The organism is Methylobacterium sp. NFXW15, from assembly GCF_049887755.1.
Lineage (GTDB): Bacteria > Pseudomonadota > Alphaproteobacteria > Rhizobiales > Beijerinckiaceae > Methylobacterium.
In genome coordinates, this window is sequence record NZ_JAGEKG010000014.1 from 1 (window position 1) to 55,210 (window position 55,210).

At 67.4% G+C, this 55,210-nt stretch carries 59 protein-coding genes (1 of these 59 cut by a window edge); 38 read left to right on the top strand and 21 right to left on the bottom strand.

Annotated features, from left to right (window positions below; genetic code table 11):
• The first annotated feature begins 321 nt into the window (after positions 1 to 321).
• Positions 322 to 735: a PRC-barrel domain-containing protein gene (locus tag J4O73_RS21940; RefSeq protein WP_426220864.1), complete on the top strand. Its 414-nt coding sequence runs from the start codon at positions 322 to 324 to the stop codon at positions 733 to 735.
• A 56-nt stretch (positions 736 to 791) separates the two neighbouring features.
• On the opposite strand, the gene parE is transcribed toward J4O73_RS21940, so the two are convergent.
• Positions 792 to 2,846 carry a DNA topoisomerase IV subunit B gene (gene parE, locus J4O73_RS21945; protein ID WP_426220865.1) on the bottom strand — a complete coding sequence of 685 codons (2,055 nt, stop codon included), beginning with the start codon at positions 2,844 to 2,846 and terminating at the stop codon, positions 792 to 794.
• 57 nt (positions 2,847 to 2,903) lie between these two features.
• Between parE and J4O73_RS21950 the strand changes: the two genes are divergently transcribed.
• A complete protein-coding gene (locus J4O73_RS21950; RefSeq protein ID WP_426220867.1) occupies positions 2,904 to 3,164 on the top strand; it encodes a hypothetical protein in 261 nt (86 codons plus the stop codon).
• Positions 3,145 to 3,330 carry a hypothetical protein gene (locus J4O73_RS21955; protein ID WP_426220869.1) on the top strand — a complete coding sequence of 62 codons (186 nt, stop codon included), beginning with the start codon at positions 3,145 to 3,147 and terminating at the stop codon, positions 3,328 to 3,330. Before J4O73_RS21950 ends, J4O73_RS21955 begins: the two co-directional genes overlap by 20 nt.
• A 47-nt stretch (positions 3,331 to 3,377) precedes the next feature.
• Here the strand turns inward: J4O73_RS21955 and topA are convergent, their stop codons facing one another.
• The 3 genes from topA to J4O73_RS21970 form a co-directional block, all read right to left on the bottom strand.
• Positions 3,378 to 6,062 carry a type I DNA topoisomerase gene (topA, locus tag J4O73_RS21960; RefSeq protein WP_426220870.1) on the bottom strand — a complete coding sequence of 895 codons (2,685 nt, stop codon included), beginning with the start codon at positions 6,060 to 6,062 and terminating at the stop codon, positions 3,378 to 3,380.
• A gap of 138 nt (positions 6,063 to 6,200) precedes the next feature.
• Complete coding sequence (locus tag J4O73_RS21965; RefSeq protein ID WP_426220872.1) at positions 6,201 to 7,121, bottom strand: molybdopterin-dependent oxidoreductase; 921 nt, start codon at positions 7,119 to 7,121, stop codon at positions 6,201 to 6,203.
• A complete protein-coding gene (locus J4O73_RS21970) occupies positions 7,118 to 7,999 on the bottom strand; it encodes a cytochrome b/b6 domain-containing protein (RefSeq protein ID WP_426220873.1) in 882 nt (293 codons plus the stop codon). Before J4O73_RS21970 ends, J4O73_RS21965 begins: the two co-directional genes overlap by 4 nt.
• A 155-nt stretch (positions 8,000 to 8,154) precedes the next feature.
• On the opposite strand from J4O73_RS21970, the gene J4O73_RS21975 reads away from it, so the two are divergent.
• The 4 genes from J4O73_RS21975 (at position 8,155) to J4O73_RS21990 (ending at position 10,968) form a co-directional block, all read left to right on the top strand.
• Positions 8,155 to 9,108, top strand: coding sequence for an aspartate carbamoyltransferase catalytic subunit (locus J4O73_RS21975; protein ID WP_426220875.1), 954 nt, complete (start codon positions 8,155 to 8,157; stop codon positions 9,106 to 9,108).
• A gap of 132 nt (positions 9,109 to 9,240) precedes the next feature.
• Entirely contained in the window at positions 9,241 to 9,564 is a 324-nt protein-coding gene (locus J4O73_RS21980; RefSeq protein WP_426220877.1) for a phosphoribosyl-ATP diphosphatase, read from the top strand.
• Positions 9,561 to 10,532, top strand: coding sequence for a type I pantothenate kinase (coaA, locus tag J4O73_RS21985; RefSeq protein ID WP_426220879.1), 972 nt, complete (start codon positions 9,561 to 9,563; stop codon positions 10,530 to 10,532). Before J4O73_RS21980 ends, coaA begins: the two co-directional genes overlap by 4 nt.
• 112 nt (positions 10,533 to 10,644) lie before the next feature.
• Positions 10,645 to 10,968, top strand: a complete 324-nt coding sequence (locus J4O73_RS21990) for a hypothetical protein (RefSeq protein WP_426220881.1) — start codon at positions 10,645 to 10,647, stop codon at positions 10,966 to 10,968.
• Positions 10,969 to 10,977: 9 nt separating this feature from the next.
• On the opposite strand, the gene J4O73_RS21995 is transcribed toward J4O73_RS21990, so the two are convergent.
• Positions 10,978 to 11,193 (bottom strand): hypothetical protein, encoded by a 216-nt coding sequence (locus J4O73_RS21995; protein ID WP_378974279.1) that lies wholly within the window; start codon positions 11,191 to 11,193, stop codon positions 10,978 to 10,980.
• 228 nt (positions 11,194 to 11,421) lie between these two features.
• On the opposite strand from J4O73_RS21995, the gene J4O73_RS22000 reads away from it, so the two are divergent.
• Positions 11,422 to 11,568, top strand: coding sequence for a hypothetical protein (locus J4O73_RS22000; protein ID WP_426220883.1), 147 nt, complete (start codon positions 11,422 to 11,424; stop codon positions 11,566 to 11,568).
• Between the two features lie 8 nt (positions 11,569 to 11,576).
• Here the strand turns inward: J4O73_RS22000 and J4O73_RS22005 are convergent, their stop codons facing one another.
• The gene (locus J4O73_RS22005) at positions 11,577 to 12,068 is read right to left on the bottom strand and encodes a hypothetical protein (RefSeq protein ID WP_426220885.1); all 492 of its coding nucleotides are present in this window, start codon (positions 12,066 to 12,068) and stop codon (positions 11,577 to 11,579) included.
• A 70-nt stretch (positions 12,069 to 12,138) separates the two neighbouring features.
• Positions 12,139 to 13,404 (bottom strand): phosphoglycerate dehydrogenase, encoded by a 1,266-nt coding sequence (serA, locus tag J4O73_RS22010; protein ID WP_426220990.1) that lies wholly within the window; start codon positions 13,402 to 13,404, stop codon positions 12,139 to 12,141.
• A gap of 251 nt (positions 13,405 to 13,655) precedes the next feature.
• On the opposite strand from serA, the gene J4O73_RS22015 reads away from it, so the two are divergent.
• The 7 genes from J4O73_RS22015 to trpB all read left to right on the top strand — a co-directional run bounded on the left by J4O73_RS22015 (position 13,656) and on the right by trpB (position 20,594).
• Positions 13,656 to 14,504: a transglutaminase-like domain-containing protein gene (locus tag J4O73_RS22015; protein WP_426220887.1), complete on the top strand. Its 849-nt coding sequence runs from the start codon at positions 13,656 to 13,658 to the stop codon at positions 14,502 to 14,504.
• A gap of 264 nt (positions 14,505 to 14,768) precedes the next feature.
• Positions 14,769 to 16,481, top strand: a complete 1,713-nt coding sequence (gene rpsA / locus J4O73_RS22020) for a 30S ribosomal protein S1 (protein ID WP_426220889.1) — start codon at positions 14,769 to 14,771, stop codon at positions 16,479 to 16,481.
• Between the two features lie 377 nt (positions 16,482 to 16,858).
• Positions 16,859 to 17,824 (top strand): signal peptide peptidase SppA, encoded by a 966-nt coding sequence (sppA, locus tag J4O73_RS22025; RefSeq protein WP_426220891.1) that lies wholly within the window; start codon positions 16,859 to 16,861, stop codon positions 17,822 to 17,824.
• Between the two features lie 59 nt (positions 17,825 to 17,883).
• On the top strand, positions 17,884 to 18,192 hold the full coding sequence (locus J4O73_RS22030; protein ID WP_378974262.1) for an integration host factor subunit beta: 309 nt from the start codon (positions 17,884 to 17,886) through the stop codon (positions 18,190 to 18,192).
• Between the two features lie 15 nt (positions 18,193 to 18,207).
• Entirely contained in the window at positions 18,208 to 18,576 is a 369-nt protein-coding gene (locus J4O73_RS22035; protein WP_426220893.1) for a LapA family protein, read from the top strand.
• Positions 18,577 to 18,621: 45 nt separating this feature from the next.
• The gene (locus J4O73_RS22040) at positions 18,622 to 19,257 is read left to right on the top strand and encodes a phosphoribosylanthranilate isomerase (protein WP_426220895.1); all 636 of its coding nucleotides are present in this window, start codon (positions 18,622 to 18,624) and stop codon (positions 19,255 to 19,257) included.
• 95 nt (positions 19,258 to 19,352) lie between these two features.
• Positions 19,353 to 20,594, top strand: coding sequence for a tryptophan synthase subunit beta (gene trpB / locus J4O73_RS22045; RefSeq protein WP_378974256.1), 1,242 nt, complete (start codon positions 19,353 to 19,355; stop codon positions 20,592 to 20,594).
• A 131-nt stretch (positions 20,595 to 20,725) separates the two neighbouring features.
• Here the strand turns inward: trpB and J4O73_RS22050 are convergent, their stop codons facing one another.
• The 4 genes from J4O73_RS22050 to J4O73_RS22065 form a co-directional block, all read right to left on the bottom strand.
• A complete protein-coding gene (locus J4O73_RS22050; RefSeq protein ID WP_426220897.1) occupies positions 20,726 to 21,280 on the bottom strand; it encodes a helix-hairpin-helix domain-containing protein in 555 nt (184 codons plus the stop codon).
• A 104-nt stretch (positions 21,281 to 21,384) separates the two neighbouring features.
• Entirely contained in the window at positions 21,385 to 22,107 is a 723-nt protein-coding gene (locus J4O73_RS22055) for an RlmE family RNA methyltransferase (protein WP_378974251.1), read from the bottom strand.
• 20 nt (positions 22,108 to 22,127) lie between these two features.
• Positions 22,128 to 23,207, bottom strand: a complete 1,080-nt coding sequence (locus tag J4O73_RS22060) for a Ppx/GppA phosphatase family protein (protein WP_426220899.1) — start codon at positions 23,205 to 23,207, stop codon at positions 22,128 to 22,130.
• A 118-nt stretch (positions 23,208 to 23,325) separates the two neighbouring features.
• Complete coding sequence (locus J4O73_RS22065) at positions 23,326 to 23,799, bottom strand: response regulator (RefSeq protein ID WP_426220901.1); 474 nt, start codon at positions 23,797 to 23,799, stop codon at positions 23,326 to 23,328.
• A gap of 272 nt (positions 23,800 to 24,071) precedes the next feature.
• On the opposite strand from J4O73_RS22065, the gene J4O73_RS22070 reads away from it, so the two are divergent.
• From J4O73_RS22070 to J4O73_RS22105, 8 genes are all read left to right on the top strand, one after another.
• On the top strand, positions 24,072 to 24,863 hold the full coding sequence (locus J4O73_RS22070; protein WP_426220903.1) for a cold-shock protein: 792 nt from the start codon (positions 24,072 to 24,074) through the stop codon (positions 24,861 to 24,863).
• A 100-nt stretch (positions 24,864 to 24,963) separates the two neighbouring features.
• Positions 24,964 to 25,212, top strand: coding sequence for a hypothetical protein (locus tag J4O73_RS22075; RefSeq protein WP_426220905.1), 249 nt, complete (start codon positions 24,964 to 24,966; stop codon positions 25,210 to 25,212).
• A 209-nt stretch (positions 25,213 to 25,421) separates the two neighbouring features.
• Entirely contained in the window at positions 25,422 to 25,697 is a 276-nt protein-coding gene (locus tag J4O73_RS22080; RefSeq protein ID WP_426220907.1) for an iron transporter, read from the top strand.
• Positions 25,694 to 27,208 (top strand): PepSY-associated TM helix domain-containing protein, encoded by a 1,515-nt coding sequence (locus J4O73_RS22085; RefSeq protein WP_426220909.1) that lies wholly within the window; start codon positions 25,694 to 25,696, stop codon positions 27,206 to 27,208. Before J4O73_RS22080 ends, J4O73_RS22085 begins: the two co-directional genes overlap by 4 nt.
• On the top strand, positions 27,205 to 27,552 hold the full coding sequence (locus J4O73_RS22090) for a DUF3325 domain-containing protein (RefSeq protein WP_426220910.1): 348 nt from the start codon (positions 27,205 to 27,207) through the stop codon (positions 27,550 to 27,552). The genes J4O73_RS22085 and J4O73_RS22090 overlap by 4 nt, the downstream gene beginning before the upstream one ends.
• 209 nt (positions 27,553 to 27,761) lie before the next feature.
• Entirely contained in the window at positions 27,762 to 29,285 is a 1,524-nt protein-coding gene (adh, locus tag J4O73_RS22095; RefSeq protein WP_426220911.1) for an aldehyde dehydrogenase, read from the top strand.
• Positions 29,286 to 29,415: 130 nt separating this feature from the next.
• A complete protein-coding gene (locus J4O73_RS22100; RefSeq protein ID WP_426220912.1) occupies positions 29,416 to 29,841 on the top strand; it encodes a DUF779 domain-containing protein in 426 nt (141 codons plus the stop codon).
• Between the two features lie 53 nt (positions 29,842 to 29,894).
• Positions 29,895 to 30,299, top strand: a complete 405-nt coding sequence (locus tag J4O73_RS22105) for a cupin domain-containing protein (RefSeq protein ID WP_426220992.1) — start codon at positions 29,895 to 29,897, stop codon at positions 30,297 to 30,299.
• Between the two features lies 1 nt (position 30,300).
• On the opposite strand, the gene J4O73_RS22110 is transcribed toward J4O73_RS22105, so the two are convergent.
• From J4O73_RS22110 to gap, 6 genes are all read right to left on the bottom strand, one after another.
• Positions 30,301 to 31,323 (bottom strand): tetratricopeptide repeat protein, encoded by a 1,023-nt coding sequence (locus J4O73_RS22110; RefSeq protein ID WP_426220913.1) that lies wholly within the window; start codon positions 31,321 to 31,323, stop codon positions 30,301 to 30,303.
• Positions 31,320 to 31,973 (bottom strand): thiamine phosphate synthase, encoded by a 654-nt coding sequence (locus J4O73_RS22115; RefSeq protein WP_426220914.1) that lies wholly within the window; start codon positions 31,971 to 31,973, stop codon positions 31,320 to 31,322. The genes J4O73_RS22110 and J4O73_RS22115 overlap by 4 nt, the downstream gene beginning before the upstream one ends.
• A 36-nt stretch (positions 31,974 to 32,009) precedes the next feature.
• Entirely contained in the window at positions 32,010 to 33,077 is a 1,068-nt protein-coding gene (gene fba, locus J4O73_RS22120) for a class II fructose-bisphosphate aldolase (RefSeq protein ID WP_378974223.1), read from the bottom strand.
• 196 nt (positions 33,078 to 33,273) lie between these two features.
• Entirely contained in the window at positions 33,274 to 34,476 is a 1,203-nt protein-coding gene (locus J4O73_RS22125; RefSeq protein WP_426220915.1) for a phosphoglycerate kinase, read from the bottom strand.
• Positions 34,477 to 34,508: 32 nt separating this feature from the next.
• Positions 34,509 to 34,991, bottom strand: a complete 483-nt coding sequence (locus J4O73_RS22130) for a hypothetical protein (protein WP_426220916.1) — start codon at positions 34,989 to 34,991, stop codon at positions 34,509 to 34,511.
• Positions 34,992 to 35,076: 85 nt separating this feature from the next.
• On the bottom strand, positions 35,077 to 36,081 hold the full coding sequence (gap, locus tag J4O73_RS22135; RefSeq protein ID WP_426220917.1) for a type I glyceraldehyde-3-phosphate dehydrogenase: 1,005 nt from the start codon (positions 36,079 to 36,081) through the stop codon (positions 35,077 to 35,079).
• A 431-nt stretch (positions 36,082 to 36,512) separates the two neighbouring features.
• Between gap and J4O73_RS22140 the strand changes: the two genes are divergently transcribed.
• Together J4O73_RS22140 and J4O73_RS22145 are read left to right on the top strand one after the other, a co-directional pair.
• Entirely contained in the window at positions 36,513 to 36,803 is a 291-nt protein-coding gene (locus J4O73_RS22140; RefSeq protein WP_426220918.1) for a DUF4164 family protein, read from the top strand.
• A 4-nt stretch (positions 36,804 to 36,807) separates the two neighbouring features.
• Complete coding sequence (locus J4O73_RS22145) at positions 36,808 to 37,203, top strand: cell division protein ZapA (RefSeq protein ID WP_426220920.1); 396 nt, start codon at positions 36,808 to 36,810, stop codon at positions 37,201 to 37,203.
• 6 nt (positions 37,204 to 37,209) lie between these two features.
• On the opposite strand, the gene J4O73_RS22150 is transcribed toward J4O73_RS22145, so the two are convergent.
• A complete protein-coding gene (locus J4O73_RS22150) occupies positions 37,210 to 37,878 on the bottom strand; it encodes a GntR family transcriptional regulator (protein ID WP_426220922.1) in 669 nt (222 codons plus the stop codon).
• 196 nt (positions 37,879 to 38,074) lie between these two features.
• Here J4O73_RS22150 and mdcA point away from each other — a divergent pair, with 196 nt between their 5' ends.
• The 9 genes from mdcA (at position 38,075) to J4O73_RS22195 (ending at position 47,997) form a co-directional block, all read left to right on the top strand.
• The gene (mdcA, locus tag J4O73_RS22155) at positions 38,075 to 39,721 is read left to right on the top strand and encodes a malonate decarboxylase subunit alpha (RefSeq protein WP_426220924.1); all 1,647 of its coding nucleotides are present in this window, start codon (positions 38,075 to 38,077) and stop codon (positions 39,719 to 39,721) included.
• A 5-nt stretch (positions 39,722 to 39,726) separates the two neighbouring features.
• Positions 39,727 to 40,041 carry a malonate decarboxylase acyl carrier protein gene (mdcC, locus tag J4O73_RS22160; protein WP_426220925.1) on the top strand — a complete coding sequence of 105 codons (315 nt, stop codon included), beginning with the start codon at positions 39,727 to 39,729 and terminating at the stop codon, positions 40,039 to 40,041.
• A complete protein-coding gene (locus J4O73_RS22165) occupies positions 40,038 to 40,952 on the top strand; it encodes a biotin-independent malonate decarboxylase subunit beta (protein WP_426220926.1) in 915 nt (304 codons plus the stop codon). Before mdcC ends, J4O73_RS22165 begins: the two co-directional genes overlap by 4 nt.
• Positions 40,939 to 41,667, top strand: coding sequence for a biotin-independent malonate decarboxylase subunit gamma (gene mdcE, locus J4O73_RS22170; RefSeq protein ID WP_426220928.1), 729 nt, complete (start codon positions 40,939 to 40,941; stop codon positions 41,665 to 41,667). The genes J4O73_RS22165 and mdcE overlap by 14 nt, the downstream gene beginning before the upstream one ends.
• Entirely contained in the window at positions 41,657 to 42,304 is a 648-nt protein-coding gene (gene mdcG, locus J4O73_RS22175; protein WP_426220930.1) for a malonate decarboxylase holo-[acyl-carrier-protein] synthase, read from the top strand. Before mdcE ends, mdcG begins: the two co-directional genes overlap by 11 nt.
• A 72-nt stretch (positions 42,305 to 42,376) precedes the next feature.
• Positions 42,377 to 43,300, top strand: coding sequence for an acyl transferase (locus J4O73_RS22180; RefSeq protein ID WP_426220932.1), 924 nt, complete (start codon positions 42,377 to 42,379; stop codon positions 43,298 to 43,300).
• Between the two features lie 69 nt (positions 43,301 to 43,369).
• The gene (locus J4O73_RS22185) at positions 43,370 to 44,851 is read left to right on the top strand and encodes an aldehyde dehydrogenase (RefSeq protein WP_426220934.1); all 1,482 of its coding nucleotides are present in this window, start codon (positions 43,370 to 43,372) and stop codon (positions 44,849 to 44,851) included.
• A 222-nt stretch (positions 44,852 to 45,073) separates the two neighbouring features.
• Complete coding sequence (locus tag J4O73_RS22190) at positions 45,074 to 46,780, top strand: IlvD/Edd family dehydratase (RefSeq protein ID WP_426220936.1); 1,707 nt, start codon at positions 45,074 to 45,076, stop codon at positions 46,778 to 46,780.
• Positions 46,781 to 46,827: 47 nt separating this feature from the next.
• Entirely contained in the window at positions 46,828 to 47,997 is a 1,170-nt protein-coding gene (locus J4O73_RS22195) for an acetyl-CoA acetyltransferase (RefSeq protein ID WP_426220938.1), read from the top strand.
• A 158-nt stretch (positions 47,998 to 48,155) separates the two neighbouring features.
• Here the strand turns inward: J4O73_RS22195 and J4O73_RS22200 are convergent, their stop codons facing one another.
• The 3 genes from J4O73_RS22200 to J4O73_RS22210 all read right to left on the bottom strand — a co-directional run bounded on the left by J4O73_RS22200 (position 48,156) and on the right by J4O73_RS22210 (position 50,680).
• On the bottom strand, positions 48,156 to 49,448 hold the full coding sequence (locus J4O73_RS22200) for an O-acetylhomoserine aminocarboxypropyltransferase/cysteine synthase family protein (protein WP_426220939.1): 1,293 nt from the start codon (positions 49,446 to 49,448) through the stop codon (positions 48,156 to 48,158).
• A gap of 71 nt (positions 49,449 to 49,519) precedes the next feature.
• The gene (locus J4O73_RS22205) at positions 49,520 to 49,906 is read right to left on the bottom strand and encodes a response regulator (RefSeq protein WP_426220941.1); all 387 of its coding nucleotides are present in this window, start codon (positions 49,904 to 49,906) and stop codon (positions 49,520 to 49,522) included.
• Positions 49,907 to 50,023: 117 nt separating this feature from the next.
• Positions 50,024 to 50,680 carry an alpha/beta hydrolase gene (locus tag J4O73_RS22210; RefSeq protein WP_238206433.1) on the bottom strand — a complete coding sequence of 219 codons (657 nt, stop codon included), beginning with the start codon at positions 50,678 to 50,680 and terminating at the stop codon, positions 50,024 to 50,026.
• A 267-nt stretch (positions 50,681 to 50,947) separates the two neighbouring features.
• Here J4O73_RS22210 and J4O73_RS22215 point away from each other — a divergent pair, with 267 nt between their 5' ends.
• From J4O73_RS22215 to J4O73_RS22230, 4 genes are all read left to right on the top strand, one after another.
• Complete coding sequence (locus tag J4O73_RS22215; RefSeq protein WP_426220994.1) at positions 50,948 to 52,117, top strand: cysteine desulfurase family protein; 1,170 nt, start codon at positions 50,948 to 50,950, stop codon at positions 52,115 to 52,117.
• A 67-nt stretch (positions 52,118 to 52,184) separates the two neighbouring features.
• A complete protein-coding gene (gene sufB / locus J4O73_RS22220) occupies positions 52,185 to 53,654 on the top strand; it encodes a Fe-S cluster assembly protein SufB (RefSeq protein ID WP_426220943.1) in 1,470 nt (489 codons plus the stop codon).
• 234 nt (positions 53,655 to 53,888) lie between these two features.
• On the top strand, positions 53,889 to 54,641 hold the full coding sequence (sufC, locus tag J4O73_RS22225; protein WP_426220944.1) for a Fe-S cluster assembly ATPase SufC: 753 nt from the start codon (positions 53,889 to 53,891) through the stop codon (positions 54,639 to 54,641).
• A protein-coding gene (locus tag J4O73_RS22230) for a SufB/SufD family protein (protein WP_426220946.1) crosses the window boundary here: on the top strand, positions 54,641 to 55,210 show its start. 753 nt of this gene lie beyond the right edge of the window; only the first 570 of its 1,323 coding nucleotides appear in the window; it begins with the start codon at positions 54,641 to 54,643; its stop codon lies beyond the right edge, outside the window. Before sufC ends, J4O73_RS22230 begins: the two co-directional genes overlap by 1 nt.

A 55,210-nucleotide genomic window follows, 5' to 3' on the forward strand; every position in this document is an offset into this window, starting at 1 on the left:
CGACACCGAGTTCGCCGTCGTCCGCGCCGGCGTGAACTACAAGTTCGGCTCGTACTAAGACCGGCATCGCCGCGGCTTCGGCCGCGGCCTTCCACCTTCGAAGCCCGGCCGCACGGCCGGGCTTTTTTTTATTGCATGGATCGTGCGGTGCGACGTGGCGCCCAGGAACTCGCCTTGCGACCGGCTGATTGACCGGCGTCCGTCTCGAGACGGTCTCTGACCCCGGAAGCCCACCGCATGCCGCTGCGTACGTCCCTTCTTGGCCTCTTGCCGCTGCTCTGCGCGCTCGGGGCTTCCCCGGTCCTGTCACAGGATGCCTCGGTGATCGGCAAGGATACGGTGCTCCCTGGTACCGGGCCCGGCACGAGCACCGACAATCCAGGCGGCGGGCGCCTGATGCAGGCGGACAGCGCTGAAGACGCCGTCAAGCGCAGGGGACTGAAGCCCGCTACGCTCCTGGCGTCTCATTTGATCGGCGTCGAGGTGCGCAACCCGGCGGGTGACAGCGTGGGGAAGGTCGACGATCTGCTGCTGGCCGACGGCAACAGGGTCAGGGCCGTCATCATCGATGTCGGCGGCTTCCTCGGGATCGGCAGCAAGCGGATCGCCGTGGGTCCGGAAGCCGTGGTCCTCAGGCCGGGCGGCGACCGCTATTCGGCGATCCTGCAAATGAGCAAGGATACCTTGTCGGCCGCCCAGGCCTTCGATCCCGCGAAGGCGATCCCCTCCCACTGAGAGGACTCCCAAAGACGGGTCCTTTCATGAGATCCAGAGGCGAAGCCTCTGGGTTCTCAGATGTCGAGGTCGGCGCCTTCCGCGAAGGCGGCGCGCTCGGTGATGAAGGCGAAGCGCGCCTCAGGCTTGTTGCCCATCAGTCGCTCCACGGTATCGCCGGTCGATTCCCGCGCCTCATCGAGGACAGCCACCCGCAGAAGCGTGCGCTTCTTCGGATCCATGGTCGTCTCCTTCAATTGCGCCGGCATCATCTCGCCAAGGCCCTTGAAGCGGCCGATCTCGACCTTGCCGTTCTTGAAGACCGTCTTGACGATCCGATCCTTATCCTCGTCGTTGCGGGCATAGGCGACCTTCGAGCCCTGCTGCAGCCGGTAGAGCGGTGGGATCGCAAGGTAGAGATGCCCCTTGTCGATGAGCTTGGGCATCTGGCGATAAAAGAACGTGATCAACAGGGAGGCGATGTGGGCGCCGTCGACGTCGGCATCCGTCATGATGATCACCTTCTCGTAGCGAAGGTCCGTCTCCCGGAAGTTCGAGCCCGTGCCGCATCCGAGCGCCAGCGTCAGATCGCCGATCAACTGGTTGGCACCGAGCTTGTCGCGGCTCGCCGAGGCGACATTCAGGATCTTGCCGCGCAGGGGCAGAATCGCCTGCGTCGCTCGGTCCCGAGCCTGCTTGGCCGAGCCACCGGCGGAGTCGCCCTCGACGATGAAGATCTCGGATCCTGATGTTCCGGCAGCGGAGCAATCCGCGAGCTTTCCGGGTAGGCGCAGCTTGCGGGTGGCGCTCTTGCGGGCGACCTCCTTCTCCTGGCGGCGGCGCAAGCGCTCTTCCGCCCGGTCGATCACCCAATCGAGGAGCTTGTTGGCTTGGGCCGGGGAGGCGGCGAGCCAATGATCGAACGCATCCCGCACCGCCGTCTCGACAATGCGCTGCGCCTCGACCGTGGCGAGCTTATCCTTGGTCTGGCCCTGGAACTCCGGCTCGCGGATGAAGACCGAGAGCATGGAGGCGCAGGTCGCCATCACGTCGTCCGTGGTCACGGACGTCATGCGCTTGGCTTGGTTCACACGCTCGGCATGCTCGCGCAGGCCCCGGAGGAGGGCGACGCGCAGACCCGCTTCGTGGGTGCCACCCTCGGGCGTGGGGATCGTGTTGCAGTAGGAATGCGACACGCCATCGTCGGCCACCGTCCAGGCGACGGCCCATTCGAGGGAACCGTGCGAGCCGGGCTTCGTCACCTTGCCGGAGAAGACGGCATCGATGACGAGCTCCTTCCCCTCGATGTCGCGGGCGAGGTAGTCCGAGAGGCCACCGGGGAAGCGATGAACCGCCTCGGACGGCACATCCTCCATGCCCTCAACGAGCGAAGGCGCACACTTCCAGCGAATTTCGACGCCGCCGAACAGGTAGGCTTTCGACCGCGCCATCTTGAACAGGCGACGGGGGTCGAACTTCAGCGATCCGAAGATCTGGGCATCGGGGTGGAAGCGAACCCGTGTGCCGCGCCGGTTCTGAACGCGGCCGACGATCTCCAGGGCGCCCTGCGAATGGCCGCGTGAGAAGCACTGGCGGTACAGGGTCTGGTTGCGGGCGACCTCGACCTCGAGAACGTCCGAAAGGGCGTTCACCACCGAGATGCCGACACCGTGCAGGCCGCCGGAGGTCTCGTAGACCTTCGAATCGAACTTACCGCCCGCGTGCAGGGTGGTCATGATGACTTCGAGGGCGGATTTGCCCGGAAACTTGGGGTGCGGATCGACCGGGATGCCGCGCCCATTGTCAGTCACGACAAGGGAGCCACCTTCTTCCAGCTCCACCTCGATGAAGCTTGCATGGCCCGCGACGGCCTCGTCCATCGAGTTGTCGATCACCTCCGCAAAGAGGTGATGCAGGGCGCGCTCGTCCGTGCCGCCGATATACATGCCGGGGCGACGGCGTACCGGCTCGAGCCCCTCCAGCACCTCGATGTCCGAGGCGGTGTAGCCGGCCTCGGGCGAGGCTGCCGCCAGGGACACGGGAGACGCCGCCTCGGTGAGGCGCCGCTTGGGTTCCGTCACAGGCACAGCCTTGGCCTTGCCCGCGAAGAGATCACGTGCCGGATCGCTCACGCGCCCGCTCCCGCGAGCAGGGGCAACCGGAGGGGTGGATGCTTTGCGTCTGGGAGCATGGGCCTTCATCTCGCCAGCATAACGGAACAAACAGGAAACATCAAAGCCGCCGAGGCGGAATCGACGGCCTTTCTGCCATGCTGCGATGCGGTGCGCGAGCATTCGCACGCCACCTTTGCGGCGAGCAGGGTGAGCGCGCAGTGGTTAACGATTTCGATCCGCCGCAAGCGAGACCGGAACCTGTCCCCGATCACGGCGTTCTCGGAACAAAATTCGACACATTTCAGGAGGTGCGCCGATGAGCAGCGAAGCGATTGAAGCCCGCCACCTCGACCTGATCCGGTGCGAGCATGCGGCGGGAGCCGCTTTCGGCTGCATCGACGAGGACGAGGGCCGTTCCGCCTCTTTCGTCACCGCTCCTGCCGCCCTGGCGGTCGCCACCCTCGCAACGGCTTTCGCCGCCACCGTCTCCTATCTGATCTGATCGCCCCGTCCTGGCGAAGGACGGGACCTGTCGGGCGGTAGGGCTTTTCAGCCCGCCGCCTTTTTCTTGGGCGCCGCCTTCTTCGCAGCGGGCTTCTTGGCGGGTGCCTTGGCCGAAGCTTTGGCCTTGTCGCCGTCGGCTGCCTTGCGCGTCGTTGTCTTCTTGCGTGCCGAAGCCTTCTTGCCGCCGCCGGCCTCGCGCTTGGCCGCGATGAGCTTCAGCGCTTCGTCCAGGGTCAGGGCCTCGGCATTGGCACTCTTCGGCAAGGTCGCGTTCACCTCGCCATCCGTGACGAAGGGACCGTAACGGCCCGCCTTCACCACCACGTCGCGGCCGCTCTCGGCATCCTTGCCCAGCGACCGGCCGGGATCGCCCGCGGGTCGGCCACGTCCGCCGCCCTGTTCCTTGGCGACGATGAGATCGATCGCCCGGTTGCCGCCGATCTCCAGCACGTCATCGTCGCGGCCAAGGTTAGCGTAGGTCCGCCGGTGCTGAACGTAAGGTCCGAAGCGCCCGATGCCCGCGAGGATCGGCTCGCCGCTCTCGGGATGCTTGGCGACCTCCCGCGGCAGGGAGAGCAGGGCGAGCGCCTGATCGAGGGTGATCTCCGAGGGCGAGAGTCCACGGGGCAGGGAGGAGCGCTTGGGCTTCTCTGCGCCCTTCTCGGCGCTTGCTTCGCCGAGCTGGATGAACGGGCCGAACCGGCCGTCGCGCACCGTCACCGGCAGGTTGGTGACGGGGTCGTTGCCGAGCACGCGCACACCCGGCTGGCCGCCATCAACGGATGAGCCGTCGCCCTCGCCGTTGACCCCGGTTGCCGACAATTGCCGTGTGTAGGTGCATTCGGGATAGTTCGAGCACCCGACGAAGGCACCGAACTTTCCGAGCTTCAGTGAAAGCTGCCCCTCACCGCAATTCGGACAGGCGCGGGGGTCCTTGCCTTCGCCCCGATCGGGGAAGATGTGCGGGCCAAGCAAGTCGTTGAGGGCGTCCAGCACCTCCGCGACGCGCAGCTCCTTGGTTTCGCCGATGGCGGCCGAGAAATCGCGCCAGAAGTCGCGCAGCACCGCCCGCCAGTCGATCTCGGCATTCGAGACGCGGTCCAGCTGCTCTTCGAGGGCGGCCGTGAAATCGTATTCGACATAGCGGCGGAAGAAGCTTTCGAGGAAACCCGTGACGAGCCGCCCCTTGTCCTCCGGCTGAAGCCGCTTCTTCTCGATCTTGACGTATTCCCGGTCGCGCAGGGTCTGCAGCACGGCGGCGTAGGTCGAGGGCCGACCGATGCCGAGTTCCTCCATGCGCTTCACGAGGCTCGCCTCGGAATAGCGCGGCGGCGGCTCGGTGAAGTGCTGGGTGGACGCGATCTTCTCGCGCTTGAGGTCGTCTCCCTGGCGCATCGGCGGCAGGCGGCGGCTCTCCTCGTCCTCCTCGTCGTCCTTGCCCTCCTGATAGAGAGCGAGGAAGCCGTCGAACTTCACCACCTGCCCGGTGGCGCGCAGCTCGATCCGGCGCCCGCTCGCCATCGCGTGGACTTCGACTGTGGTGCGCTCCAGCTCGGCCGACTCCATCTGGCTCGCCATGGTGCGAGTCCAGATGAGTTCGTAGAGCTTGGCCTGCTCGGGTTCGAGATAGCGGGCCACGTTCTTCGGCAGGCGACTCATGTCGGTGGGGCGAACCGCCTCGTGCGCCTCCTGGGCGTTCTTCGCCTTCACGCTGTACTTGCGCGGGGCACCGGGCACATAGCGGTCGCCGAACTCCTTGCCGATCACCCGGCGGGCGTCGGCGATGGCCTCCGGCGCCATGTCGACGCCGTCGGTTCGCATGTAGGTGATGATGCCGACCGTCTCGCCCCCGACATCCACGCCTTCGTAGAGACGCTGGGCGACGCGCATCGTCTGGGCCGGCGCCATCCCGAGCTTGCGGGAAGCCTCCTGCTGCAACGTGGAAGTGGTGAAGGGCGGCTGCGGGTGGCGCTTGGCGGGCTTCGCCTCAATGCTCGCTACCTGGAACGTCGCGGCTTCAAGGGCGCTCTTGAAGGCGGCCGCCTCCTCGGCGTTGCCGACATCCAGGCGCTGGATGCGCTTGCCGTCCGCCCCGACGAGGCGAGCTTCGAAAGTCGCCCCGTCCTGTGTCCGCAGGGTGGCGACGATCGACCAGTATTCACGGGGCTTGAACGCCTCGATCTCCATCTCGCGCTCGACCACGAGGCGCAAGGCGACCGACTGCACCCGGCCCGCCGAGCGGGCGCCGGGAAGCTTCCGCCACAGGACCGGTGAGAGGTTGAAGCCGACGAGGTAATCCAGCGCTCGACGGGCGAGATAGGCGTCGACCAGGGCCTGATCGATCTGGCGCGGCTTGCGCATCGCCTGCTCGACCGAAGACTTGGTGATGGCGTTGAAGGTCACGCGCTCGACCGGGATGCCCTTCAGCACCTTGCGGGCCGTGAGCGCCTCAAGGACGTGCCAGGAGATCGCCTCGCCCTCGCGATCCGGGTCGGTCGCCAGGATGAGCTTTTCGGCGCCCTTGACCGCCTTGGCGATCTCGCTGACCCGCTTCGAGCCACGATCCTCCAACTCCCAGACCATGTGGAAGTCCTGCTCGGGATCGACCGAGCCATCCTTGGCCGGGAGGTCGCGGATATGGCCGAAGGAGGCGATCACCTCGTAGTCGCGGCCGAGATACTTGTTGATCGTCTTGGCCTTGGCCGGCGACTCGACGACGACGACTTTCATCCAGATCCCTCTGCCCCTGAGGGCCCGGCGCGACGGAATGTTCGGAGCGCGACCGAACCCGCCGTCGACGGGGCCACGCGGGGCGGAGAAGTGGGTGAGAGGCGGCGGGTTGTCAAATGGTGGCCGTCCTCCCCACCGTCAGATCCCCGCGTACCATTCGTAGCCACGATCCTCCCAATACCCGCCCTTGCCGTCGCCGAACCCGGCCAGCGACGAGACCATTTCCACCCGCATCACGTATTTGGCGTTCTTGTAGCCGAGCTGTCGCTCGACCCTGAGTCGCAGCGGCGCGCCGTTGGAGACGGGCAGCGCCTTTCCATTGAGGTCGTAGGCAAGGATCGTTTGGGGATTGAACGCATCGAAGAGGTCGATGCTCTCGTAATAGCGGATCGGACGGCGCCCGTCGGAGGCGTCGGGATCGGCCTGACCGTCCGAGGCCGTGCCGCTGGGCGACCCGCCCCAATCACCCGCCGCCGCGAGTTGGACATAGGCGGCATGCGCCTCGCGCACCGTACCGGGGCGGCTGGGCTTCAGCCAAGCGCCGTCCAGGCTGGCGTATTCGAGCGTGTCCGCGCAATGCAGCACCGCGTAGCGGGCCTGCGGCTTCAGCCCGGCCTTTTTCAACAACTCGGCCAGGGGCACGCCCGACCATTTGCCGATGCAACTCCAACCCTCGACGCAGTCGTGCCGGGTGATCTGAGTGCGGGAGGGCAGGGCGCGCACATCCGCCAGGCTCAGGGACAGCGGCGTCTCCACAAGCCCGTCCACCTTCAGCTTGAACTCCGAAAAGTTCTTGGCAGCCAACGCCTTGTAGGCGCTGTCGGGCGGATCGATCGAGCCGTTCGGCTTGAACCACGGCGAGATCATCGATTCCGGGAATTCCCGTGCCGTCGTCATGTCCGACATCAGCAGGCGCTGGACATAGAGGTTGGCATCCTCCCCGATCCCCAGGGTACGGCGACCGGCCGGCGTTCCGGCGAAACGGTCGCAGCCGCCGAGCAGGGATGCGCCGGCGAGACCAGCCGTGGCGGTGAGCAGGCGTCGGCGGTGCAGAATCATCGCGCTTCCTCCCCGGCAGGGCGAACCTTACCGATGCTGAACCAGCCGGTGATCATGCCGCGCAGGTTGTTGACGACGCCGGAGACGAGCACCAGCGCGAGGTGGACCACCACGAACAGGACGAGGAGTCCTGCGGCGATGAAGTGGACGGTGCGGGCCGACTGGCGGCCTCCGAACAATTCGGGAAGCCACGGCCAGGCAGCATCGACGCCGGGCGACATGGCGAGTCCCGCGAGGACCATCGCGGGCAACAGAATCAGCACCACGCCGAGATAAGTGAGCTTCTGGATGACGTTGTAGCGCTTGGCTTCCTCACCCTCAGGGAATTTCAGGAGCAGGTGCTCCTTCACCGATCCGCCGAAATCACGGATCTGGTCGCCCTCGGGAATCAGGCGGCGGCGCAGCTGACCGGAGAACAAGCCATAGATCAGGTAGATCGCCCCATTGATCACGAGAAACCACGCGAAAAGGAAATGCCAGCGGCGGCCGGTGGCGAGATCCTGAGTAGCGGGCAGGGTGACCCAGGAGGGAAAGGCCCGGTCGGTCTCGATACCATTGTCCTTGGACAGGCCCAGAACGCCGGTCGTGTCGAACTTCCGGTCGCCGAGATAGACGACCCCGCGATTGCTTCCGCCGGTCTCCTCGCTGGTGATGGCCAGGGCGGGCGTGTCGAAGGTCGAGACCGAGCCCCAATACAGGGCAGGGTGCGCGTTGAAGATCTGAAGGCCGCTCATCAGCAGCACCAGCAGAACGGCCGCGTTGATCCAGTGGGTCAGGCGGATGACCAGCGGATGCCGGTAGATCAGCCGACGCCCGTTGCGGCCCACGCGCTCGGGCGCGGCCTTGTCCGGGGCGTTCAGGGCAGGCGAGGCGTCCAAGCGGCCATCTCCGAGAAGGGCGGTTCGTTGCGCACAATACGTGTAGCGCGGCCGAGCGGTTACCAGGCGCGACGAAAACGCCGCAGCACCGTCACCCGGCAAGACGCCGCGACGCTTGCGAGACTCGCCGCCGACACCTACACCCGGCACCCGTCATGACAGCCCAGACGCCCGCGCCCGCCCACTTCCCGCACCGGCATCTGCTCGGGATCGAGGGGCTGACCCGGCCCGACATCGAAGCCCTGCTCGATGCGGCCGATGCTGCCGTCGACATCTCCCGTCAGGTGGAGAAGAAGCGCACGACCTTGCGCGGGCGCACCCAGATCAATCTGTTTTTCGAACCCTCGACGCGGACGCAATCGTCGTTCGAGCTCGCGGGCAAGCGGCTCGGTGCCGACGTGATGAACATGTCGGTCGCCTCCTCATCGGTGAAGAAGGGCGAGACGCTCATCGACACCGCCGCGACTCTCAACGCCATGCGGCCGGACATCATCGTCGTGCGCCACCAGGCGGCAGGCGCGGTGCATCTGCTCGCCCGCAAGGTCGATTGCGCGGTGGTCAATGCAGGCGATGGCGCACACGAGCACCCGACCCAGGCGCTGCTCGATGCCCTCACCATCCGCCGCAACAAGGGCCGGATCGAGGGGCTGACCGTCGCGATCTGCGGCGATGTCCTGCACTCGCGGGTGGCGCGCTCGAACCTGATCCTGCTTCAGGCCATGGGCGCGCGGGTAAGGCTGATCGCACCCTCAACCCTCCTGCCCGCCGGCATCGAGCGGTTCGGCGTCGAGACCTTCACGGACATGCGCAAGGGGCTGGCGGGCTGCGACATCGTGATGATGCTGCGCCTCCAGCGCGAGCGGATGAACGGCTCCTTCGTCCCCTCGGTGAAGGAGTATTTCCGCTATTTCGGCCTCGATGCCGAGAAGCTCGCTTTGGCCGCCCCCGACGCCCTGGTGATGCACCCCGGCCCGATGAACCGGGGCGTTGAGATTTCGTCGGAAATCGCTGATGGTGCTCAGTCTTTGATCCGGGAGCAGGTCGAAATGGGCGTGGCCGTGCGCATGGCCGTCCTCGACGCCCTGGCCCGGCACCTGCCGAACGGGTGAGGATCCCCCGATAAACCCTTAGGGGACAAAGCGGCTCGCCTCTCACGTGCGGACGCTTGCCCCCGGCGCCGCCGTGGCGCAGTTTCCTGCCGGAAAACCGCCCCCGGCGGCACCGTGACTGCAAGACACTTCATGAGCACCTACACCCTCGCCGATCTCGCCCGCCTCGTGGCGAGCCGTGCCGGCACGGATCCGGCGGCGTCCTACACCGCCAAGCTCCTGGCCGATGGCCCGGCCAAGGCCGCCAAGAAGCTCGGGGAGGAGGCCGTGGAGGCCGCCATCGCCGCCGTCCAGGGCGACCGCGAGGGGTTGAAGAACGAGGCGGCCGACGTGCTCTACCACCTGATGGTGGTGCTGAAGGCCGGGAACGTCGAACTGACCGAGGTGATGGCGGAACTGGAGCGGCGCACCGCCCAGAGCGGCCTTGCGGAGAAGGCGTCGAGGCGAACCGCGTGAACGCGCCGCCCGCTCTCTCGGACGGTACGAACAGCCTTTCGCCCTACCGTCACTTCACCCGCGAGGAATGGGCGCGCCTGCGCGCCGACGCCCCCCTGACGCTCAACACCGACGATCTGGAGCGGCTGAAATCCCTCAACGATCCGATCTCGATCGAGGAGGTCGTGGAGATCTATCTGCCGCTGTCGCGCCTGCTCTCGTTCTACGTCGCGGCGACGCAGGGCCTGTTCAAAGCGACCCAGCGGTTCCTCACCGCCGAGCGCGAGACCAAGCTGCCCTACATCATCGGGCTCGCCGGATCGGTGGCGGTGGGCAAGTCCACCACGGCGCGCATCCTGGCGGCGCTCCTCGCGCGCTGGCCGAACACGCCGAAGGTCGATCTCGTCACGACCGACGGGTTCCTGCTGCCGAACGCCGAGTTGGCCGCGAACGGCCTGATGGAGCGGAAGGGCTTTCCCGAGAGCTACGACACCGCCGCGCTGCTGCGCTTCCTGCACGAGGTGAAATCCGGCCAGAAGCGAGTGACGGCGCCGCTCTACTCCCACCTCGTCTACGACCGGGTGCCGGGGGAGGAGCGGGTGGTGGAAAGCCCGGACATCCTGATCGTCGAGGGGCTGAACGTGCTCCAGCCCGCCCGCTTGCCGCGGGACGGGACGGCGATTCCCTTCGTGTCCGACTTCTTCGATTTCTCGATCTATCTCGACGGTCACGAGGACGACCTGCATCGCTGGTACGTGACCCGCTTCATGCGCCTGCGCCAGACCGCCTTCCGCGATCCGCGCTCGTATTTCCGCAAATACGCGGAGATCCCCGAGGCCGAGGCGCTCGATACGGCCGACCGGCTCTGGTCCACGATCAACCTGCCTAATCTGCGGGAGAACATCCTGCCGACCCGGCAGCGAGCGAGCCTCATCCTCACCAAGGGGGCGAGCCACCGAATCGAATCCGTGGCGCTCAGGCGTCTGTGATCGGCCCAAACGCATTCAAAATGCGAGTTCAGGCTGCTGTTGCCATTTAGGCGCTGCGGCAAGTGCGCCTGAGTGTCACAGTCGATTCGTCCAGCGAATCGGCGGCCCGTCCATGACACGTGAAGAGAGAGCTCTCCTGCAGGAACGGGTGAAGACCCTGGTCCTTGGCCATGCCCTTGAGGCCGTTTTGGCGAGGTTCGTCGATGCGGATCAGGCCGCCGGGCGTGATGCCGGTGCGGACCTGTCGCGGATGGAAGAGATGCTTCTGTCCGCCGCACGCGGCCTCGCCGACCGGGCTACCTCGCAGAAGCTATCGGTGCTCGTCGCAGTCGAGGACGTGTCGGCCATCGTCCGGACGGCATTCGATGCGGCACGTGAGACGATCGACCTGATCCGCCCGGCGGACGAGGCGACCGAGGCCGCCATCGCCGCCTGAGCGACGCGCCTATTGCTTGGCGCGGTTGATGATCTCCCAAAGGACACGCGCCACGGGCTCCGTGACCGTGCGCCGGTACTTGCGGTGGACGAGTTGCCCGTTGTGGAAGACGTCCTGCTCCACATAGAGCCGGTTTCCGTCCCAGCGGACGATGTTGTCGGATTCGACCGTCTCCTCGACCCCGAGCTCGTTGCGCAGGATCGTGCTGCCGGTGTGGGTGAGCATACGCGCGTCCTCAGTCACGCCGGGCTTGATCGTAGTCCCGGTTCGGCCCGGCCACCTTATTAGCCACCCGCGCGCCACGCCAGACGGGAGCACGCGACGAAGCTGTCACTCCGTCGAGAAAGTACGGCGGCCCCCCATGTGCGCTCCGGCACAGCCTTGGCCGTAAGGGCCTGCCAGGGTTGGTTCACGCGGGGAAGGCCAGGGGCCTCGGCCGCGGCGGAGGCGTCCATGATCCAGCGCCACACCACGACCCTCGACAGCGCATTCGCTGCCCTGATGCGCACGCTCGGACGCTTGACGCGCCGCGTCGTCGCTCCGGTCGCCACGACGGGCCGCCCTGTCGGCGGCCCGGTTGTCTTCCGGCATTATTTATAAGGTTGTGATCAGCCCCGGCGGTCGAGGATCGTCGCGGCCGGGCAGGCGCCGGTCTCGAACGGGCCGAGCACCACATCGCCCTGGCGCGGATTGTTGACCGTGAAGGGCGCGGTGCCCTGGAGGCCGAGGAAGCCGCGCCCGAGTTGCGGCACGAAGGCCTGCCCGCCGAACCGGATGAAGCAGCGGTCGATCACCGCCTCGTAGGAAAAGCTCGCCTGCGTGACCAGCGTCTGCGCGCCGGCTGGGCCGGGCAGGCCGCAATAGGCGGCGAAATCGAGCGTCCCCGGATGAGAGAGGCGGATCTGCACCGACCGCCCGGGCAGGATCGTCACCGGCGGCCCGCCATCACGACGGGCCGTCAGCACGTAGGCCGAACGGTTCACAATCTGCCGGAGGCATTCGGCCGACGCGGCGGATGCTGAGGCCGCCGTGCCGAGCACGGCCAGAGCCAGGGCCGCAACCCCGCGCGATCGTCCTGCCGTCCAGACTCGCTTGCCCACTGCCTGCTCCCGATCAAAACCGTGGCAGGACTTGAACAATGCGGACGGCTCGCGCGCAAGCTGTAATCGCTTAGCGGCGCTCGTACAGAAGGCGCGCGCGGATCGTGCCGGGAATGGCGCGGATTTCGCCGAGCAGCACCTCGGCATCCGCGTCCGAGGCGTCGGTCTCCAGAACCACGTAACCGACCTCGCCATCCGTCTGATAGAACTGGGCGGCGATGTTGACCTCGCTGCGGGCGAAGACCTCGTTGAGGCGCCCGAGCATGCCCGGCAGGTTGCGCTGGACGTGGATGAACCGCGTGCCGGTGGCGCGAGCCGGAAGCTGCACCTGCGGGAAGTTCACGGCACCCACCGTCGAACCGATATCGGAGTAATCGACGAGTTTCTTGGCGACCTCGGCGCCGATGCGCTCTTGCGCCTCCTCGGTCGAGCCGCCGACATGCGGGGTGAGGATCACGTTGTCGAGGCCCTGGAGCGGGCTGACGAACCGCTCCGAATTCGAGCCGGGCTCCTTCGGAAACACATCCACGGCGGCGCCGCGCAGATGGCCGGCGCGCAAGGCCGAGGCCAGAGCGTCGAGGTCCACCACCGTGCCGCGGGCATTGTTGATGAGGTAGCTGCCGGGCTTCATCGCCCGGATCTCGGCCTCACCGATCATGTTGAAGGTCGCTTCGGTCTCCGGCACGTGGAGCGATACGACATCGCTCTGCGCGAGAAGAGCGGTGAGCGAGTCGGTCGGCTCGGTGTTGCCGTGGCGCAGCCGGTCGGTGTGGTCGTAGAAAAGCACCCGCATGCCCATGGCTTCGGCCAGCGTCGAAAGCTGCGTGCCAATATTGCCGTAGCCGACGATGCCCAGCGTCTTGCCGCGCACCTCGAGCGAGCCGACAGCGGATTTGTCCCACTGCCCGGCATGGGCGCCGACGGAGCGGGGCACGATCCGGCGCAACAGCATCACGATCTCGCCGATCGTCAGTTCCGCGACCGAGCGGGTGTTGGAGAAGGGCGCGTTGAAGACCGGGATCCCCCGGTGCCGGGCCGCCTCGAGATCGACCTGATTGGTGCCGACCGAGAAACAGCCCACGGCAAGCAGCCGGTCCGCCGCCTCGAAGGCGGCCGCATCCATCTGCGTGCGCGAGCGAATGCCGACCATGTGAACGCCCTGGAGCGCCTCATGGAGAGCCTCACGGTCCAGCGCCTTCGGCAGCCGCGTGAGATTGGTGTAGCCGGACGCCTGCATCAGGCCGACCGCGCTGTCGTTGATCCCCTCCAGGAGCAGGATGCGGATCTTGTCCTTGGGAAGGGAGAGCTTCTCGGCGAGCTGTGAGGAGGCGGCCATCGGATCGATCGACAGGTGAAAGTTCGAGCCGCAGCGATAGGCAGGCCCCCACTGCGATGCAACATCGGCCGTGACAGCCCAGCCCTGCATGTCTGCTCCGGGGCGAACCGCGATGCATGATCTTTGTGCAACACATCCCGCGGTGTTTGCCCGGTCAAGCGGAACCGCCGCCGAATAGACCGGTTGTCGCACCTGACAAAAGTCTTCGCCCTCATGTGTGGCGAAGCAGACCAGCGACACGGCACTCTACCATGCATATCCGCACCGGCTTCACCTTGGCGTTCGAGACGAATGGCCCGACGGCCATGAACCTTCTGCTGAACATTCGGCCGGAGTGGCGGATCGATTTGGTGACGCCCGAAGTGATCACGTTCGATCCGCCCGTTCCCGCTCGGCAACATGTCGATGACTTCGGGAACGTCTGCACCCGCATCGTCGCGCCGGGTGGGCGGATCACGATGTCGGCCGATTTCATCGTCGCCGATAGCGGCCTCCCGGACGACCAAGCACCGGATGCCCGCGAGATTCCGGTGCAGGATCTCCCTAACGACGTTCTCGTGTTCCTGATGGGATCTCGCTACTGCGATACGGACAAGCTCTCGCAGACCGCGTGGGGGTTGTTCGGGGGCATCGCTCCGGGCTGGAACCGCGTCCAGGCCATCGTCGACTACGCCCACAACCGGCTGCGCTTCGACTATCAGCGGGCGGACGCGACCCGAACGGCCCATGACGGCCACGGCCAGCAGGTCGGCGTCTGCCGCGACTTCGCCCATCTCGCGATCACCCTGTGCCGGTGCATGAACATCCCGGCCCGCTACGCCACCGGCTATCTCGGCGATATCGGCGTGCCGAAGGATCCGGCCCCAATGGACTTCTCGGCGTGGTTCGAGGTCTTCCTCGATGGCCCCGAAGGCCCGCGCTGGTACACGTTCGACGCCCGCCACAACCGGCCCCGGATCGGCCGGATCGTGATGGCCCGCGGTCGCGATGCCACCGATTGCGCCCTGACGACGAGCTTCGGCACGGCCTTCCTCGCCCGGTTCGAAGTTCATACGGACGACGTGCCCGCCGAGGGTGCGGAACTGGCACAAGCAGCGTGATGCGCGCAGCGTGTTGAACAGGTACCACTAATAGAGTATGTGACAGGCGCCTCGCCGTCCGTCGCGATGCTCGCCCTATGGGCGGCCTGCGTGGACGAGCCGGCCAGGCCGCCCTCGTCATCCGTATCGACGCGTCGGCAAACCGGTCTCCCGCGGGAGGCGGTCGCTTCCCTATCAGGAAGCCGCGGCGGCAGAGGGTGTTCGCAACGCGAGCCGCCGACGCAGCCGGTCCGTCCTGAAGGACGGGACCGCCCAGGAGAGAGAATGACCGCAGGGACAGCCGTGGCGCGGGATCAGTACCGCGATGATTTCGCCGCGCTTCTGGAGGAGAGCTTCCTCCAGTCCGAGATTACCGAAGGGTCCGTCGTCAAGGGTCGCGTCGTCGCGATCGAGAAGGACGTGGCCGTCATCGACATCGGCGCCAAGACGGAAGGCCGTGTCGCCCTCAAGGAATTCGCTGGTCCCGGCCGTGAAGGCGACCTGAAGGTCGGCGACGAGGTCGAGGTCTATGTCGACCGGATCGAGAACGCGCTCGGCGAAGCCGTCATCTCGCGCGACAAGGCTCGCCGCGAGGAGAGCTGGGTCAAGCTCGAGAAGGCCTTCGAGGCCAACGAGCGTGTCACCGGCACGATCTTCAACCAGGTCAAGGGCGGCTACACGGTCGACCTCGACGGCGCCGTGGCGTTCCTGCCGCGCTCGCAGGTCGATATCCGTCCGGTCCGCGACGTCACCCCGCTCCTGGGCACGCCGCAGCCGTTCCAGATCCTCAAGATGGACCGTCGCCGCGGCAACATCGTCGTGTCGCGCCGGACCGTGCTCGAAGAGAGCCGCGCCGAGCAGCGCAGCGAGCTGGTGGCCAACCTCGAGGAAGGTCAGGTCATCGACGGCGTGGTCAAGAACATCACCGAATACGGTGCGTTCGTGGACCTCGGCGGCATCGACGGCCTGCTGCACGTCACCGACATGGCGTGGCGCCGCGTGAACCATCCGTCCGAGGTCGTCACCATCGGCCAGACGGTCAAGGTCAAGATCATCAAGATCAACCACGAGACGCACCGCATCTCGCTCGGCATCAAGCAGCTCCTGGCCGATCCGTGGGAGGGCATCGCCGCCCGCTACCCCGAGGGCGCCAAGCTCAAGGGCCGCGTGACCAACATCACCGATTACGGCGCCTTCGTGGAGCTGGAGCCGGGGATCGAGGGCCTCATCCACGTCTCCGAGATGAGCTGGACCAAGAAGAACGTCCATCCGGGCAAGATCGTCTCCACCTCTCAGGAGGTCGAGGTTCAGATCCTGGAAGTCGATCAGGTCAAGCGCCGCATCTCGCTGGGTCTCAAGCAGACCCTGCAGAACCCGTGGGAAGGCTTCTCCGAGAAGCATCCGGTGGGCTCCGAGGTCGAGGGCGAGGTCAAGAACAAGACCGAGTTCGGCCTGTTCATCGGCCTCGAGGGCGATGTCGACGGCATGGTCCACCTGTCGGATCTCGACTGGAACCGTCCCGGCGAGCAGGTCATCGACGAGTTCAAGAAGGGCGACATGGTCCGCGCCCAGGTTCTCGACGTGGACGTCGAGAAGGAGCGCATCTCGCTTGGTATCAAGCAGCTCGCCGGCGATCCCTTCGCCGAGGGCGGTGAGATCAAGAAGGGTCAGATCGTGACCTGCGAGATCGTCGAGGTGAAGGATTCCGGCCTGGAGGTGCGCATCGCCGACACCGACATGCAGACCTTCATCCGCCGCGCCGAGATCGCCCGCGACCGTGCCGACCAGCGTCCCGAGCGCTTCGCGGCCGGCGAGAAGGTCGATGCCCGCGTGGTGCAGTTCGACCGCAAGGCGCGCCGCGTCACGGTCTCGATCAAGGCCCTGGAAGTGGCCGAGGAAAAGGAAGCGATGGCCCAGTTCGGCTCCGCCGATTCGGGTGCCTCGCTCGGCGACATCCTCGGCGCGGCCATGAAGAAGGCCCGCACCGACGAGGAGTAATCCTCATCCGCTCGGCCGCCCGGTTCGCCGGGCGGCCGGACGCTCAACAGCAAAGCCGCGCGGATACGCTTCCGCGCGGCTTTTCTTTTATGCACGACGCTGCCGCGAGCGCGGTGACGTTCATGCTCGCCGATTGATGGGTCTCGTCCTGCACGCGAGAGCCAGTCCCGCCGCAGGCGAGCGACACGTCGCGCAAATTCTTCGCCGCTCCCCGTATCCACGCCGCCGAAAAATGCTCTAGAACACGCCCTCCTGCGGGCTCGCCCCGCCGGGATGCCAAAGACGCCAAGGACTTGGCGCCGCCTCGCGGCGCTCAGGCGCCTTTCGGCGGAATGGCTGGGGACACCTCCAGCCGGGGATGCAAGGGAACGGATCGCATGGCAGCCGATGCCGAATTGCTGATCGACAGGCGGCGCCTGCGCCGCAGGCTCGGCCTCTGGCGGGTGCTGGGGATCGGTGGCCTCATCGTCGCGGTCGGCGCCGTCGGCTATCGCATTCAGGCTGGCACGACCGGCGCCTTCGCCGTAAGGCCGCAGATCGCACGGATCTCGGTCTCCGGCTTCATCGCCGGGTCCGAAGCCACCGCCAAGCTCATGAAGCGGGTGGGTGAGGCCGAGGCGGTGAAGGGCGTCGTCGTCTCGATCAACTCGCCGGGTGGCACCACGACGGGTTCGGAGGAAATCTTCCGCAACCTGCGGGCGCTCGCCGCCAAGAAGCCGATCGTGGCCTTCGTGGACGGGACGGCCGCCTCAGGCGCCTACATCACCGCCATCGCTGCCGATCATATCGTCGCCCGTGAGACGAGCCTTGTCGGCTCCATCGGCGTGCTCTTCCAATATCCGGACGTGTCGGGCCTGCTCGACAAGGTTGGGGTGAAGGTCGAATCGGTGAAGTCGTCGCCGCTCAAGGCCGAGCCGTCGGGCTTCACGCCCACCTCGCCTGAGGCGCGGGCAGCGCTGGCCGCCGTCGTCGGCGACACCTACGCTTGGTTCAAGGGCCTCGTGGCCGAGCGCCGTGGCATGGATGCGCAGCAACTCGCGACCGTCTCGGACGGGCGGGTATTCAGCGGCCGTCAGAGCGTGCCCCTGAAACTCGTGGACGAACTCGGGAGCGAGCGACAGGCCGTTGCATGGCTTGAGAGCGCGCGCGGCGTTCCGAAGGACCTTCCGGTGACCGACTGGAAGCCGAAGACCGAGAACGGCTTCTCCCTGTGGTCGGCGGCGGGTACCGGTGCCGGGCTGCTCGGCTTCGAAAGCTTTGCAAGCCGGTTGCAGGCGCTCGGCGCCGAGGCGCAGGCAGGCGCGCAGGGCGGGCTGCTGGTGCTGTGGCGGCCGGAGCCCTGAGGATTTCAGGGTCTCGACAGGCCCCAAGAACAGCCGGATAGACGGGAACACGACACGCCATGATCAAGTCGGAGCTTGTCCTCAAGATCGCCGAGCAGAACCCGCATCTCTACCAGCGGGACGTCGAGATCCTGGTCAACGCCATCCTCGACACGATCGCCGACGCCCTGGCTCGGGGCGACCGGGTGGAACTGCGTGGCTTCGGCGCGTTTTCAGTGAAGCGCCGGGAAGCGCGAAAGGGACGCAACCCACGCACGGGCGCGGCCGTTGCCGTGTCCGAAAAGGCCATCCCCGTCTTCAAGACGGGTAAAGAGATGCGCCTGCGTCTCAACGCGGCCAAGATCGGCGAAGGCGTCGCGGCGGAATAGGCGGGAGTCACACAGATGATCCGGTTCCTGAAAAGCCTCCTCCTGCTGCCGGTCGCGGCGTTGGTGGTTCTGCTGGCCGTCGCCAACCGTGCGCCGGTGCAGCTCTCGTTCGACCCCGTCAACATCGACGCGCCGGTCTTCAGCGTGAACCTGCCGCTCTATGCGATCTTGTTCGGCGCCGTGGCGCTCGGTATCGTTGTCGGCGGTGTCTTCACGTGGCTGGGTCAGGGCCGGGCTCGAGCGAGCGCTCGCTACCATCGCCGGGAGGCACGCAGCTACGAGCGCGAGGTGAACCGCCTGCGCCCCTACGCCCCCGACGCCCCAGGCCAGACCTATCCCGGCACCTCCGTCCCCGTTCGCACGGCGCTCCCCGCTCCGCGCTGACCTGAGCCAGCGCGGAACACCGCGCCGTTTCGAGCCTGTGATCCCGTGACCGAGATCAAGATCTGCGGCCTCAGCACGCCGGACACCCTCGACGCCGCACTCGGCGCCGGGGCCGACTGGGTGGGCTTCGTGCGCTTTCCCCGCAGCCCGCGGCATGTCGAACTCGAAACCGCCCGCACCCTGTCCCGTCAGGCGAAGGGCAGGGCGGGCCGGGTGGTGCTGCTGGTCGACCCGGACGACGCGTCACTCCACCAAGCGGTCGAGGCGATAGAGCCTGATCTGATTCAGCTTCACGGCCGTGAGAGCCCGGAGCGCGTCGCCGAAATCCGCGCCCTGACGGGCCTTCCGGTGATGAAGGCACTCGGAATCGCGAGCGCGGCCGATCTCGCGTCCATCGCAGCCTACGCCGGTATCGCCGACCGGTTGCTCCTCGACGCCAAGGCGCCACCCGGCGCGTCGTTGCCCGGCGGCAACGGCGTGAGCTTCGATTGGAACCTGCTCGCGGGGGCGGACCTGCCCGCCGGAACCATGCTGTCCGGTGGTCTCGGGCCCGCGAACGTCGCGGAAGCTCTCGCGCGCACGGGTTTGACCGCCGTCGACGTGTCCTCCGGTGTCGAGAAGGCGCCCGGATCGAAGGATCCCGCACGCATCGCGGCCTTCGTGGCGGCCGTCCGGGGCTGACACTGCGCCGTTGCGTCTAGGCCCCCGCCATTGCAGCGGGGCTCACATGGGTCTAGCAACCGGCAAAACGTTGTCGTGCCGCGAAGGACCGTGCCGTGACCATCGCCCCCGCCCCGAACTCTTTCCGTACTGGCCCCGACGAGCGCGGGCGCTTCGGTATCTTCGGCGGTCGTTTCGTGGCCGAAACGCTGATGCCGCTCATCCTCGACCTCGAGAAGGCCTACGAGGATGCCAAGCAGGATCCGTCCTTCAAGGCGGACATGGAGAGCTACGGCACGCATTACATCGGTCGCCCGAGCCCGCTCTATTACGCCGAGAGGCTGACCGAGCATTTCCGCAGCCAAGCCCCCGCCGGCAAGGGCGCGAAGATCTATTTCAAGCGTGAGGAGCTGAACCACACCGGCTCGCACAAGGTGAACAATGTGCTCGGGCAGATCCTGCTCGCCCGCCGCATGGGCAAGCCGCGGATCATCGCCGAGACCGGCGCGGGCCAGCATGGCGTGGCCACCGCCACCCTCTGCGCCCGCTTCGGCCTGAAGTGCGTCGTGTATATGGGCGCTGTGGACGTGGCCCGGCAGGCCCCGAACGTCTTCCGCATGAAGATGCTCGGTGCCGAGGTCGTGCCGGTGGAATCCGGCACCAAGACCCTCAAGGATGCGATGAACGAAGCCCTGCGCGATTGGGTGACGAATGTCGCGGATACGTTCTACTGCATCGGCACCGTCGCGGGCCCGCATCCCTATCCGGCCATGGTCCGCGACTTCCAATCGGTGATCGGCCGCGAGACCCGTGAGCAGATGCTCGCCCAGGAAGGCCGCCTGCCTGATTCGCTCGTGGCGTGCATCGGCGGCGGCTCGAACGCGATGGGCCTGTTCCATCCGTTCCTGGACGATCGCGAGGTCGAGATCTTCGGCGTCGAGGCGGCTGGTCACGGCGTGACGAGCGGCCTGCATGCCGCGTCGCTGACGGGGGGCAAGCCCGGCGTGCTCCACGGCAACCGCACCTATCTCCTCATGGATGCGGACGGGCAGATCGCCGATGCGCATTCCATCTCGGCGGGCCTCGATTATCCGGGGATCGGCCCGGAGCACGCATGGCTGCATGAGATGGGCCGCGTGAAGTACCTCTCGGCGACGGATTCCGAGACGCTCGAGGCATTCAAGCTCTGCTCCATGCTGGAGGGCATCATCCCGGCCCTCGAGCCCGCCCATGCCCTGGCGAAGGTCGCGGAACTCGCCATCGAGCGCCCAGCCGATCACCTGATGGTGCTCAGCATGTCCGGCCGGGGCGACAAGGACATCCCGCAGGTCGCAGAACTGTTCGGGACGAAGCTCTGACGTGTAGTCCGACGAAACGTATATCGGTCCGTCGCAAGGGTGCCTGTCGAAACACCAAGCGAGAGCCGCTGACCTGATGCAATCAGGTCGGATGCGGCTTTGGGACAGCGGAAACGGACGGTGCGCCGGTCTCAGCGCACCGTCACCTGTTCCTTGATCCGCTCGTAGACTGCTCGGCTGAGCACGCGCTTGGAGAGCAGATCGCTCACTTGCGTGTAGGGCCGCTTGGCGACGATGGCCCGCCCGATGGCTCCGCCGCCGCGCAAGCCGTTCAACTCGGCGACGCTCGCCTTGTTGAGATCGACCAGATCGATAGCAGGCGGCCCCTCGGTGGTCTCCGCCTCCTTGACCTCGGCCCGACCCTGCGGCGCGGCCGAGGGCGGAGGCGCCGGGAAGGCGAGGCTGTCGCTCGGCACCACGCTCGGCGCGGTTGGAGCAGGCGAGAGCTCCGGAGCCGGGCGCCTCACGGGCTCGGCCGGAACCGGGATCGGTGAGGTGACATCCGCCTGCGGTCGTGAAGGGATCTTGCGCACGGCCTGGTCGCTCGGCGCCGGATCCGGTGTCGCGATCGCTGTCTTGGCCGGGGGCTGCGGGGAAGCCGGAAGCCAATATTGCACGAGTGCGGCGAGGGCTCCGGCCAGGAGCAGAAGCACCGAGATGCGAAGAATTGCGGGTCCGCTGAGCACGCGCCGACTGTCGATACTATTTTCCCAAAATTAACCGAAAGCGCTACCAGCGCCTATGCCCCCGCGCACCGTGCGCCGATCTGTCCCCAGCGGAACAGCTGAGCCTAGTCCTCCTCGACCACTCCCTTGCCGGGCGCCCCGCGATAGCCCGTGGCCAGCACGTAGAGTTCGCTCGAATCCGCGCGACTGGCCGACGGCTTCACGTGGCGGACCACCGCGAAATCGCGCTTGAGGTTGGCGAGCAATTCGCCTTCGGTGCCGCCCTGCAGCACCTTTGCGAGGTAGGCGCCCCCGGGGGCCAGGATCTCGCGGGCGAACTCGGCGGCGGTCTCCGCGAGGCCGATGATCCGCAGGTGGTCGGTCTTCTTGTGGCCGGTCGTGTTGGCGGCCATGTCGGACATTACGAAATCGGCCGGGCCGCCGAGGAGATCGGTCAGCTGTTTGGGGGCGTCGTCGTCCAGGAAGTCGAGGGTGATGAACTCGACCCCCGCCATGGGCTCGATGGGAAGGAGGTCGATGCCGACCACCTTACCAGTCGGCCCGACGACGCGAGCGGCGACCTGGGACCAGCCGCCCGGCGCCGCACCGAGATCCACGATCCGCTGACCGGGCTTCAGCAGCTTGAAGCGCTCGTCGATCTCGATGAGCTTGAACGCCGCACGGGAACGGTAGCCCTCGCGCTTGGCGCGGGCGACATAGGGGTCGTTGAGCTGCCGTTCGAGCCAGCGCGTCTGCGAGACGGTGCGCTTCCGCGCGGTCTTCACCCGCTGTTTGAGATCCCCGCGCACGCCCCCGGTGGAGCCTACGCCGCCGCGCCTGTCAGTCATGAACCTTTGTCCGTCGCCGATTACCGCACCGGCTTGCGCGACCATACCCCATCTTCACGCATCATGTTCACGAGAAGGCCCTCGCGCAGACCGCGATCGGCGATGCGCAGGCGCTCGGCCGGGAATGCCCGGCGCAACGCTTCCAGAATCGCGCAGCCCGCGAGCACGAGGTCTGCCCGGTCGCGGCCGATGCAGGGGTTGTCGACGCGCTGCTCCAGGCGCGTGTCGAGAAGGTCGTCGATCGCCGCCGAGACCTCGTCGTCGCTCATCCACAGGCCGTCGACGCGGCGGCGCTCATAGCGCGCGAGCCGCAAGTGCATCGCCGCGATGGTGGTGACGGTGCCGGACGTGCCGAGCAGGTGGAAATTCTGCGCCGTGGCGGCCGGGGCGGCGCGTAGCGCGAAGGCGGATAACTTCTCTGCCACCTCCTCGACCATGCCCTCGAACATACGGCGCGTCACCTCAGCGCCGCCGTGGCGCTCGGCCAGGGTCACGACGCCGACCGGCAAGCTGTCCCAGGCACGGATGCGGAGAGTCGGATCGGTCGAGGGGTTTGTCGCCGCTCCGTCGAGCCACGCCACCTCGGTGGAGCCACCGCCGATATCGAAGATGACGACCGATTCCGCCCGTGGATCGGCCAGGGCCGCGCAGCCGGTCACGGCGAGGTAGGCCTCGGTCTGCCGGTCCACGATCTCGAGATCGAGCCCGACCGACTGACGCACGCGCTCCACGAAATCGGCGCCGTTCACAGCGAGGCGGCAGGCCTCGGTGGCGATGATCTTGGCACGGCGGACCCGCCGCGACTGCATCTTGGCCCGGCAGATGCGCAACGCCTCGACAGTGCGTTCGATCGCGGCCTCGCTGAGGCGGTCGGACGTGCCCAACCCTTCGCCCAGTCGCACGATGCGCGAGAAGGCGTCGATCACCCGGAAGCCGCCATAGGTCGGCTCCGCGATCAGCAACCGGCAATTGTTGGTGCCGAGATCGAGAGCTGCATAGCTCTGCCGACGCTCGCGCCCCGCGTAGAGGGTGGGCGTCGAGAGCGGCGCCATGGTGGTTGCGGGCCGGGCCGGCGCGGCCGCGGCGGTCTCGTCCCTCATCGGCGCGGCCGTCGAATCCTCATCGGCCCGGCTGACAGCCCGACCTCACTTGCGTGTGAGCCTACAGCCTCGGGCGGGAACTGCAACGGCCGAACGGTGCCTCGGGGTTGCGAATGCGTCAGGCGAAGATCTTCGCTGCCCCGGCGGCACGAGGAATCGGCCGCAACAGGCTCTTCACCTGAGAGTAGGGCCGGGGCCGGTTGATGATCTCATCGAGGCGCGACCAGAGTGTCTTGGGGGAGAACGGCTTGGCGATGATCTCGTTGACGCCGAGGCCGACAGCCCGGTCCACCACGTTCCGGCGCGGCTGGGCCAGCATGAGGATGATCGGCAGAGTGGGGCAGGGGGACGTGGCCGGGGTGCGGGCGAGGCGGATGAACTCTTCCCCCGACAGGATCGACAGGTCCCAGTCGATGATGGCGATATCGGGCTTGCTCTCGGCGAGCACGCCCAGCGCCTCGGCGCCATCAGGCGCCTCCAGGACGCGCTTGATGCCTACGCGCATCAGCATGTCCCGGACGATACGCCGGATATAAAGGCTCTCGTCGACGACGAGGGCGGAGAGGTCGGGAAAGGTCGGTGTTGCGATCATCGGGTGCGTCGTCCCGTCGCGACGGTAACCGACCGCACTTTGCATTTTGCTAACGCCACTCACTCCCCACGCGATGCTTGCCGCAGGAAAGTTCGTGAACCGCCGCGTCTCCGCCCAAAAGGACCTTGCGGTCAAGGCCCGATTGCGTCAGGACTAGGGCATTATTCTTGGTTAGCACGACCTGGGGTAATGCGCAGTGCGAGCCGCCGATCCTCCGCAATGGTCGGCGTGAATTTTGAATACGGGCGGCGGACGGTTTTTGCGAGCTTCTAATGGGACGTGGTCGTGATTTCAGGGGGCCGCAGAAGCGCGGCTTCGACGAGAGCGGTGAGCCGAGATGGCCTGATCAGGCACCCTCGGGCGGCGGCTTTGGCGGTGGCTACGGTGGCGGCGGCGGCGGTGGTTACGGCGGCGGTGGCGGCGGCGGATACGGCGGTGGGGGCGGCTTCGACCGTGGCCCGTCGCGCGGCGCGTCCCCGGCTCCGTCGGGCCCCGAGCGCGATGCCACCGTCAAGTGGTTCAACAAGGAGAAGGGCTTCGGCTTCGTCGAACTCGGCGACGGTTCGGGCGACGCCTTCCTCCACATCCGGGCCGTCGAGGCTGCCGGCCATGATGATCTCATGCCCGGCACCAAGCTGATGGTCACGACTGCCCAGGGTCAGAAGGGCCCGCAGGTCACGAGCGTGACCAGCGTGGACACTTCCACGGCCGAGGCTCCGGCTCCCCGCCGCGAGTTCCGTCCGCGCACCGAGGGCTTCGGTGGCGGTGACCGCTTCGGCGGCGGCGGCGGCAGCCGCGGCGGCGACCGATTCGGTGGCGGCGGTGGTGGCGGTCGCGCCCCCTCCGGCCCGTCGACCGAGATGGTCGGCACCGTGAAGTGGTACGATCCGGCCAAGGGCTTCGGCTTCGTGTCGGTGAACGACGGCGGCAAGGACGTGTTCGTCCACCGTTCCGCACTCGCCCGCGCCGGCCTCGATTCCCTGGCCGAAGGCCAGCAGGTCACGCTCGGCGTCGTCGAGGGCATGAAGGGCCGTGAGGCCTCGTCCATCAACGTCGACGGCTGAGGCTGAGCCGCGCGGCGCCACTCTGTCGCCGCGATGCTCATGAGATTCGGAACGGCGGTCCTCGCGGGCCGCCGTTCTCGTTTGTTGTGCTGGGACTCGCATGCTCCGCCGCCTGCCGCTCCTGTTCCTCCTCGTAGCCCTGCCTGCCCGCGCCGAGGATTTCACCGGCTTTTATGCGGGTGTGAATGCCGGCTACGGCTGGAGCCGTGACAAGGAGGCAGGCGCCGCGCCCGACGTCTCGCCGGGCGCTCCGTCGAGTGAGAGTCGCGCGGCCACGGCCTTGCCGCCGAGCGCCACGGCTGCCGCTGCCGGGATCCAACGTCCGGGCCGCACCACCACCGGCCGATAATCCCTGGCACGATCGCGAAGGACGTGTCTGCGGGTGGGATGAATCACCCGTCCGAGACGTGCCAAGTCCTTGGCGTCTTGTTGGAATCGTTCCGAAAGATAGCGATTGCGGAGGCCCCTCGGCCGCTGCTACCCGACGCCATGGCCAGCGACTCGCCACCCGTCGACGCGATCCGTATCCGATCCTCGGAAAGGGGATGGCGTGACCGCTTGACCGTTGCAGGGCGTGTCGCCCTCGCGGCCTTCGGCGGGTACGCGGTGGCAGGCCTAGTGAGTGCCCTCGGCGCGATGATCCTGCCCCTGTCGCGGGCCGAAGCCGTGTCGGCCTCGATGATCGCGAGCTTCGCGGTGATGGCCGGCATCGTGATCTTCGTCTTCGCGGCAGCCTCTCTTCGCCGTGCGGCGCTGACGATCGCTGCGGCGGTCATTCTGCTCACGTCAGCCCTTTGGCTCTCGGGCGGCTTCTCTGCGACGGTGGCGGCATGAGCGAGGCGAAGCGTTTCCGGCCTGCCATGGCGTGGTTGCACACGTGGTCCGGCCTCGTGGTCGGCTGGGTGCTGTTCGCGGTCTTCGTCACCGGTACGGCGAGTTACTACAAGGACGACATCACCCGCTGGATGCGTCCCGAACTGCGCGAGACCGCCGTCGATCCCGCGGCAGCGGCAACGCTGGCGAGCGCCTACCTCGCCCGACAGATGCCCGAAGCCGGAGGCTGGTATATCCAGTTGCCGAAGCCGGATGTGCCAGTCACCGAGGTCTATTGGTGGAAGAGCTTCGATGGTCCGTTCCATCACGCGCTCCTCGATCCCGCGACTGGCGCCCCGACTCATGCCCGCGAGACGAAGGGCGGCGATTTCCTCTACCGCTTCCACTTCGAGCTTGCCCTGCCGAGCCTCTGGGGGCGCTGGATCGTCGGATCCTGCGCGATGGTTCTGCTCATCGCGCTTATTTCCGGCATCATCACCCATCGCCGGATCTTCGCGGATTTCTTCACCTTCCGGCCGGACCGCTCCCGGCAGCGCGCATGGCTCGACGCGCACAACCTGTTCGGCGTGCTCGCGCTGCCGTTCCACCTGATGATCACCTATACGGGGCTCGTGACACTGGGGCCGATGCTGATGCCCTGGGCGACGCAGGCCGCCTATCACGACAACGCGCCGAACTACTTCGTCGAGGCGGGGCTGATGCCGAAGGGCCGTATGCCCACCGGCAAGCCCGCCGAGGGCAGGCCTCTCGGAGACATCATCACCGCCGCCGCCCGCGAAGCCGGGGAAATGCCCGAGGGCTTGTCCGTCTACGCACCGGGTGATGCTGCCGCGACGGTCAACCTCGCGTTCGAGGAGCCGCACGGGCTCGCGCACCTGCATCCACAGACCGCCTACGACGCGGTGACGGGAGCTGAACTCGCGCGCAACACCGAAGCTGGGGTCGCGACGCGAACCGGAGCGGTCTTCGTCGGATTGCACGAGGCGCATTTCGCCTCCTCGGCCCTGCGCGTCCTGTTCTTCCTCTGCGGAGCCCTCGGCGCTGCGGCGGTGGCCTCCGGGTTGGTGCTGTGGACCGTGGCGCGAGCGCCGAAGGGCGCGGCACCGGAAGGATGGGGTCTCCGCCTCGTGCGCATCCTGAATATCGGGACCATCGCCGGACTGCCCGCCGGAATCGGTGCCTTCTTCCTGGCGAACCGCCTGCTGCCCGTCGGCATGGCGGAGCGTGCCAACTGGGAGGTCGGGCTGTTCTTCGGAGCCTGGGTGCTCGTCGCACTGGTCGGCGCATTCACGCCTCGCCGACAGGCTTGGCCCGCCACTCTCGGGCTCGCCGCGATCGGCTTCCTCGCCGTGGTCCCGGTCGATATCGCCCTGATCGGCGAGCCCCGCTTCGTGGCCTTCGACCTCGCGATGCTGCTCGTGGCTGCGCTCCTCATCGTCGCCGCGCGGGTGGCCGCGCGACCGCCCGCCGCCCTGGCTCGGCGAGCCCCGGCGCAGGTGGCGCGGGCATGAGCGGGGCGACGCTCCTGCTCTGTACGGCCCTGGCCTTTGCCGGGCTCGCGACACTGGCGCTCAGCCTCGACCGGCATCATCGGGCCGCCCTGCGCGGACCGGTCCCGCAGAGGCGGGTCCGGCCCTTGCGCAGTGCGGGCTGGGCTGGAATCGCTCTGTCGTTCGGAGCGGCCATCACGCTGGACGGATGGAATTTCGGGCCGGTCCTGGCGACGGGCGCCTTGACGGCGGCGGCGCTCGCGGTGGCCGCCTGCCTCACCTATCGGCCGGGCTGGCTGCGCCCGGCCGCCCTCGTCGCCTTACCCCTGGCAGCGGCCTGCCTGCCCTTCGCGTTCGCCCCGTAAGGGATGGGGTCGCCAAGGGTTTTGAGCGGGCGTAAGCTTATGTTCGAGGAGGCGCTTCGGGCGCCTCGTCCAAAAGTCCACCTTGCTTCGGCAGGCCATCTGACATTGGCTAGCACCCGAGCCGAGGGAAGCGGCAGGACCTCCGAGACGGGGGCCGAATCGAACGAGCCGCGGTCCGCGAGGCCGGGCCCAAACCAGGGAGAACGCCCATGAACAAGCCCGAATTCTTCGGCGATAGCCGTACGAAGTCGCCGTTCTCGTCGCGCTACGAGAACTTCATCGGCGGCCAGTGGGTCGCGCCCGCCGCCGGCCGCTACTTCGAGAACACCTCGCCGATCACCGGCAAGGTCGTGTGCGAAGTCGCGCGCTCCGACGCCACCGACATCGACCGCGCCCTCGATGCCGCCCACGCCGCCAAGGAGGCCTGGGGCCGCACCGCTCCGGCCGAGCGCGCCCGCATCCTGAACAAGATGGCCGACCGGATGGAGGAGAATCTCGACCTCCTCGCCCTGGCCGAGACCTGGGACAACGGCAAGCCGATCCGCGAGACGACCCACGCCGACATTCCGCTCGCCATCGACCACTTCCGCTACTTCGCGGGTTGCGTGCGGGCGCAGGAAGGCTCGATCTCCGAGATCGACCACGACACCGTGGCCTACCACTTCCACGAGCCGCTCGGCGTTGTCGGCCAGATCATCCCGTGGAACTTCCCCATCCTGATGGCGGTGTGGAAGCTCGCTCCGGCGCTCGCCGCGGGCAACTGCGTGGTGCTCAAGCCCGCCGAGCAGACCCCGGCCTCCGTGCTGGTGCTGATGGAGGTCATCGGCGATCTGCTGCCGCCGGGCGTGCTGAACATCGTGAACGGCTTCGGCCTCGAGGCCGGCAAGCCGCTCGCCTCCTCGCCGCGTATCGCCAAGATCGCCTTCACGGGTGAGACGACCACCGGCCGCCTCATCATGCAGTACGCCTCGCAGAACCTGATCCCGGTGACCCTGGAGCTGGGCGGCAAGTCGCCGAACATCTTCTTCGCCGACGTCGCGAACGAGGACGACGACTTCTTCGATAAGGCCCTCGAGGGCTTCACGATGTTCGCGCTCAACCAGGGTGAGGTCTGCACCTGCCCGAGCCGCGCCCTCGTCCACGAGTCGATCTACGACCGGTTCATGGAGCGGGCGATCAAGCGCGTCGAGGCCATCACGCAGGGCTCGCCCCTCGACCCGGCCACGATGATCGGCGCCCAGGCGTCGAGCGAGCAGCTCGAGAAGATCCTCAGCTACGTCGATATCGGCAAGCAGGAGGGCGCGGAGTGCCTCACCGGCGGTGAGCGCGGCGTGCGTGAAGGCGATCTGGCCGAGGGCTTCTACATGAAGCCGACCGTGTTCCGCGGCCACAACAAGATGCGCATCTTCCAGGAAGAGATCTTCGGCCCGGTCCTGTCAGTCACGACCTTCAAGGACGACGCCGACGCCCTCTCCATCGCCAACGATACGCTCTACGGCCTCGGCGCCGGCGTTTGGACCCGCGACGGGACCCGCGCCTACCGCTTCGGCCGCGCGATCCAGGCGGGCCGCGTTTGGACGAACTGCTACCATGCCTACCCGGCCCACGCGGCCTTCGGTGGCTACAAGCAGTCCGGCATCGGACGCGAGACCCATAAGATGATGCTCGACCACTACCAGCAGACGAAGAACATGCTGGTTAGCTACTCGGCGAAGAAGCTCGGATTCTTCTGAGCCTAGCCGAGTCTCCCCCCGAGACTGCCTTGGGCCCTGGCCATCCGGCCGGGGCCTCTTTGCGTCCGGGGCTCGCCGCCCCCACCTGCCGACCTTAGATCTGACGTCACGCCTTGAACGGGAGGAGCGCATGAGCGCCACGGAGACGGTCGAAGCCACCACCGCCGAGCAGGCCGGAGTCGACGGGACGCCGCTGCGCGTCACCGCGACGCCCATGGCGCTGGCACTGATCGAGGAATTGAAGGCCGAGTACGGACCGGTGATGTTCCACCAATCGGGCGGCTGCTGCGATGGCTCCTCGCCCATGTGCTACCCGGTCGGCGATTTCATCGTCGGCGACAGCGACGTGCATCTGGGCCAAGTCGGCGGAGCGGATTTCTACATCTCCCGCACCCAGTTCGAGGTCTGGAAGCACACCCACATCATGCTCGACGTGGTGCCGGGCCGGGGCGGCATGTTCTCCCTGGAGAATGGCCGCGAGAAACGCTTCCACATCCGCTCGCGCCTGTTCACGCAGGCCGAGAACGATGCCCTTGGCGGCGCGTGCCGGCTGTGATGTCCTGCCGCTGATTCCAGCGGGAGGGTAGGGTGAGCGAACGAGCCGGCCTCATGGTGGTGCGGGAGGGTGAGCCCTTCCGGGGGAAGCAGGGGCACATGTATCGTCACGCCATCTCGGCGGAGGCGGTGGGCGCGAAGGCGCTCCACATGCAGCTTCTCGAGATTGCCCCGGGAGAGCGAGCGCACGCCCACAAACACGAGGCGCACGAGACGGCGATCCACGTGCTGAAGGGCGTGTCCGGCTGTTTCTGGGGCGAGCAGCTCGAACACCACGCCATCGCCGGGGCGGGTGAGTTCGTCTACATCGCCGCGAATGTGCCGCACCTGCCCTACAACCGCAGCGCGACGGAGCCGGTCGTGGCGGTGATCGCCCGCACCGATCCGAACGAGCAGGAGAGCGTCGTCCTGCTGCCGGAGCTCGAAGCGGGCGTCGATTGGTCGAAGGCCGAAGCCTGACCTATTGCTGCTCGATCCGCTCGTTGCCGAGCCGTTCCGCTCTGGCCTTCTCGTCCGGCGAGAGGCCTGAGACCGCTTGGTCGAGCCACGCGTCCGAGAGGCCCTGACCGGCTGCGGCGAGGTTCCAGGCCGCCGCCTCCACGAGGTTCTTCCCCACGCCACGCCCGGAGGCGAAGAGCCGCGCGACGCGGTTCTGGGCGATGGCGTTGCCACGCTTGGCCGCGTGCAGGAAGTAGCGTGCGGCGGCGCGCTCGTCCTTGGTCACGCCGGTTCCGTTGAAAAGCAGGATCGCGTACTCGACCTCGCCCGCGAGATCGCCATTGTCCGCCGCGCGGCGGAACCACTGCGCCGCCTGCGTCGGATCCTTCTGCACGCCCCGCCCCTGCAGGTAGAGCACGCCGAGATCGTGTTGTGCCGGGCCTAGTTCCGCCTCGGCCGCCTTGCGGAACTGCTTGGCGGCCTCGGCTTCGTCGGCCGGGGCGCCCGTTGCAATAAGAATCAACCCGAGATTGTAAGAAGCCGTGGGCGAGCCCAGGGCCGCCGCCTGTTCGAGCCAGCGGCGACCGGCCTTCGGATCGCGCGGCACGCCCCGCCCATCCAGAGCCATGAGCCCGAGGGAGGACATGGCGGCGGGGTCGTTCTGCTTGGCCGCGAGCTTATACCAATCGGCCGCCTTGACCGGGTTCTGCGCGACGCCGAGGCCCTGATTGTACAATTCCCCAAGAAGCGTCATCGCCGACGCGTCCTTGGGATCGGCCTCAATGCGCTTCGTCGCCTCCCGGAAGGCGGTGACGTATTGCCCGCGCTGGTAGGCGCCATAGGCAAAATCCGGCGGCTGCCCGGTCGCGGGCGGCGTGGCGCCTCCCGCGTATCCTGGCGTGTAGGGCGACGGCAATTCCCGTGTGGGCTTCTCGGGCGCCACGGCCGTGGCCTTCGGATCGGCGAGCGAGGCGGCCTGGGCGGCCCCATGAGCCGCCCCCTGCGCGATCAAGAGGCCGGCCAGCGCGAGGGTGAGCGGCCTCATCCCTCTTGCGCTCCGATCAGCCCCTGGGCCCGGCCGACCGCATCGGCATCGGTCACCCAGATCGCGCTTTCGAGGCCGATGAACTCGGCACCGGTCTCGATGATGCCGGGAAGCTCCGCTTCCGTTGCGGCGACGGCGACGCAGGGCGTTTCGAAGATTTCGGCCCACCATGCCGCCCGTGCCCGCACGGTCTCGGCATCGGGCGCCGCGCCATCCGGGTAGAGGCCGCCGAACATCAGGTAATCGACACCCGCCTCGCCCGCTTCCATGGCGATGTGCTTCGATTCGAGACCGCCCGTGCCGAGGATGCGCCCGTCGCGCAGCCGCTTGCGCAGGTCGGAGAGTTCGCTCTCGGGATCGCGTGGCTTGTCGAGATGGACGCCGTCCGCTCCCCCCCGCGCGGCGACCTGCACCAAGTCACCGCTGAAGCCGGGACAGGCAATGACGAGGGCGGCCTCGCGCGCCTGCACGATGGCGGCGGCGCGCTTCACGAGACCGGTCAACGCCCGCTCGTCGGCGGGCGCGAACCGCAGGATCACGGCCGCCACGTCGCCTGCGGCGCAGGCCGCTTCGAGGGCGGGAAGAAGGGTCTCGGCCCCCGCGGCATTGAGGCCGTGGGGACCGAGGAGTGCGAGACGTTGATCGACCATGGGCCCTGAACGTGAGGCTGGAACTGCCTCCGCTTACTAGGCCCCGATCTTCGGGTCGAGGGAGCCGCTGGCATAACGCTTGGCCATCTCGGCCACGGAGATCGGACGGATCTTCGAGCCCTGGCCCGCCGTATTGAACTCCTCGAAGCGCTGCTTGCAGAGCTTCGTCATCGCGTCCATGGCGGGCTTAAGGTACTTGCGCGGGTCGAATTCCGAGGGGTTCTCGGTCAGCACCTTGCGGATCTGGCCAGTCATGGCCATCCGGTTGTCGGTGTCGATATTGATCTTGCGCACACCGTGCTTGATGCCGCGCTGGATCTCCTCGACCGGCACGCCCCAGGTCGGCTTCATCTGGCCGCCATACTGGTTGATGATGTCCTGCAGGTCCTGCGGCACCGAGGAAGAGCCGTGCATGACGAGGTGGGTCGTCGGCAGGCGGCGGTGGATCTCCTCGATCACGTTCATCGCCAGCACGTCGCCGTCGGGCTGGCGCGTGAACTTGTAGGCGCCGTGGCTGGTGCCCATGGCCACCGCCAAGGCATCGACCTTCGTGGCCTGCACGAACTTCACCGCCTCTTCCGGATCGGTGAGGAGTTGGTCGTGGGAGAGGGTGCCCTCGGCACCATGGCCATCCTCGGCCTCACCCTGGCCGCTCTCCAGCGAACCGAGCACGCCCAGCTCACCCTCGACCGAGACGCCAGCCCAATGGGCCATCTTGGTGACGTTCTGGGTGATCTCGACGTTGTAATTGTAGTCCGCCGGGGTCTTGCCGTCGGCCTTGAGCGAGCCGTCCATCATCACGGAGGTGAAGCCGTACTGGATGGCGGTGGCGCAGGTCGCCTCGTTGTTCCCGTGGTCGAGGTGCATGCAGACCGGGATGTGCGGATAGATCTCGACGAGGCCGTCGATCAGCTTGGCCAGCACGATATCGTTGGCATAGGCGCGGGCGCCGCGGCTCGCCTGAAGGATCACCGGCGAGTCGGTGGCATCGGCCGCCGCCATGATGGCGAGGCCCTGTTCCATGTTGTTCAGGTTGAAGGCGGGCACGCCGTATTCATGCTCGGCGGCGTGGTCGAGGAGCTGCCTCAGGGTGATGCGTGCCATGTGTCCCACCTCGGTTCGAATGAAGCGGCGCCTGCCGCCGACTGTCCATCAAAACACCTCATCCTGAGGTGCCGTAGCGAAGCGGAGGCCTCGAAGGAGGCCTCCAGAACCCGTTGCGCTCCCTGGAACCCTCCTTCGAGGCCCGCTTGCGCGAGCACCTCAGGATGAGGTCGAGAGGGGAGATGCGCCTGTCTGTTCAGCCCTTGGCGCGCAGCGCCTCGACACCCGGAAGGGCCTTGCCCTCGAGCCATTCGAGGAAGGCGCCGCCCGCCGTGGACACGTAGGTGAAAGCCTGCGCCACGCCAGCGTGGTTGAGTGCGGCCACGGTGTCGCCGCCACCCGCCACCGAGACGAGCTGACCGGCCTTGGTCCGTTCGGCCGCGTGCTGGGCCGCCGCGACGGTCGCCGCATCGAAGGGGGTAAGCTCGAAAGCGCCGAGGGGGCCGTTCCAGACGAGCGTCTTGGCGGTGTCGATCGCGGCGTTGATCTCGGCGACCGACTTCGGACCGGCATCGAGGATCATGCCGCTCTCCGGCACGGAATCGACCGAAACGGTCTCGTGCGCGGCGTTGGCCTTGAACTCGGCAGCCGAGACGGCATCGACCGGCAGGATGATCCGGCAGCCCGCTTTCTCGGCGGCGGCGAAGATGCGGGTCGCGGTCTCGGCGAGGTCCTTCTCGCAGAGCGACTTGCCGACCGTCTTGCCCTGCGCATGCAGGAACGTGTTGGCCATGCCGCCGCCGATCACCAGCATGTCGACCTTGGCGACGAGGTTTTCGAGGAGATCGATCTTCGACGAGACCTTGGCGCCGCCGACCAGGGCGATCACCGGGCGCTGGGGCGATTCCAGGCCCTTGGTGAGGGCGTCGAGCTCGGCCTGCATCTCGCGGCCCGCATAGGCGGGCAGGCGGTGAGCGAGGCCCTCGGTCGAGGCGTGGGCGCGGTGAGCGGCAGAGAACGCCTCGTTGACGTACACGTCGCCGTTGGCGGCGAGCGCGTCGGCGAAGCCGGTTTCGTTCTTCTCCTCGCCCGCGTGGTAACGGGTGTTCTCCAGAAGGAGGACGTCGCCGTCCTTCAGTGCGGCGACCGCCTTGGCGGCGTCCTCGCCGATGCAGTCGGCGGCGAAGGACACCGGCTGGCCGAGGGACTGCGACAGGGCGGGCACCACCGGCTCGAGGGAATCCTTGGCCTCGCGCTTGCCCTTCGGACGGCCGAAATGGGCGAGCAGCACGACCTTGGCGCCCTTGCCCGCGATCTCGCGGATCGTCGGGACGACGCGCTCGATGCGTGTGGCGTCGGTGACGCGGCCGTTCTCCATGGGAACGTTCAGGTCGACGCGCAGGAGCACGCGCTTCCCCTGAAGTGAGCCGGCGTCATCGAGGGTGCGGAAGGCGCTCATCGGGTCTCGTTGGATCGGTCAGAAAATGGGGTTCAGCGGATTGCCGCGGCGTTGGCCTTCGGGGGCAGCAGCCCGTCGAGGTTCAGCCGCTGCACGGCGATCGTCAGCACGACGGTGAGGACGGCGGTGATGATCGCGGTCAGGACGAGGGCGCCGGTCCCAGGCAGGCGCCGGGTGCGCTCGGCGAGGCCGCGCACCTCGGTGCGAAGGGCGGCGAGATCGGATTGGCGGGCGGCGTCGTTCATGCGGCCGGTCGCGGCGTCCACCTTATCCTCGACGCGGGACAGCAGCGCCTCCGAGCGGGCGTACTTGTCCTCGATGCGGGAGGCCTTGTCCTCGATCCGGGCGAGCTGATCGAAGAGCTGGTTGGCGGAAACGGGGGCCATCGCCGCTGTAGCCGGAGCGGCGGCTGGAACGGGAGCGGGGGAGGGCGACGGGGAAGGCGGTGGAGGGGAAGCGGAAGTCTGAGGGATGAAACCCTGTCCGCCCTGCGAACCCTGCGACGCGTCTGCCATCCCGAGAACAACCCTTCCGAAGGAACCCCGTGCCGTAAAAAGAGCCCCGCCGCCCGAATGGAGCGGCGGGGCCGGTCGCGGTCGATCAGATGAGCTTGGCCATCGCCACGGCGGTGTCGGCCATGCGGTTCGAGAAGCCCCACTCGTTGTCGTACCAGGTCAGGATGCGGACGAGCACGCCGTCCATCACCTTGGTCTGGTCGAGGTGGAAGGTCGAGGAATGGGGGTCGTGGTTGAAGTCGATCGAGACGTTCGGCTGATCGGTGACGCCGAGCACGCCCTTGAGCGGACCGGCGGCGGCCGCCTTGATCGCATCGTTGACTTCCTGGACCGTGGTCGCGCGCTTGGCCGTGAACACGAGGTCCACCGCCGAGACGTTCGGGGTCGGCACGCGGATCGAGGTCCCGTCGAGCAGGCCCTTCAGCTCCGGCAGCACGAGGCCGACGGCCTTGGCGGCGCCGGTCGTGGTCGGGATCATGGACAGGGACGCGGCGCGGGCCCGGTACAGGTCCTTGTGCATCTGGTCCAGCGAGGGCTGGTCGTTGGTGTAGGAGTGGATCGTGGTCATGAAGCCACGCTCGATGCCGATGGCTTCGTGCAGCACCTTCGCGACCGGCGCGAGGCAGTTGGTGGTGCAAGAGGCGTTCGAGACGACGAGATGCTCGGCGGAGAGCTTGTCATGGTTCACGCCGTACACGACCGTCAGATCGGCGCCGTCGGCGGGAGCCGAGACGAGAACGCGCTTGGCGCCGGCGTCGAGGTGCGCCTTCGCCTTATCCTTGGAGGTGAAGATGCCCGTGCACTCCAGGGCGATGTCGACTCCGAGGTCGCGGTGCGGGAGCTCGGCCGGGTTGCGGACAGCGGTCACCTTGATGCGGCGGCCATCGACCACCAGGAACTCGCCGTCGACGGCGACCTGGCCGGGATAGCGGCCATGCACGGAATCGAAGCGGAGGAGGTGAGCGTTGGTCTCGACCGGGCCGAGATCGTTGATCGCCACGACCTCGATGTCCTTGCGGCCGGACTCGGCGATGGCGCGCAGCACGTTGCGGCCGATGCGCCCGAACCCGTTGATGGCAACCTTCGTCACGGCTTTGATCCTTCCTGATGCCGGGCACCCGCCGCAGCGGCGGCCCGGTCGCCTGGTACCCCCGGCGCCAGCGGCCCGATATTCGTCCGTCCGAGCACCCCTTATCGGGGTGGCTTGAACCGGGGATGAACCGGTGCGGCGCCCCTGCCGAGCAGCCGCCACGCGGGGCGGTCAGCGCAACTGAAGACGCGTCACGGGCCAGGCCGGCCAAAGGCTCGGCGGTCCACTTTCGGGAGCGCGCGGCTGTCTAACATGGTGCTTCGACCTGTCAAACGACGAGAAGTGACAAACCACCGGTTGTTACAGACTTCGGTGAATCCCGTGGGACGCTGAATACGGAGAGTCCTCCGAGCGGTCTTTTTCCCTGGAAATCGCAGGTCATCCGGTCGAAACTTGCGATCTCGCCTCATTGTGCAAAACCCAAGATGACGATGCCGTCCGACGACGAACTTGCGCCCGATCCAGTGACCGCCGCCCTGCAGAGGCTCGACGCCGTCCTGTCGCGGCTGGAAGCCACCGTGACCCGCCGCCTGGAGGCCGAGGCCGCCCCCGACGACCGGGACTCGGAACTGGTTCTGCTGGGCGAAGATCGCAGCCGCCTTGCCGCCGCCCTCGACGCGGCAAGCGCCCGCCTCGCGCAGGTCGAGGCGACTTCGGGCGAGGTCGGGCACCGGCTCGACAGGGCCATCGCCGCCGTCTCAGGCGTGCTGGAAAGGCACTGACCGGATGCCGATTATCACCGTCACCATCGACAACAAGACGTACCGCATGTCCTGCGGCAAGGACGAGGAGGCTCACCTCACCGCCCTGACGCAGGATTTCAGCGAACGCGTCGCGCAGATGCGCACGAGCTTCGGCGAGATTGGCGACATGCGGCTCCATGTCATGGCCGCGCTCACCATCTCCGACGAACTGTCGGACCTGCGCAGGCGCTACGCGGCGCTCGAGAAGGAGGTCGGCCAGTCGCGCTCGGTGGTCGAAGCGGCGGAGCGCCAGCGGGACGAGGCCTCGGCCCGGGCGGCGGACGGGATTACCCAGGCGGCGGGCCGCTTGGCCCGCCTCGCCGACGCTCTCAACGCGCCGGTCGGCAGCCTGCCGCTCGGGCGGAGAGGCGACGACTGAGAGAGACTACCCGGCGATGTAGCGGACGAGCGCGGCGGCGGCACGGAGCATATGCGCCCGCATCCTTCGGGCGGCGGTCTCGCCATCGCCCTCGGACAGGGCGGAGAGGATCTCGGCATGCTCCTCCCGCGAGCGATGGATGCGGTCGCCCTGGCGCAGTTGCGTCCGCCGGAATGCGCCGAGACGTTCCCGCAAGGCGAGCGCCTGTTCAGCCAGGAAGCCGTTATGCGTGCCGGCATAGAGCGCCTCGTGGAAGGCGCGGTTGAGCCGGTCGTAGGCATCGACGTCCCCGGCCGCCACTGCCTCGGCGGATTCGTCGTGCAGGTCGATCAGCGTCCCGCGCTCCAGCGGCGTCATCCGATAGGTCGCAAGGCGCGCGCAGAGGGCTTCGACCTCCGCCGAGGTCTCGAACATGTCGCCGATTCGCTGCGGCGTCAGTTGCGCCACCACCACGCCGCGCCTGGGGCGGATCTCCACGAGCCCCGAGGCGGCGAGTTGGCGTAGCGCCTCCCGGACGGGTGTGCGCGAGGCGCCGTAGCGGTCCGCGAGAAGCTGCTCGTCCAGGGTCGTGCCGGCGGGAAAATCGCCCGAGGCGATGGCGTCGCTCAACGCGTTGCGGATGCGCTCGGAGAGCAGCCCCCGCTCCATGCCCTCCGTCGGCTCCGCCGCTTCCATGTCATGCCCCACCGATCACCCGGCCCCTCGGCTCATGGCCCCAAGCTGTCGAGCCTGGACCGCACGCGCTTTCCCGACGCGCACGTATGCACAAGCGGCAACGCACGATCATAAGATATACAAACAGAAGCGCCAGAGCGGTTTGAAAATTCACGGCGTTGCGCTAACCTGTATCTTGCATACAGGGAGACGACAGATGGCCGACTGGCGCGGGGAAAGGAAGGCCCGCGACGCGCGTATCGAGGCCGGGCGGGTCCATGCGCGGGGCAAGGTGGTTCCGGCGGACGCGGTGACCGCGCTGCTCGAATCGATCCTGCGGCCGGGAGACCGTGTCTGCCTCGAAGGCGACAACCAGAAACAGGCGGATTGCCTCGCCCGCGCGCTGGTCCAGTGCGATCCCGGCAGGGTTCACGGTCTGCATATGGTGCAGTCGGGCATCGTGCTTCCGGAGCATCTCGATGTGTTCGAGACCGGCGTGGCCGAGCGGCTGGACTACTCCTATTCCGGCCCTCAGGGCGCCCGCATCGCCCGCATGCTCTATGGCGGCCAGATCAAGCTCGGGGCAGTGCACACCTACCTCGAGCTGTTCGCCCGGTACTTCATGGATCTGACGCCGCATGTGGCGCTGATCGCGGGCGTCTCGGCCGATCGGGAGGGCAACCTCTATACCGGGCCGAACACCGAGGACACGCCGACTATCGTGGAGGCGACGCATTTCAAGAACGGAGTCGTCGTCGCGCAGGTGAACGAGATCGTCGACAGGGTGCCCCGGGTCGACATCCCCGGCGACCGGGTCGACTTCGTGGTCGAGGCGGATACGCCCTTCTTCGTGGAGCCGCTCTTCACCCGCGACCCGGCGGCGATGACCGAAACGCAGATCCTCATCGCCATGATGGCGATCAAGGGGATCTACGCCGAGTACGGCGTGCGCCGCCTGAACCACGGCATCGGTTTCGGCACGGCGGCCATCGAATTGCTGCTGCCGACCTACGGCGAGAAGCTCGGGCTCAAGGGTGAGATCGCGACGCATTTCGCACTCAACCCACATCCGACCCTGATCCCCGCGATCGAATCCGGCTGGGTGAAGCAGATTCACTGCTTCGGCTCAGAGGTCGGGATGGACCGCTACATCCGCGAACGGCCGGACGTGTTCTTCACCGGCTCGGACGGATCGCTGCGGTCGAACCGCGCCTTCTGCCAGACGGCCGGGCTCTATGCGTGCGACATGTTCATCGGCGCGACCCTTCAGATCGACCTGATGGGTCATTCCTCCACCGTCACCCAATCGCGGGTGGCGGGTTTCGGCGGGGCGCCGAATATGGGCTCGGACCCGCATGGCCGCCGCCACCCGTCCGATCCGTGGATGAAGGCGGGGCGCGAAGGACAGATCGTGGGCGACCCGGCCCTGATGCGCGGTCGCAAGCTGGTGGTGCAGTTGGTCGAGACCTTCGGCGACAAGCTGGTGCCCACCTTCGTGGAACGGCTCGACGCCCTCGAACTCGCGAAGAAAATCGGCCTCGAACTCGCACCGGTCATGATCTACGCCGACGACGTCACCCACATCGTCACGGAGGAAGGCATCGCCAACCTCCTGCTATGCCGCGATGCGGATGACCGCGAGCAGGCGATCCGCGGCGTGGCGGGCTACACGGAGGTCGGCCGGGGCCGGGACAAGACGAAGGCCGAGGAGTTGCGCGCTCGGGGCGTGATTCGGCGGCCGGAAGACCTCGGCATCGAGCCGCTGGATGCCGACCGCTCGCTGCTCGCCGCCCGGTCGATCAAAGATCTCGTGCATTGGTCCGGTGGGCTCTACGAGCCGCCCGCCCGGTTCAGGAACTGGTGATCGCCATGGAATCCCTGACGTTCCGCCACACCACGACGAAGCCGCTGCCCGGCTCCAAGGCCCAGGCGATCACCGGGGTCGTCGCCTCCGGCAATCTGGAGATCCTGCTGGAGCGGGTGCTGCCGCCGGATACGGTCGAGATCGCCATCGAGACGCCGATCGCGGGCTACGCCCAGGTCTGGGAAGCCGTAGTGGCCGATTTCGTCGCCCGCGCGCAGCCCGGCGGCGTGCGAATCTCGATAAACGACGGCGGCGCCCGGCCAGATACCGTCTCCCTGCGCCTGCTTCAGGGTGCGCGGCTCATGGAGATGGGGGCATGAGCCTGATCGATCGCGACCGCCTTTCCTGGTACGAGGCCAGCGCCCGCCGGCGCGTCGAGGCCCTGCTCGATCCCGGCAGCTTCGTAGAAGCCCTCGGCCCGGCCGAGCGGCGGATGAGCCCGCACCTGCCGCTCTTCGACCTGCCCCGCGCCTTCGATGACGGGATCGTCGTGGGCTCCGGCACCCTCGACGGGCGCACCGTATTCGTGGCCGCCCAGGAAGGCCGCTTCATGGGCGGCGCCTTCGGGGAGGTCCATGGCGGCAAGCTCGTGGGCCTGCTCCGCGCGGCCATCGAGGCCAAGCCCGCCGCCGTGCTCATCCTGTTCGATACCGGCGGCGTGCGTCTGCAGGAGGCCAATGCGGGTGAGACCGCCATCGCGGAGACCATGCGGGCGATCGCGGAGACCCGCGCGGCGGGCGTGCCCGTGATCGGGCTGATCGGCGGGCGAGCGGGCTGCTACGGCGGTGGCGGCTTGATCGCGGGCACCTGCTCGCGCCTCGCCGTCTCGGAAGGCGGGCGCATCTCGGTCTCGGGTCCCGAGGTGATCGAGACCAACAAGGGCGCCGAGGAATTCGATTCGAAGGACCGTGCGCTGGTCTGGCGCACCATGGGTGGCAAGCATCGCCGCCTGACCGGCGCCGCCGACGCCTTCTGCGAGGATACCGTCGCGGCCTTTCGCGCCGCCGCCCTCGACCTGATCGGCCGGGCCCCGGCCTTCGACCTCGCCACATTGGAGGCCGAGCATGCACGCCTGCGCGGGCGTCTCGCACAATTCGGCGCGTGCCAGGACGCGACGGAGGTGTGGGCGCGGCTCGGGGTCAACGATCCCGATGCGGTGCCCGCCATGGATACCCGCTCCTTCGAGGACACGGTGACCCGCGTGACGGAGGCGACCCATGACGCCCGCTAAGCCGCTCACCGACATCCTGGCCTCACTCTTCCCCGAAGGCCATGACGTCTCGGTCGCGGACGGCCTGATCGCGGGCGAGGGGCCCTTCGCCCGGGGGCGGATCAAGGTAATCGGCATCGACGGCGACACGCCGCTCGGCGTCGAGGGCGCCCTGACGCTCGCGGGCCACGTCCTCGATACGGTGCGGGCGGGGGGCGGCACGCCGATCCTCGTCGCGATCGATTCCGACAGCCAGCGCATGAGCCGCCGGGACGAGTTGCTGGGCCTCAACGAGTATCTCGCTCATCTGGCCAAAGCTCTGCTTCTGGCGGATCAGCAGGGGCACCCGACCATCGGGCTTCTGTACGGCCACTCGGCGGCGGGCGCATTCATCGCCACGGCGCTGGCGACGCGTGTGCTGGCCGCACTTCCGGGCGCCCATCCGAGCGTGATGGACCTGCCCTCTGTCTCCCGCGTCACCAAGCTTCCTCTGGAGACGCTTCAGGAGATGGCGAAATCGACCCCGGTCTTCGCGCCGGGCCTCGACAACATGCTCGCCACCGGTGCCGTTCACGCGGTCCTGAATCCGGCCGAGCCCCTGCGGCCGCAACTCGAAGCCCTAATCGCCGATCTGCCCGCTTCGGACGAGCGTGACCGGCTTGGCCGCGAACGGGGGGGGCGCCCGGTCGCGGAGGAGATCGCGAAGCTCGTCTCCGGCCGCCTCCGTGCGGTCTGACATCGCCCGCCACGACCTTGTTGCCGCCGATCCCGACGCCTGGGAAAGCCTACTCGCCGGGCGGCGAGATCTCGACGGGGCGCCTCATCTACGCGACTGGGCGCGGCTCGGCCGTCCGCTGATCGTCCGGCGCTTCGTGCCGGGGGAGGCGGGCGATGGCGTGCCGTTGGGCCTGCCCCTGCCGCCCGCTGACGGCAAGCGGCGGATCGGCCTCGCCCTGCCAACCAAAGCCGTGCAGACGGTCGATCCGCCGTCGCTCGCCGATGTGGCGTCCCACGCACCGGCCGCGTGGCAAGGGTCTATCGACGCTTTGCTGGCGCTGGCTCGCGACCACGGCCTGACGCCCCGGCCGTTCGGGGCCCTGTTCTGGCAAGCGGTCACGGACCTCACTTATCTGTCCGCCGCCTCGGACCTTGATCTGCTCTGGCCTTGCACGGGCGGCATTCCGCCGGGCCTGCTCGATGGCCTCGCCCACATCGACGCGCAATCGCCCATGCGCCTGGACGGGGAAATCCTTCTCGCCGATGGCGGTGGCGTGCACTGGCGCGAGTTGCACGACGCACCGGCGGGTGGCAGCGTGCTCGTGAAGTATCTCGACCGGGTGGCGATGCGGAACGCCGCCGACGTCATGCGCTGAGAAGTCTCCCGCCGTCATTGCGAGCGCAGCGAAGCAATGACGAAAAGGAGTAAGAGGGCCTTGGAACGACGCATGACCCTCGCGATCCTGCTGTCCGGCCAGGGCGGCCAGCATCCGGCGATGTTCGACCTCACGGCCGACCGGCCCGAGGCGGCACCGGTCTTCGAGGCGGCCAAGCCTCTGCTCGGCGGACGGGACCCTCGCGATCTCGCGAAGGCGGGGGAGGAGCTGCACGGCAACCGCTCTGGACAGATCCTGTGCTGCGTTTCGGCCCTGGCCGGATGGAGCATCATCGCGGCGGCCAAGCCCGGCCGGGCGATCGTGGCGGGCTACAGCATCGGAGATCTCGCCGCCTGGGGCGTGGCGGGGCGGTTCGATCCTGCCACCGTACTGCGCTTGGCCGCCGCCCGCGCCGAGGCGATGGATGCCGCTTCGGGCGAAGGCTTCGCCCTGGCGGGCATCAGGGGGATCGGCCTTCAGGCGCTCACCGGCCTCGCCCGCTCGCATGATGGTCACCTTGCTATCCGCAATGCCCCGGATAGCTTCGTGGTCGGCGGGCGGCGGGACGCCCTGGAACGCCTCTGCTGCGCAGCGACGGAGCGCGGTGCGCAGCGCGCCGTGGTGCTCCCCGTCGCGACGCCGTCGCATACGCCGCTTCTGGCTGTCGCCTCCGCGCGCTTCCGGGATCTCCTCGCGGCGGTCGAGCTGCATCGCCCGCCCCCCTCGGCACCGCGCCTTCTGAGCGGGCTCGACGGAGCGCCGGTCTTCGATGCGCGGACCGGGCTCGACAAGCTCGCGCGCCAAATTTCCGAGACGATCGATTGGGCGGCCTGCCTCGAAGCCTGCGGCGAATATGGAGCCGACCACGTGCTCGAGCTCGGCCCCGGCCATGCCCTCGCGACCATGGCGCAGGCGGCACTGCCTGCGGCGCGGGTCCATGCCTTCGACGCCTTCCGCACCGTCGACGGCGTGCTCGACTGGATCGGCCGGGGGTAAGCCGGAGGCTGGCCCTCATTGGGGCCTGAACCATATCCGGCCAGTCCGCCAAGTGAGGGAGACTGCCCCGTGAAGACCTATCAGCATTACATCGACGGCCAGTTCGTCGATCCGGTCGAGGGCGAGTGGTTCGACTCCATCGATCCCTATCGCGGCGAGCCCTGGGCGAAGATCCCACGGGGTTCGAAGGCGGATGTGGACCGGGCGGTCGCGGCAGCCAAGCGCGCCATGACCGAAGGCCCTTGGGCGAGCATGACCGCCTCCGCACGCGGCAAGGTACTGCGCAAGATCGGGGACATCGTGGAGCGGGAGGCGAAGCACCTCGCGGAGGTCGAGACCCGCGACAATGGCAAGCTCTTCGCCGAAATGCACGGCCAGACCCGCTACCAGCCGGAATGGTGGCACTACTATGCAGGCCTCGCGGACAAGATCGAGGGCGCACAGGTGCCGATCGACAAGCCCGAGACCTTCGCCTTCACCACGCACGAGCCGGTCGGCGTGGTCGGCGCGCTGACCGCCTGGAACTCGCCCCTGCTTTTCGTCGCCTGGAAGTGTGCTCCGGCGCTGGCAGCGGGCTGCTCGGTGGTGATCAAGCCGTCCGAATTCGCTTCGGCGAGCACTTTGGAATTTGCTGCCCTCCTCAAGGAGGCGGGCCTGCCGGACGGGATGCTCAACGTCGTGACCGGCTACGGCGGCGAGACGGGCGCGGCCATCGTGGAGCACCCCGACGTCGCCAAGATCACCTTCACCGGCTCGGACGTGACCGGCGCGCGGATCTATTCGGACGCCGCCAAGCAGATCAAACGCGTTTCCCTCGAACTCGGCGGCAAGTCACCCAACATCGTCTTCGCTGATGCCGACCTGAAGATGGCCGCCGCAGGCGCGATCTCCGGCATCTTCGCGGCCACCGGGCAGACCTGCATCGCGGGCTCGCGCCTCCTCGTGCAGAACAGCATCCGCGAGGATTTCACCGCCCGGCTGATCGAACTGGCAAAGTCGGCCAAGCTCGGCGACCCGATGGACGCAGGCACCAATATCGGCCCGATCACTACTCCGCCGCAGTATCAGAAGGTGTTGGACTACATCGCGGTAGCCAGGAGCGAGGGCGCGCGCTGCGTGTTCGGCGGCAATCCGGCGACGGGCGAGGGCGTAAAGGGCGGTCAGTTCGTCGAGCCGACGATCTTCGCCGACGTCACCAATACCATGCGGATCGCGCAGGAGGAGGTGTTCGGGCCGGTCCTGTCCATCATCGGCTTCGAGGACGAGGCCGAGGCGCTGAAGATCGGCAACGACGTGATCTACGGCCTCGCGGCGGGCGTCTGGACGCAGGATATCGGCCGGGCGATGCGGATGTCGAAGGGCCTCAAGGCGGGCACCGTCTGGGTGAACACCTATCGGGCGGTGAGCTACATGATGCCCTTCGGCGGCATGAAACGCTCTGGCCTTGGCCGCGAGAGCGGAATCGAATCCATCAAAGAGTATCTGGAGACCAAGAGCGTCTGGATCTCCACCAGCCGCGATGCGCCCGAGAACCCGTTCGTGATGCGGTAGGTTCGACAGCCAGACCGTCATTGCGAGGAACGAAGCAATCCAGGGATGCGCCACGGTCGGCATTGGCCCACCCGCCCCTGGATTGCTTCGCTCCGCTCGCAATGACGGTGTGCATTCGGGTGACTCAGATGCCCCCCGCCTATCGCTACGCCCTGACCGCGTTCATCCTCCTCGCCGTGGCGTGGATTGCCTTCCACCTGCGGTGAGGCCTGAGGAGTCACGATGACCGACGAACCGCACGGCCTCGACCGGGGCCTCACGAATTACGGCGATCGGGATTTTGCCCGCTACCTGCGCCGTTCCTTCGCCCGCTCGATGGGGATCTCCCCCCGGCTTCTGAACAAGCCGGTCGTCGGCATCGCCATGACGCCCTCCGGCTTCAACAATTGCCATCGGGGCATGCCGGAACTGGTGGAGGCGGTCTCACGCGGGGTGCTGGCGGCAGGCGCCCTGCCGCTGCCCTTCCCCACGGTGTCGCTGGGTGAGGTTTTCCTCAATCCCACCAGCATGATGTACCGCAACCTGATGGCCATGGACACGGAGGAGATGATCCTCGCCCAGCCCATGGATGCGGTGGTTCTGATCGGCGGCTGCGACAAGACCGTGCCCGCGCAACTGATGGGCGCGGCCTCCGCCGATCTGCCCGCGATCCAGCTCGTCACCGGGCCTATGTCCACCGGCCGCCATCGCGGACAGCGACTCGGTGCCTGCACCGATTGCCGGGGCTTCTGGGCGAAATACCGCGCCGGGACCGTCGATGGCGAGGAGATCGCCGAGGTCGAAGGCCGCCTCTCGGTCACGCAGGGCACCTGCGCGGTGATGGGCACGGCCTCGACCATGGCCTGTATCGCTGAGGCACTCGGCATGTCGCTCCCGGGAACGGCGGCGATTCCCGCCGTCCATTCGGACCGCTTGGTCGCCGCCGAGGAGACCGGCCGGGCCGCCGTCCGCCTGATCGACACGAAGATCCGCCCGAGCCAGGTCATCACGCAGAAGTCGGTCGAGAACGCGATCCGCGTGCTGATGGCGGTGTCGGGCTCGACCAACGCCATCGTCCACCTCACGGCCATCGCCGGGCGGCTCGGCATCCGGGTGCCCTACGATCGCTTCAACGCCATCTCCGACGAGACCCCCGTGCTGGTCGATCTCAAGCCGGTCGGCGACGGCTACATGGAGGACTTCCATGCGGCGGGCGGCATGGGCGCCCTTCTGCGCGAACTGCGCCCGCTCCTTCACCTCGATACGCTGGACGTGGAGGGCCGCACTCTGGCCGAGCGGCTCGATGAGCCGGAATCCTGGGTGGATCGCGCTGTGGTGCGCCCGTTCAGCAATCCGGTCTCGCCACAGGGCGGGCTCGTGGCACTGGGCGGGAGCCTCGCACCGGAGGGAGCGATCTTCAAGCGCGCTGCCGCGACGCCGAGCCTGTTCGAGACCGAGGGCAGGGCCGTGGTGTTCACGAGCCTCGAAGACCTGAGCCGCCGCATCGATGATCCCGATCTTGACGTGACGGCCGACGACATCCTCGTCCTCCAGAATGCCGGGCCGCACGCGGCGGGGATGCCTGAAGCCGGCTACCTGCCGATCCCCAAGAAGCTCGCCCGCGCCGGGGTGAAGGACATGGTCCGCATCTCGGATGCGCGCATGTCCGGCACGGCCTTCGGCTCCATCGTGCTGCACGTCGCGCCGGAGGCCGCCATCGGCGGGCCGCTCGCCGCCGTGCGCGACGGCGACCGCATCCGCTTGTCCGTGAGCGACAAACGCATCGACCTGCTGGTCGAACCGCAGGAAGTGGCACGGCGCCTCGCCTCGCATACGCCGCCCCCCTCCCCGGTGCGCGGCTACAAGGCCCTTTACCGGCGTAGCGTCACGCAGGCGCCAGAGGGCTGCGACTTCGACTTCCTGGCCGGCTCGTCACCTGCCCGCCCTTGATCCGGCACGAGCCCAAGCCCATCGTCCGGGCAACAGGAGAGGAAACGATGACGCGTGCCTGCATCGTGGGCTGGGCCCACACCCCCTTCGGCAAGCTCGAAGATCCGGACGTGGAAAGCCTGATCGCCCGCGTCTCCGGCGAGGCCCTGGCCCATGCGGGCGTCGGGGCGGAGGAGGTCGACGGCATCTATGTCGGCGTCATGAATACGGGTTTCTCGAAACAGGGCTTCGAAGGTTCCCTCGTCGCCCTGAACCAGCCCGCTCTGGCGCATGTCCCCTCGACCCACTTGGAGAATGCCTGTGCCACGGGTTCGGCAGCGCTCTATGCGGCGCTCGACTTCGTGGAATGCGGCCGGGGCCGTATCGCCCTCGTGGTCGGCGCGGAGAAGATGACCGCGAAATCCGTTGCCGAAACCGGGGACATCCTGCTCGGCGCCTCCTACCGGAAGGAGGAAGCCGAGATCGAGGGCGGGTTCGCAGGCGTGTTCGGCCGGATCGCGGCAGGTTACTTCCAGCGTTACGGCGACCGCAGCGAGGAGTTGGCGCGCATCGCCGCCAAGAACCACCGCAACGGCGTGGGCAACCCCTATGCGCAGCTGCGCAAGGATCTCGGCTTCGACTTCTGCAACAAAGTCTCCGACAAGAACCCCTATGTCGCCGCGCCCCTCCGGCGCACCGACTGCTCGCTGATTTCGGACGGGGCCGCCGCCATCGTCGTCGCCGATGCCGAGACCGCCGCGCGGCTGGAACGGGCCATCGGCTTCCGGGCGCGGGCGCAGGTCAACGACATCCTCCCGCTCTCTCGCCGCGACCCCACCGCCTTCGAGGGCGCCCGCCGCGCCTGGAGCAAGGCCCGCGAGCAGGCGGGCATCGCCAACGCGGACCTGTCCTTCGTGGAGACCCACGACTGCTTCACCATCGCCGAACTGCTCGAATACGAGGCGATGGGTCTGGCGGCGCCCGGCGAAGGCTATCGGATCGTCCGCGAGGGCATGACCGAGAAGGGCGGCAAGTTGCCGGTGAACCCCTCCGGCGGGCTCAAGGCCAAGGGGCACCCCGTCGGCGCGACCGGCGTCTCGATGCACGTGATGGCCTGCCTGCAACTCATGAACGAGGCGGGCGAGATGCAGGTGCCCGGCGCCGACCTCGCCGGGATCTTCAACATGGGCGGCGCGGCGGTCGCGAATTACGTGTCGATCCTCGAGCGGCGGAAATAGGCGCGCCGCCGCGGTATCATATTGGCATACCGCGGCGTTCGCGTGAGGATCCGAAGGGAAGCACCGCGACGAGGACCTTCGACCCCCCCGGCGGGCAAGCCGCTTTTCCAGACGCACAGGCGAGGGCGCCCTGCGGTGAGACCGCAGGGCGATCAGCCTTAGCCCGCCTGATCCAGTGCCTGCGTGATATCCGCGATCAGATCCTCGACGTTTTCCAATCCGATCGAGAGGCGCACCGTTTCCGGCCCGACGAATGCGATGGCCCTCTCGCTGGGCGAAAGTTGCCGGTGCGTCGTGGTGGCCGGGTGGATCGCCAGCGTCTTGATCTCACCGATGTTGACGAGGTGCGAGACGAGGTCGAGCGAGGTGATGAACTTCTTTGCCGCGGGCTCTCCGCCCTTCAGGGCGAAGGTGAAGATCGAACCCGGCCCCTGCGGTGAGTAGCGCGCGACATTGGCCTCACCGGTTTGACCCGGCAGGCCGGGATAGCTCACCCATTCCACCGCCGGATGATCCCTGAGGAAGGCTGCGACGGCCTTGGCGTTGGAACAGTGACGCTCCATGCGCAGGGGCAGGGTCTCGATACCGGTGAGCGTCAGGAAGGCGTTCATCGGCGAGAGGCCGGGCCCGAGATCGCGCAGACCGAACAGGCGGCAGGCGACGGCGAAGGACGTCTCCGGGAACCGCTCCGGGATGACGAGGCCGTCGTAATCCGGCCAGGGCTGGTTGATCAGGTCGTATCCGCCTGCCTTGACCCAATCGAAGGTGCCGCCATCGCAGATCACGCCGCCGATCACCTGTCCCGATCCCGCCAGGAACTTCGAGGTCGAGTGCACGACGATGTCGGCACCGTGCTCGATCGGCCGGATCAAAGCCGGGGAGGCGAGGGTGTTGTCCACGATCAGCGGCAGGCCATGACGCTTGGCCACCGCCGAGATCCCTTCGAGGTCCATCACGAAGCCGCAAGGATTCACGATGGATTCGCAGACGATCGCCTTGCAGTCGGGCGTGATCGCCGCCTCGAAATCCTCGGGCTCCATGCCGCGGGCGAAGCGGGGCTTCAGGTCGTAGCGGCCATCAAGACGGCGCATCAGGCCGAGCGAGCCGCCGAACAGGCGCGGCGAGGCGACGTAGGCATCGCCGCTGCGCATCAGCGTCATCAGCACGAGCAGCACCGCCGATTGGCCGGAAGCGACGGCGATGGCCGCCTTCGCCCCTTCCAAAGCCGCGACCCGCCGCTCCAGCGCCGCCACGGTCGGGTTCGAGCCGCGCGAATAGGAGAAGCCGGTCTTGCGAACGGCAAAGATGTCGGCCGCCTGCTCGGTCGATTCGAACACGAAGCCGTTCGTGAAATAGATCGGCTGTGCCCGCGCTCCGGTAGCCGGATCGGGGGCGGCGCCTGCGTGGATCGCCTTGGTCGCGAACCGGTGTTGTCGGGTCTCGTCGGTCATGGGACTCGTCGGATCGGGGCGCCCGCCGCTGTGCGGATCGGCCGCGGCCGGAAGGATGTGAACCTTATGGCTCAGGCCGCGCGACGAATGAAGGAGCGCAGGGTTCGGACCAGGGTTGTCGGTTCGTAGGGCTTCGGGATGAAGCGCGCGCCATCGGGCATGTCGTTCGGGCCGGGCGTGCCCATGCCGGACACCACCAGAACCGGGATGCCCGGCCAGCGATGGGCGACGAGGCGCGCAAGGGCGAAGCCGTCCATCGAGCCCTGCGGCATGTCCACGTCTGTCATCAGCACCTCCACGTCGTCCCGGTTCTCCAGGAGAGCGAGGGCCTTGTCGGCGTGCGAAGCCTCCAGAACCGTGAACCCAGCATCGGCAAGCGTATCCGACGCCTCCATCAGGAGGAGGCCGTCGTCTTCGACCAGCAGGACAACCGGTTGTTCGGAGGGGCTATCCGTCATCAGGCCTGGATGCGTTCCGCAGGGGGCAATTCGAAAGGGCGGCCCTATTCCCAGTGCCACCCGGCGTCAAGGTGAAGGGGTGGGACGCAGACGACCGCCCCCACCCGTGCCTGCGCCTCAGGCGGCCTCTTCCCGCTTGCCGAGACGCTTGTCGAGATAGGTGTCGACCGTCTGCGTCAGCTCATCGACCTTGCCGTCGAAGAAGTGGTTCGCTCCATCCACGATCTGGTGCTCGATGATGACGCCTTTCTGCGTCTTCACCTTCTCGATCACCGGCATCACCTCGCGGGCGGGCGCCACACGATCCTCGGAACCGTGGACGAACAGGCCTGAGGAAGGGCAGGGTGCCAGGAAGGTGAAGTCGTAGCGGTTGGCCATGGCCGCGATCGAGATGAAGCCCTCGATCTCCGGGCGGCGCATCAGCAGCTGCATGCCGATCCAGGAGCCGAACGACACGCCCGCGATCCAGCAGGCCTTCGCCTCCGGGTTCACCGCCTGCACCCAGTCGAGCGCCGCCGCCGCGTCGGACAGCTCACCCGAACCGTGGTCGAACGAGCCCTGGCTGCGGCCGACCCCGCGAAAATTGAAACGCAGGGCTGCAAAGCCGCGATTGGCGAATGTGTAGAAAAGATTGTACACAATTTGATTGTTCATCGTGCCGCCGAATTGCGGGTGCGGATGCAGCACGATGGCGATGGGAGCGCCGCGCTTCTTGGGGGCCTGATAGCGGCCTTCCAGACGCCCGGCGGGACCGGTGAAGATGACCTCTGGCATGTCTGACCTTTCGACTCGTCGCCCTCGACCGCCTGTTCCTGCACCGCAACGAGCCACCTTGACTCGATGGATGCACGCCATAAAAGCACTCTTAGAATAATTCTAGGTCATTAGAACTATTCTAAAGAGCGGCGCTGATCCACCGTTCGATAGCCTGCCGGGATCTGCTCGGCCGGAGGGACCGGTATTTCTCTCGGCGCGCCTTAACACGGCGAGCCACCCTGCGCGCAAGCAATTCGCGCGAATTGGAGACGAAGCTTTACGGTGATGGAGAGCAAGCGCGCCTATCTCGACCATAACGCGACCGCTCCTGTCCGTCCGGACGTGGTGGACGCGGTGGTGCGCGCGCTGACCCTGCCGGGCAATCCGTCCTCGGTTCATGCGGAGGGCCGGGCCGCGAGGGCTGCGCTGGAAGCGGCGCGCCATCAGGTCGCGACGCTCGTGGGCGCGCGTCCGGCGCAGGTGATCTTCACGAGCGGCGGGACCGAGGCGGCCAACGCCGTGCTCTCGGGCGCGCTGCGCCGCCGGGGCTGGGATGCGCCGACGCGACTTCTTTACTGTGCGAGCGAGCATCCCTGCGTCGCGGCGGGCCATCGCTTCCCGAACGAGGCGGTCGAAATCCTGCCGGTCACGCCGTCGGGCCTCCTCGATCTTGCGGCGCTTCAGGCGCGGCTCGATGCGTTGACCGACGAGACCGTCCTGATCTCGGTCCACGCGGCCAATAACGAGACCGGCGTGGTCCAACCGCTTGCCGAAATCGTGGCGTTAGCCCGCGCCCATGGCCGTACGCTCGTTCATAGCGACGCGGTGCAGGCTGTGGGCAAGATCCCTTTGGATTTCGCGTCACTCAACCTCGACGTGCTGACGCTCTCAGGCCACAAGTTCGCCGCCCCGAAGGGTGTCGGCGCGCTGGTCTTGGCCGACGACGTCACCCTCGAAGGCGCCTTCGTTCGGGGCGGCGGCCAGGAAAAGCGCCTGCGCTGCGGTACCGAAAGCCTTCCTTCCCTCGTTGGCATGGGTGAGGCCGCGCGGATCGCAAGCGAGTCGCTCCGCACGGAAGCCGCGCGGCTCGCCGCGCTGCGTGATCGCGCCGAGACGGGGATGCGCGCCCTGGCTCCGGATGCCGTGGTGTTCGGGGAAGGGTCACCGCGCCTGCCGAACACACTGAGCTTCGCCGTTCCGGGGCTCGACGCCCCGGCGGCGCTGATCGCCCTCGACCTCGCGGGGGTGGCGGTCTCGTCGGGGTCGGCCTGCTCTTCGGGCAAGGTCGCGCGCTCGGCGACGCTCGCGGCGATGGGGGTTCCGAGCACCCTGGCGGCGGGGGCGCTGAGGGTGAGTCTGGGCTGGAATACCGTGGAGGAAGATGTGTCGCGCTTCCTCCACGCCTTCGAACGGGTGGCGACATCCCTATATGAGAGGCGAGGGCGAGCGGCCTGAGGGCCGTATCCCGAGCTACATCCACACGCTTCCCGGCCCTTGACGCCGGGCATGCCAGGAGACGCTGATGCCTGCCGTGCAGGAAACCATCGACCGGGTCCGCTCGATCGACCTCGACCAGTACAAGTACGGGTTCGAGACCACCATCGAGATGGAGAAGTCCGAGAAGGGCATCTCCGAGGACGTCGTCCGCTTCATCTCGGCCAAGAAGGGCGAGCCGGAATGGCTGCTGGAGTGGCGCCTCGACGCCTACAAGCGCTGGCTGACGATGCAGGAGCCGGAATGGGCTCGCGTGTCGTACGACAAGGTCGATTACAACGACATCTATTACTACGCCGCGCCGAAGCGTCAGGGCCCCGAGTCGCTCGATGAGATCGACCCGGAGATCCTGAAGACCTACGAGAAGCTCGGCATCCCGCTGCGCGAGGTCGAGGTGCTGGAGGGCATCGCCCCCGAGCGCCGGGTGGCCGTGGACGCGGTGTTCGATTCCGTGTCGGTCGCCACGACCTTCAAGAAGGAGCTGTCGAAGGCCGGCGTGATCTTCATGCCGATCTCCGAGGCCGTGAAGGAATATCCGGACCTGGTGAAGAAGTATCTCGGCTCGGTCGTGCCGGTGACGGACAACTTCTTCGCGACGCTGAACTCGGCCGTCTTCTCGGATGGGTCGTTCGTCTACATCCCGCCGGGCGTGCGCTGCCCGATGGAGCTGTCGACCTATTTCCGCATCAACGAGCGCGATACCGGCCAGTTCGAGCGCACGCTGATCATCGCCGACAAGGGCTCGTACGTCTCGTATCTCGAAGGCTGCACAGCCCCGAAGCGTGACGACAACCAGCTCCACGCGGCCGTGGTCGAGCTGGTGGCCCTGGAGGATGCCGAGATCAAGTACTCGACGGTCCAGAACTGGTACCCGGGCGACAACGACGGTAAGGGCGGCATCTACAACTTCGTGACGAAGCGCGGCGATTGCCGTGGTGCCCGCTCGAAAATCTCGTGGACGCAGGTCGAGACCGGCTCGGCGATCACCTGGAAGTACCCGTCCTGCATCCTGCGCGGTGACGATTCCCGCGGCGAATTCTACTCGATCGCGGTGTCGAACGGCATGCAGCAGGTCGATTCCGGCACCAAGATGATCCACCTCGGCAAGAACACGACGAGCCGGATCATCTCGAAGGGCATTTCGGCCGGGCGTTCGCAGAACACCTACCGGGGTCTGGTCTCGGCCCATAAGAAGGCCAAGGGCGCGCGCAACTTCACCAACTGCGACTCGCTGCTGATCGGCGATCAGTGTGGGGCGCACACCGTGCCCTACATCGAGTCAAAGAACGCCTCCGCCGTGTTCGAGCACGAGGCCACCACCTCGAAGATCTCCGAGGAGCAGAAGTTCTACTGCCTGCAGCGCGGCCTCTCCGAGGAAGAAGCGACCGCGCTCATCGTCAACGGCTTCGTCCGCGACGTGCTGCAGCAGCTGCCGATGGAGTTCGCCGTCGAGGCCCAGAAGCTGATCTCGATCAGCCTCGAAGGCTCGGTGGGCTAAGCCACACGCACGACACTCCTCCCTCCCCCAGCACGGGGAGGGAGACAACCTGTGTCCTTCCCTGGACCTCATCCTGAGATGCCCGCGCCAGCGGGCCTCGAAGGAGGGCTCCGGAAGTCTCGGCGATCCCTGGAGGCCTCCTTCGAGGCTGCTTCGCAGCACCTCAGCGTGAGGTCGCGGAAGGGGTTGGAGGCGGCGGGGGGCATCCGCGATAGTCAACAGGACGACCGAACTATGCTCGAAATCAAGAACCTCGTGGTGCAGATCGAGGACAACCGCATCCTCAACGGCCTGAACCTGACCGTGAAGGACGGCGAGGTCGCCGCGATCATGGGACCGAACGGCTCCGGCAAGTCGACGCTCAGCTACGTCATCGCTGGCAAGGAGGACTATGAGGTCCTCGAGGGTGAGATCCTGCTCGACGGCCAGAACCTCCTGGAGATGGCCCCTGACGAGCGCGCCGCCGCAGGGGTGTTCCTGGCGTTCCAATATCCGCTGGAGATCCCCGGCGTCGGCACCATGACCTTCCTGAAGGCGTGCCTGAACGCCCAGCGCAAGGCGCGCGGCGAGGATGAGCTGTCCACTCCGGACTTCATCCGCGCGGTGAACGGCGCCGCCGACAAGCTGGAGATCAACAAGGAGATGCTCAAGCGCGCCCTCAACGTCGGGTTCTCCGGCGGTGAGAAGAAGCGCATGGAGATTCTTCAGATGGCGCTGCTCCAGCCGAAGTTCTGCGTGCTCGACGAGACGGATTCCGGCCTCGACATCGATGCCCTGCGCATCGTCTCCGAGGGCGTGAACGCGCTGCGCGCCGAAGGCCGCTCCTTCCTCGTCATCACTCACTACCAGCGGCTCCTGAACCACATCGTCCCGGACGTGGTGCACGTCATGTCCAAGGGTCAGATCGTGAAGACGGGCGGCAAGGACTTGGCCCTCGAACTCGAGGCGTCCGGCTACGCCGAGTACCGCACCGGGGAGGCCGCGTAATGGCCGAGGTCAAGAACCTCCGCACGGGCGCCGAGACCGGCCTGTCGGCTCTGTTCGAGGCCGGGCGCAAGAGCTTCGCCACCGAAGAGGCCATCGGCCGCGAAGAGGCGTTCAAGTTCTTCGAGGCGACCGGCCTGCCGAGCCGCCGGGTCGAGGCGTTCAAGTACACCGACCTGCGCGCCGCGATCACCGAGGCCGCTCCGCCCGCCGAGGCGCCCTCCGCTGAGGCCGCCCGCAAGGCGGTCGCCGCCGCCACGGGCTTCGCGTCGATCGAGGCGGCTCGCCTGACCTTCGTGAACGGCCACCTGATCCGCGCCCTCTCCGACCTTTCCGGCCTGCCGGAGGGCGTGACCGTGACGCCGATCAACGACGCCATGGGCAAGAGCGATGTGCGCCTCAAGCGCCTCGCTCCCGTGGAGCAGGCCCGCGAGAACCCGATCTATCAGCTCAACACCGCCTTCCTTGCGGATGGCGCGCTGATCACGGTCGCGGAAGGCGCCAAGATCGACCGGCCGCTGCACCTTCGCTTTGTCGGCGCCGGGAGCGAGGCGTTCTCGACCGCCACCCGC

Bases quoted from the DNA above. Each gene is read 5' to 3' on its own strand.
- J4O73_RS21950 (WP_426220867.1), top strand. From the start codon at position 2,904: ATGGGCCTTCATCTCGCCAGCATAACGGAACAAACAGGAAACATCAAA.
- J4O73_RS21955 (WP_426220869.1), top strand. From the start codon at position 3,145: ATGAGCAGCGAAGCGATTGAAGCCCGCCACCTCGACCTGATCCGGTGC.
- topA (WP_426220870.1), bottom strand. From the start codon at position 6,062: ATGAAAGTCGTCGTCGTCGAGTCGCCGGCCAAGGCCAAGACGATCAAC.
- J4O73_RS21965 (WP_426220872.1), bottom strand. From the start codon at position 7,121: ATGATTCTGCACCGCCGACGCCTGCTCACCGCCACGGCTGGTCTCGCC.
- J4O73_RS21975 (WP_426220875.1), top strand. From the start codon at position 8,155: ATGACAGCCCAGACGCCCGCGCCCGCCCACTTCCCGCACCGGCATCTG.
- J4O73_RS21980 (WP_426220877.1), top strand. From the start codon at position 9,241: ATGAGCACCTACACCCTCGCCGATCTCGCCCGCCTCGTGGCGAGCCGT.
- J4O73_RS21990 (WP_426220881.1), top strand. From the start codon at position 10,645: ATGACACGTGAAGAGAGAGCTCTCCTGCAGGAACGGGTGAAGACCCTG.
- J4O73_RS21995 (WP_378974279.1), bottom strand. From the start codon at position 11,193: ATGCTCACCCACACCGGCAGCACGATCCTGCGCAACGAGCTCGGGGTC.
- J4O73_RS22000 (WP_426220883.1), top strand. From the start codon at position 11,422: ATGATCCAGCGCCACACCACGACCCTCGACAGCGCATTCGCTGCCCTG.
- serA (WP_426220990.1), bottom strand. From the start codon at position 13,404: ATGGCCGCCTCCTCACAGCTCGCCGAGAAGCTCTCCCTTCCCAAGGAC.
- J4O73_RS22015 (WP_426220887.1), top strand. From the start codon at position 13,656: ATGCATATCCGCACCGGCTTCACCTTGGCGTTCGAGACGAATGGCCCG.
- rpsA (WP_426220889.1), top strand. From the start codon at position 14,769: ATGACCGCAGGGACAGCCGTGGCGCGGGATCAGTACCGCGATGATTTC.
- sppA (WP_426220891.1), top strand. From the start codon at position 16,859: ATGGCAGCCGATGCCGAATTGCTGATCGACAGGCGGCGCCTGCGCCGC.
- J4O73_RS22030 (WP_378974262.1), top strand. From the start codon at position 17,884: ATGATCAAGTCGGAGCTTGTCCTCAAGATCGCCGAGCAGAACCCGCAT.
- J4O73_RS22035 (WP_426220893.1), top strand. From the start codon at position 18,208: ATGATCCGGTTCCTGAAAAGCCTCCTCCTGCTGCCGGTCGCGGCGTTG.
- J4O73_RS22055 (WP_378974251.1), bottom strand. From the start codon at position 22,107: ATGACTGACAGGCGCGGCGGCGTAGGCTCCACCGGGGGCGTGCGCGGG.
- J4O73_RS22060 (WP_426220899.1), bottom strand. From the start codon at position 23,207: ATGAGGGACGAGACCGCCGCGGCCGCGCCGGCCCGGCCCGCAACCACC.
- J4O73_RS22065 (WP_426220901.1), bottom strand. From the start codon at position 23,799: ATGATCGCAACACCGACCTTTCCCGACCTCTCCGCCCTCGTCGTCGAC.
- J4O73_RS22070 (WP_426220903.1), top strand. From the start codon at position 24,072: ATGGGACGTGGTCGTGATTTCAGGGGGCCGCAGAAGCGCGGCTTCGAC.
- J4O73_RS22075 (WP_426220905.1), top strand. From the start codon at position 24,964: ATGCTCCGCCGCCTGCCGCTCCTGTTCCTCCTCGTAGCCCTGCCTGCC.
- J4O73_RS22085 (WP_426220909.1), top strand. From the start codon at position 25,694: ATGAGCGAGGCGAAGCGTTTCCGGCCTGCCATGGCGTGGTTGCACACG.
- J4O73_RS22090 (WP_426220910.1), top strand. From the start codon at position 27,205: ATGAGCGGGGCGACGCTCCTGCTCTGTACGGCCCTGGCCTTTGCCGGG.
- adh (WP_426220911.1), top strand. From the start codon at position 27,762: ATGAACAAGCCCGAATTCTTCGGCGATAGCCGTACGAAGTCGCCGTTC.
- J4O73_RS22100 (WP_426220912.1), top strand. From the start codon at position 29,416: ATGAGCGCCACGGAGACGGTCGAAGCCACCACCGCCGAGCAGGCCGGA.
- J4O73_RS22105 (WP_426220992.1), top strand. From the start codon at position 29,895: ATGGTGGTGCGGGAGGGTGAGCCCTTCCGGGGGAAGCAGGGGCACATG.
- J4O73_RS22110 (WP_426220913.1), bottom strand. From the start codon at position 31,323: ATGAGGCCGCTCACCCTCGCGCTGGCCGGCCTCTTGATCGCGCAGGGG.
- J4O73_RS22115 (WP_426220914.1), bottom strand. From the start codon at position 31,973: ATGGTCGATCAACGTCTCGCACTCCTCGGTCCCCACGGCCTCAATGCC.
- fba (WP_378974223.1), bottom strand. From the start codon at position 33,077: ATGGCACGCATCACCCTGAGGCAGCTCCTCGACCACGCCGCCGAGCAT.
- J4O73_RS22125 (WP_426220915.1), bottom strand. From the start codon at position 34,476: ATGAGCGCCTTCCGCACCCTCGATGACGCCGGCTCACTTCAGGGGAAG.
- J4O73_RS22130 (WP_426220916.1), bottom strand. From the start codon at position 34,991: ATGGCAGACGCGTCGCAGGGTTCGCAGGGCGGACAGGGTTTCATCCCT.
- J4O73_RS22140 (WP_426220918.1), top strand. From the start codon at position 36,513: ATGCCGTCCGACGACGAACTTGCGCCCGATCCAGTGACCGCCGCCCTG.
- J4O73_RS22145 (WP_426220920.1), top strand. From the start codon at position 36,808: ATGCCGATTATCACCGTCACCATCGACAACAAGACGTACCGCATGTCC.
- J4O73_RS22150 (WP_426220922.1), bottom strand. From the start codon at position 37,878: ATGGAAGCGGCGGAGCCGACGGAGGGCATGGAGCGGGGGCTGCTCTCC.
- mdcA (WP_426220924.1), top strand. From the start codon at position 38,075: ATGGCCGACTGGCGCGGGGAAAGGAAGGCCCGCGACGCGCGTATCGAG.
- mdcC (WP_426220925.1), top strand. From the start codon at position 39,727: ATGGAATCCCTGACGTTCCGCCACACCACGACGAAGCCGCTGCCCGGC.
- J4O73_RS22165 (WP_426220926.1), top strand. From the start codon at position 40,038: ATGAGCCTGATCGATCGCGACCGCCTTTCCTGGTACGAGGCCAGCGCC.
- mdcE (WP_426220928.1), top strand. From the start codon at position 40,939: ATGACGCCCGCTAAGCCGCTCACCGACATCCTGGCCTCACTCTTCCCC.
- J4O73_RS22180 (WP_426220932.1), top strand. From the start codon at position 42,377: ATGACCCTCGCGATCCTGCTGTCCGGCCAGGGCGGCCAGCATCCGGCG.
- J4O73_RS22190 (WP_426220936.1), top strand. From the start codon at position 45,074: ATGACCGACGAACCGCACGGCCTCGACCGGGGCCTCACGAATTACGGC.
- J4O73_RS22195 (WP_426220938.1), top strand. From the start codon at position 46,828: ATGACGCGTGCCTGCATCGTGGGCTGGGCCCACACCCCCTTCGGCAAG.
- J4O73_RS22200 (WP_426220939.1), bottom strand. From the start codon at position 49,448: ATGACCGACGAGACCCGACAACACCGGTTCGCGACCAAGGCGATCCAC.
- J4O73_RS22205 (WP_426220941.1), bottom strand. From the start codon at position 49,906: ATGACGGATAGCCCCTCCGAACAACCGGTTGTCCTGCTGGTCGAAGAC.
- J4O73_RS22210 (WP_238206433.1), bottom strand. From the start codon at position 50,680: ATGCCAGAGGTCATCTTCACCGGTCCCGCCGGGCGTCTGGAAGGCCGC.
- J4O73_RS22215 (WP_426220994.1), top strand. From the start codon at position 50,948: ATGGAGAGCAAGCGCGCCTATCTCGACCATAACGCGACCGCTCCTGTC.
- sufB (WP_426220943.1), top strand. From the start codon at position 52,185: ATGCCTGCCGTGCAGGAAACCATCGACCGGGTCCGCTCGATCGACCTC.
- sufC (WP_426220944.1), top strand. From the start codon at position 53,889: ATGCTCGAAATCAAGAACCTCGTGGTGCAGATCGAGGACAACCGCATC.